Here is a 52758-nt window from a genome sequence, read left to right as displayed (position 1 = left end):
CCCCCCCCCCCCCAGAAAAGGCCCGGCCGCCCCATTGGCGACCGGGCTATTTTTCGCCATTTGATTTGTTACACCGAGTCTATTTAAAATGTGAACATGTCGCCCAATACCGTACTTCGCCCCACTGCGCTGGCAGCCCCGCGGTTTGTCACGGCGGGATTCGCCCCGCACCTCGTCCCCTACACAGCGGGACTTGCCTTGCAACAGCGCGCCGTCGACCGCCTGCACCGAGGTGTCGACCGTGGGACGGTGTACCTCCTCGAGCACCCACCGGTGTACACGGCGGGCCGTCGATCGGACGCCGCGGACTATCCGCGCGACGGGACTGAGGTCGTAACCGTCGACCGCGGGGGCAAAGTGACCTGGCACGGCCCAGGCCAACTTGTCGCGTACCCCGTGATCCGGCTCGCCGACAGCTGTGGCGTTGTCGACTTTGTCCGTGCTCTCGAGGGCGCACTCATCTCGGTCGCAGCGCACTTCGGGGTGGACGGCTTCCGGGTCGACGGCCGATCCGGCGTGTGGACTCAGCCCGCGACTGGGCGCGCCGCAAAGCTCGCGCAGATCGGATTGCACACGAGTGCCGGGATCGTGACCCACGGACTCGCCTTGAACTGCAGCAACGATCTCTCCCCGTTCACGAATTTTGTCCCGTGCGGGATCACAGATGCTGATGTGACCTCGCTCTCTCGGCTCGCAGGGACGCGCATCACTCCCGCAGACGCCGCCCCCATCCTCGAAACTCACCTGAGTTCCGCACTCGCGGAGTGCGCCGCATGAGCGCCCGGATCCTGCCCTCCACCGGTACCCGCCCCGAGCCCGAGGGGCGGAAGCTGCTCCGGATCGAAGCCCGCAACGCCGAGACCCCGATCGAGCGCAAGCCGCCGTGGATTAAGACCCGCGCGCGCTTCGGGCCGGAGTACCAGGAGGTTCGGGAACTCGTCAAGGAGGGCGGACTGCACACAGTTTGCCAGGAAGCCGGCTGCCCGAACATTTCCGAGTGTTGGGAGGACCGCGAAGCGACATTCCTCATCGGCGGCTCAATCTGCACCCGGCGGTGCGATTTCTGCATGATCTCCTCCGGCAAACCGCTCCCGCTCGATCTCGATGAGCCACGCCGCGTCGCCGAGTCGGTGCGCACGATGGGGCTGCGCTACGCCACAATCACCGGGGTCACCCGCGACGACCTCCCCGATACCGGGGCCTGGCTCTACGCGGAGACGATCCGGCAGATCCACGAGCTCAACCCGGGGTCCGGGGTCGAGGTACTCGCCGACGACCTCGGTGGCCGCCCCGAGGACCTCGCACAGGTGTTCGAGGCGGCACCGCAGGTCTTCGCGCATAACCTCGAGACCGTGCCGCGGATCTTCCGGCAGATCCGGCCGGGTTTCCGCTACGAACGCTCGCTCGGCGTGATCTCGCAGGCCCGCGCCGCCGGCATGGTCACGAAGTCAAACCTGATCCTCGGGATGGGCGAAACCCGGGCCGAGATCACCGCAACCATGCGGGAACTCCGGGACGCGGGCTGCGACATTCTCACCCTCACCCAGTACCTGCGCCCCACGCAGCTGCACCACCCAATCGACAGGTGGTTGCGGCCGGAGGAGTTCGTCGAGCTGAAGGCCGAGGCTGACGCGATGGGCTTCGACGGGGTGCTCGCCGGGCCGCTCGTGCGCTCCTCGTACCGGGCCGGGCGGCTCTGGGCCGAGACCATGTCAAAGCAGGGCCGCGAGGTGCCCGAGGCGCTGCGCCACCTCAGCGAGCGCGCCACCGCGGACTTCCCGCAGGCCGTATAGGGGCACGTGCGGGTGCGCTGACCGCCCTCTTCCCCCGGCTCCCGTCCCTACGCACTCCCCTTCCCTTCCCTCTTCCTCCCCTTCGTTCCCTTCCTCTTCTTTCCTTCCCCTTCTTTCCTCCCCCTTTCTCTCCCTTTCCCCGCTCTTCCCCCTCAGCGTTCACTCATCGAAGGGACGCACATCGGGGTCAAACACCACGTTTGACCCCGATGTGCGTCCCTTCGATGGGGGGGGGAGGCGAAGCAGGCAGGCAGGGCAGGACGGACTCAGGGCAGGCAGGGCAGGCAGGCAGGCAGAGGGCAGGATCAGGGCTCGGGGAGAAGCAGGGAAAAGCGGGGAGGACGCCCGCTACACCACGGGGTCCGGGGTGAGCAGGTGGAGCTCGCGCAACACCGCGAGCACCCGTTCGTGGCGGTTGAAGGTGTACAGGTGCAGGGAGGGGGCGCCGCCCGCGAGAAGTTCCCGGGCAAGCTCGACAGTGTGTTCAACCCCCAGCTCAGGAGCGTACCCTCCGGCCTCTTCGAGCTCCCGCGTCAGCTCGACCGGTGCCGGCCGCCCCGCGAGTTCGGCAACCTTCCGCAGCTGCGCGCTCGTCGCGACCGGCATGAGTCCGGGCAGCACGGGCATGCGCAATCCCGCATCATGCGCGTCGCTCACAAACGAGAGGTACTCCTCCGCGCGGAAGAACAGCTGCGTGATCGCAAACTGCGCGCCCGCCTCCTCCTTCGCTATGAGCCACTCGATATCGGCTGCGCGGGATCGCGCGAGCGGGTGCCCGTTCGGGTAGGCGGCGACCGCGGTGCGGCCCACGCTCGTGAGGGCCGGCCGCTCCGCCCGGGCCTCTGCGATCAGCTCCACCAGATCCCGGGCGGACAGAGAGCCCGAGACCTCAGGCGAATCCTCCGTCAACCCACGCGGCGGATCGCCCCGGAGCGCGAGGAAGTCGTGCACTCCGGCGTCCATGATGCCGTGGATGGCGGCGCGGACGGTGTCGCGGTCCTCGCCGACGGTTGTGAGGTGCGCAAGCGGGAGCGCGTCCGTGTGATCACGCAGGTAGCGCAGCAGGTCAACCGAGGCGTCCCGGTTCGAGCCGTTCGCCCCGTACGTCACCGAGATGAAGTCAGGCCCCGCGGCGGACAGGTGCTGCACCGCGTGACCCAGGGCGAGCGCCGCCGCACCGCTGCGGGCTGGGAACACCTCGAAGGAGAAGCGGGCGCGTGTGGGGGCACTGCCTGTGAGAAGCGTCGGGGTCATCGCGCCGCCCCCGCAAGCTCAGCCGAGGCGAGTGCCGTGCCTCGCACCCGCGCGGCGATCTTCGCGAACGCCACGTCCCGCGCGAAGTCCGGCGAACCATGCCTCGGCTTCTCATCGATCAGGTACGGCGAGAAGCCGCAGTCGTCGGTCGAACCGAGCAGCTCCGGCGGAATGAACCGGGCGGCCCGAACGAGCTGGTCCCGGATCCCCTCCGCGGTTTCGAGCTTCGGGTTTGTGGGATTCGTTACCCCGAGCAGCACGCGCGGTGCTGCACGCCCCGCACGTCCGCGCGCACGGAGTTCCCGGCCCACGAGCCGGGCCACACGATCCGGCTCCCGCTCCCCCGCAGCCTGCACAAGGAAGTACCCGGCCTCGATCTGGAACAGCTCGGGGAGCAGCTCCGCGTAATCGACATCGGCGCTGTGCGCGGAGTCGTTGTCATTCCCGGGGCAGGTGTGCACGCCAACGGCGGCCCGCTGTTCGGCGCTCAGTCGATCCAGCACCCGATTGATCAGGGCGATAAAACCGCCGAGCGCCGTGGGTCCGGCCCAGGGGGCGCGGAGGTCGCGGCGCAGCGCCAGCCGCCCCTCGGTGAAGTCGATCGACACGCGCGTCGCGCCCGCCGCAAAGCAGCGCCGGATGTCCTCAGCGCAGCCCGCGACAACGTCCTCCAAAAAATCCTCGCGCGAGTATTCCCCGAGTCCGGCCTCCGGCACCATCAGGGACAGCATCGACGGCGAAATCACCGCCTGCTTCAGTGGGAGTTCCGTGAGGGTGCGGGCCGCCGCCACATCGGTGGCGGCCCAATCCCGAAACGTGAAGGGTCCCCGAGCGAGACTCGGGATGACCCGGTGGTGTCCGTCCGCAAACACGGCGAACACGGGCCCGACCGACACATCGGCGCTGCCGAGCGGGTAGCTCGCGAAGCTCTGCCGCCGCTGCTCACCATCGCTCACGATCGGCGAACCCGTGGCGGCGAACCGCTCCAGGGTATCCGCGACCGCATGCTCCTGCTCAGCGCGCAGTTCTTCAGCCGAGGCGAGTCCCGTCTCCGCGTCCAGCACGGCGCGCTGCAACCGGGACGGGCGGGGCAGGGACCCCACCGCCTCCGTGGGCAGCTCGCCCGTCGGCCAGGCCATCGCGCTACGCTCCGCGGACGGCGCGCGCCGCCTGCACGAGGTTTGTGAGGCTCGCCACAGTCTCCTCGTAGCCGCGGGTCTTCAGGCCGCAATCAGGGTTGACCCAGAGCTGCTCACCCGGGATGCGCGCCGCGGCGATCCGGATCAGCTCCGCCTGCTCCTCCACGCTCGGTACGCGCGGCGAGTGGATGTCGTACACGCCCGGACCAATCCCGCGGGAGTAGCCGTGATCGCCCAGGGGCTCCACCACGTCCATGCGGCTGCGCGCTGCTTCGATGCTTGTCACGTCCGCGTCGAGGCCGTCAACTGCGTCAATGATCTCGCCGAACTCGGAGTAACACAGATGCGTGTGGATCTGAACCTCGTTCGCGGCCCCGCTCGTGGCGAGCCGGAAGGAGCCCACCGACCAATCGAGATAGTCCGCCTGACGGTCAGCGTCGAGCGGCAGCAGCTCGCGCAGCGCGGGCTCGTCGACCTGCACGATCGAGATGCCGGCCTCGACAAGGTCGTCGATCTCGTCCCGCAGCGCGAGCGCAACCTGCTCGGCGGTGTGCGCGAGCGGCTGATCGTCCCGGACAAACGACCAGGCGAGGATCGTGACGGGCCCCGTCAGCATGCCCTTCACCGGGCGCTCGGTGAGCGACTGCGCGTAGGCTGACCAGGCCACGGTCATCGGGGCGGGCCGCGATACGTCTCCCCACAGGATCGATGGGCGCGTGGCGCGGGTGCCGTAGGACTGCACCCAGCCGTGCTCGGTCACGGCGAAGCCGTCGAGCAGCTCCGCGAAGTACTGGACCATGTCGTTGCGCTCGGCCTCGCCGTGCACCAGGACATCGAGACCGATCTCTTCCTGCAGTCGGATCACGCGCTCGATCTCTGCCCGGAGGAACCCGTCGTATGCTTCCTTGTCGATCTCGCCGCGCACAAACGAGGCGCGCGCCTTGCGGATCTCAGTGGTCTGCGGGAACGAACCGATCGTGGTGGTGGCCAGCTGCGGGATCTCAAGTTCGCGCTGTGCCTCGCGGCGTGCCGCCTCATCGGCACGGCTACGGTCAGCCTCGGTAACGCCCGCGGCGCGCTCACGCACCGCGCCATCCCGCACTCCGGGAGCGGCAGCGCGATCTGCGAGCACGGCGTCGGTGGCGGCGAGCTCGGCCTCGACCGCAGTGGCACCGGACTCCAGACCGCGTGCCAGGATAGCAACCTGCTCGACCTTCTGGTCAGCAAATGCGAGCCAGCTGCGCAGGCGGGAATCGAGCTGGGTCTCGTCCGCAACATCGTGCGGCACGTGCTGCAGGCTGTTGCTCGTGCCAATTCCGGTGGCGATTCCGGCGTCCGTGATGCGGGTAGCCGTGGCGAGCGCAGCGCGGAGGTCGGTACGCCAGATGTTGCGGCCGTCAACCACGCCTGCGATCAGCTGCGTGCCGGCAAATGCTGTCGCGAGGGAACCATCCGCAAGCGCGGACTCGGGCAGGCTCCCGCGGACGAGGTCCGCCTGCACGGCCTCGACGGGCAGCGCACCCAGCCGAGCGAGCGCCTGCGAGGAGTCGCCGTACGGTGCGGTCAGCAGGATCGCGGGGCGCGCAGTTCCCCGGGCAGCCCCGCCCAGTGTGGCGTAGGCGCGCTCCACGAGCGCGAGCACCTCAGCGCGGGGCACGGACAGCGAGTCAGACACGAGTGCGGGCTCGTCGAGCTGCACCCAACTGGCCCCGGCTGCGGCGAGCGCACTGAGCAGCTCCGCGTACACGGCCACAACCTCGTCCAGACGGTCGGCGGGGCGGAAACCCTCCCCGGCCTCGTCGGAGGCCTTGGCGAGGAGCAGATAGGTGACAGGGCCAACGAGCACGGGGCGGGACTCGATGCCCTGTTCTCGCGCCTCCGCGACCTGAGCGACGAGTGCGGCGGGGTTGGCCACGAGCGGCGTGCGCTCGTCCAGCTCAGGAACGCTGTAGTGGTAGTTCGTGTCGAACCACTTCGTCATCTCGAGGGGCTGGTGATCCTTGTCCCCGCGGGCGAGCGCGAACAGCACGGCGAGGTCACTGCCGGCGGATTCGGCGACGGCACCGGCAAAGCGGTGCGGGATCGCGCCGAGCGCGATCGTCGCGTCGAGCACCTGGTCGTAGAAGCTGAAGCTCTCCGGCACGGCCCCACCCGCGGCGGGCAGGCCAAGCTCGACAAGCCTGGCGCGGGTCGCGGCGCGCAGCTCGCGCGCGGTCTCCTGGAGCTGCGCCTCGGAGGTGGCACCCTTCCAGAACGACTCGATTGCGCGCTTCAGCTCGCGGCGGCGGCCAATGCGCGGGTAGCCAAGAATCGTGGCGGTGGGCAGCGTGGGGGCCTCGGGTGCGGCAGCACTCGGGTTCGCGGTCATGGGGGTTCCTCCGGATTTGGCGGTGAATGCCCGGTGGGAACCCCGGGCACTCACACGCTAACCGGCGGGCACGGCTTGGCGCCCTTGTGTTGCGCCATGTGAATTACGCCGTGTTACGGCCACGCTCTATCCGAGGTACGGCTGCAGCTTCGACAGCATCTCCGGGGTGACAAATGCCCGGATCTGCGTCCCCTCCTCGACGTACTCCGTGTCCATGACCCGGTTGCGCTCGTGCAGTTCTGCAACAAGCTCGCCGTGGCTGTACGGGATCACCACGGTGACCTCCTGGTCCGGCACCGGGAGCGCCGCAAACACGCGCCGCGAGAGCTCTTCAAGGCCGTCGCCCGTGCGCGCCGAGACAAACACGGCGTCGGGGACCAGGCCGTGCAACACGAGGCGCTGCGAGTCGTCGATCAGGTCAGTCTTATTGAACGCGACGATCTCTGGGATCCCCTGTGCACTAACCTCGGAGATCACCTCGCGCACAGTGCGCAGCTGGGCGCTCGGATCCGGGTGGGAACCGTCCACGACGTGCAGGATCACGTCCGCGTCGCCGACCTCCTCGAAGGTTGACCGGAACGCCTCGACAAGCTGGTGCGGCAGTTCTCGCACAAAGCCGACGGTGTCGGCGTAGGTGAACTGGCGGCCGTCGTCGGTTTCCGCGTGGCGAATCGCCGTGTCAAGGGTCGCGAAGAGCTGGTTCTGCACAAACTCCTGCGTGCCCGTCAGACGGTTCAGCAGGCTCGACTTCCCGGCGTTTGTGTACCCGGCAATCGCAACCGAGGGCACTTCGCCGCGCTTGCGGTTAGCGCGCTTCGCCTCGCGTGCGGGGGCAAAACCCTGGATCTGCTTGCGCAGTTTCGCCATGCGGGTGTGGATCTTGCGTCGATCCAGCTCCATCTTTGTCTCGCCGGGGCCGCGCGAGCCCATGCCGGCACCCGCGGAGCCGACCTGTCCGCCCGCCTGGCGAGACATCGACTCGCCCCAACCGCGCAGACGCGGCAGCAGGTACTGCAGCTGCGCGAGCTCAACCTGGGCTTTGCCCTCGCGGCTCTTCGCGTGCTGGCTGAAGATGTCGAGGATCACGGCGGTGCGGTCGATGACCTTCACCTTCACGACGTCCTCGAGTGCGCGGCGCTGCGACGGGGCGAGCTCGGTGTCTGCGATCACCGTGTCCGCGCCGACCGCTGCGACAAGCTCGGTCAGCTCTTGCGCCTTGCCCTTGCCGAGGTAGGTGGCGGGATCCGGCTTCGCGCGGCGCTGCAGCAGCCCGTCCAGCACCTCGGCACCGGCGGTCTCCGCGAGCGCGGCGAGCTCTCGGAGCGAGTTCTCCGCATCTTCGGTTGACTTCTCGGAGTAGATCCCGATCAGCACCGCCTTTTCCAGTCGGAGCTGGCGGTACTCGACCTCGGTGACGTCTTCCAGCTCGGTCGAGAGGCTCCCGACCCGGCGCAGGGATGCACGGTCTTCGCGCTCCATCCGGATCGCATCGAGGTCTGCATCGAGATCGTGTGTGTCGGCATCGAGCGCCTGCGCGCCGCCCGTGAGGTCACGGATCACTGTCGCCGATTCGGAGCGGCCAGCACGCGACAATACGCGGTCGAGGGCGTCATCGATGCGCGAGCGAGTCGCCTCGTTCTGCGCGTCTGCATCGGCGAACACCTGGTCTGAGTCTTCGGGTACACGTTTCGTCATGTGGCCTCCAGTGTACTCCGGGCGCGTCGAATCCGGCCGGGGCGTTCGCCACGGGCGTGTGGCACAGGTGTGTGGCACAGGTGTGTGCCGGCACACCTGCCCGCGCCTGAGATACTTATCAGGTGACTGAGCACTACTTCTCCGAGACTCCCTCCGGCGACCTGCGGCCCCGCGACATCGAGGTCGTCCTCGCGGGGGCCCCGCGCCAGGTGCGCACTGCCGGGGGCGTGTTCAGCCCCGAGCACATTGACCGCGGCACCGAGATCCTGCTGCGCACGCTCGACAAGCTCGGCACGGCGCAGCCCGGGCCCCTACTCGATCTTGGCTGCGGCTGGGGTCCGATCGCGCTCGCAGCTGCCCTCGAGTCCCCCGAGCGGGAGGTCTGGGCGATTGACGTCAACGAACGCTCCCGCGAGCTGACCCGCGGCAATGCGGCCGGACTGGGCCTCACGGGTGTCCGTGTCGTGGCCCCCGACGAGGTTCCCACTGAGCTGAACTTCTCGGAGATCCGTTCGAACCCTCCGATCCGGATCGGCAAGGACGCACTCCACGAGATCCTGCGCCAGTGGCTGCCTCGCCTCGCCTCGGGCGGGGTCGCGCACCTCGTCGTCGCGAAGCATCTCGGGGCCGACTCGCTGCAGCGCTGGATCGCCGCGGAGTTCCCCGAGCTCGCTGTCGAGCGGATCGCCCGCGACAAGGGGTTCCACATCATCCGCGCCACGCGGGGCTAGCTGTAGCGCCCACCAGGGCTCCCGGCGAGTCACCAAAAACACGGAGATTCACGAAGACCACGGAGATGTATCGCCGGATCGGCGACGCGGCCGCGGGATCTCCTGCGTGACGGTGCGGCACGACGGGATATGTCCCTCGCCACACACGGATCAGAGAAGCAGCGTGGCAATTCACGCAGAACACGGAGATTCACGCGAATCACGGAGATGTATCGCCGGATCGGCGACGCAGCCGCGGGATCTCCTGCGGCTTGGTGAGCGCGAGGCGGTGAGCACGGGCCTGTGCTCGCGTGGGGTAGAGCGGCGCGCTACGCCTCGGGGAGTTCGATCTGCCCGGAGAACACGAGTTCCGCGGGCCCGTTCAGCGAGACGTGCTCGCCCTCTTCGGTCGGGAACATGCGGACGGCGAGGCGACCCCCCGGCACATCCACGCGCCAGTGGTTCGGCATTCCTTCGCCACCCCAGTGGCGGAACGCCAGCGCGGCCGCCGCGGTGCCCGTGCCACAGGAGAGCGTCTCCCCCACGCCGCGCTCGTGCACGCGCATGCGGATCCGGCCAATGCCGTCCACAACAAGCGGGTCCTCGGGCACCACAAACTCTACGTTTGCGCCCGAGGCGGGAGCCGGGTCGAGGGCGGGGGCGCGGTGCAGGTCGAGCCCTTCAAGTTCGCCGGGATGCGCGAGGGCAGTCACCACGTGCGGGTTACCGAGATCGATGCCGAGCCCGGGGCGTGCCACGTCAAGCCCGTGCGCCGCGACGAGGCGTTCCGGGGCGAGGCGCCACCGCCCCAGGTCAACCGTGTAGCCCCGCTTCCCCGCAAGGACATCCTTAACGCCAGCGCGCGTCCCGATCGGCAACGTATCACTCCGCTCGGGTGACACGAGGCCTTCGGTGATCAAGTAGTGCGCATACACGCGGATGCCGTTGCCGCACATCTCGGCCGGGGTGCCGTCCGCATTCCAGTAGTCCATGAACCACTCGGCGTCGGGCTCGACGGCAAGCACGTCTGCCCCCTCCGGGAGCGCGCGCGAGCGCACCGCGCGGATCACACCGTCCGCCCCGATCCCCGTGTGCCGGTCACACAGGAATCGAATCTGCTCGGGAGTGAGTTCACACTCACCATCGGGATCGCTAAACAGCACAAAATCGTTGCCCGTGCCGTGACCCTTGGTGAACGTGAGCGTCGTCATGATCTCAGTCTACGGGGGCACGGAGGACCGGCGCTCAGCCGAACATCAGGCGTCGAGCCGCTTCCCCAGCACGGTGACGCTCGCGTCCGCGTAGCCGAGGGCTTCGTAGTAGGCGGTGACGCCGTGGTTTTCCGCGCGCACCATGAGTTGCACCTTGGGGCAGCCGCGTTTCCGGAGCCGATGTTCGACCTCCGCGATGAGGGCACGCCCGATCCCCTCACCGGAGCGTTCTGCGGCGCTCGCCAGATAGTAGATCCAGCCACGATGGCCATCGTCGCCGCCCAGAACTGTCCCCACGACTTCACCACCGTCTTCCGCCACGAGCAGCAGCTCGGGGAAGGCACGGTGCGCACGCGCCACATCCTCGCGTGGATCATTCCAGGGCCGGGTCAGGCCGCGAGCATGCCAGAGCGCAATCACCGCGCGCTCATCGGCGGGCGAATACTCACGGATCGCGTAGCTCACACGGAGCCTCCTTCGGTGTCGAACCCCCGAGCCTATCGGTCTCGGTGCACCGCTGTTACGGTGAGGCCATGTCTCCCTCAGCGCAGGCCCAGCCCAACTCCGACGCTTCGAAGCTCACCCCCACAGACCTCCCGCATCTGCGACGCTGCATCGAGCTCGCGGAGGCCGCGCTCGCCGCAGGCGACGAGCCGTTCGGCTCCGTGCTCGTCGACGCGCGCGAGAAGGTGCGCTTTGAGGACCACAATCATGTGGCGAGCGGGGACGCGACCCGTCACCCCGAGTTTGAAATCGCCCGGTGGGCAGCGGCGCACCTGTCCCCGGCGGAGCGGGCCGCGGCCACCGTGTACACCTCGGGCGAGCACTGCCCGATGTGCGCGGCCGCGCACGGGTGGGTGGGACTCGGCAGGATTGTCTACGTCGCGAGCGCCGCGCAGCTCGCCGCGTGGATGACCGAGTGGGGCGCGATCCCCGCGCCGGTGGCCGCGCTGCCCATTCAGGCCGTCGCCCCCGAAGTGCCCGTGGCCGGACCCGTACACGAGCTCACCGCGGAGATCCGCGCGCTGCACGCCCGGCATCGGGGGATCACGATCTGACGGCGGGCCCGAGTAGCGGGCGGAGTGGCGCCGGGATCGAGTTGCCTTGTTTGACGTACTACGCGTGACGTAGTACGTTTGATGAGGAAGCCACTCGACCCACCACCACTCGATCGACCATTGGAGGACCCATGATCGGAGCCGACGCGATCCGCGGCTACGTCGATCTCATGGTGCTCTCGCTGCTGCGGAGCGGCCCCTCGTACGCCTACGAGCTCGCCCAGCGCATCAACGACACCACGGGAGCCGACTACACGATCAAGCAGACCACCCTGTACTCGGCGGTGAAGCGGCTCGAAACCAGCGGCTTGGTGAGCTCGTTTTCGAGTCTCTCTCCCAGCGGCAAGCCGCGGACCTACTACCAGGTCACGGATGCCGGGATCGAGCATCTGCAGCTCAAGGTCACCGAGTGGCACCACACGAAGTCCGTCGTCGATCGATTCATCAAGGGAGTCGAAGCATGAACATCATCATCAGCTATCTCGAGACCATGTTCAGCGCCTACCCGCAGACGCCGCGGCTCCTCGAAGCCAAGGCTGAACTTCACGGGATGATGGAGGACGCCTACGCAAACCTTGTCGCGCAGGGACACTCGGAGAACGAAGCCGTGGGCCAGGTCATCCGTGACTTCGGGAACCTCGCCGAGGTCGCCCCCGAGCTCGGCATCACCGCTGAACTCGGTGCCGCGGCCGCTCCCGCGGCACCCGCCACCCAGACCGCTCCCCTGGCACCGGAGGCTCCCCCGCGGCCGCAGGCCCCGCAGCACCCGCCGGTCACCCTCGACGAGGCCCGCGGCTACGCCGAAGCGCAGCAGCGGATCCGGTATCGGGTGGCCATCGCGGTTGCACTCTTCGTGCTCTCCCCGGCCGCGCTCATCTTCCTCCCGGCCGCCGCCACGGCGGGCGCGGTGACGCTCAGCGCGGGCACCGCGACCATGATCGGGATCTTCACGCTGCTCGTCATCGTCGCGTGCGGGGTCATGACCCTCATGAGCACCGCGCGCGAGCTCGCACCGTACGGGCGGATCGAGCAGGGACGCTTCACCCCGGTCGCGGCGGTGACACAGTGGGCCGAGGAACTCGCCCAGACGCACGAGCCAGCGCGCATCCGCGCACTGCAGATCTCGGTGCCGCTCTGGATCCTGTCACCCGCACCGCTGCTCGCCTTCGCATTCCTGGACGACACAGTCGCGCAGAAGCAACTCTGGGTCCTGCTGGGCGTCGTGCTGATCCTCGGAATCGTTGCCGCGGGCCTGCTCGTGCTGCTCCCCACCGCTTGGGCTGAGTCAGTCCGGCACCGACTCGCTCACGGCCAGTCCCGAGCCGCGGGCAGCGGACCGAACGCAGACGGCTCCGGGGAGGACGAGCACAGCGTGGTCGGCGTGATCGCCGCCTTCTACTGGCCGCTCCTCACCGCGATCTACCTCGGCTGGAGCTTCATCGGGAACGCGTGGGGCCAGTCCTGGATGATCTGGCCGGTCGGCGCGGTGCTCTTCGGGGCGATCGCGGCGGGCGGCGGTGCCTGGGAGTCGTACCGCAAGAACCGCCGCACCCCGTAGCTCAGATCGCGGGCAGTTCCCCGGGGACGCGCCACTCGATACCCGGATACCGCTTGAACCAGCTCACCTGCCGCCGTGCATACCGTCGGGTGAGCGCCTGCGTCTCCGCGATTGCCTCGGCCTCACTCATGTCTCCGTCGAGCTGAGCGAGCGCCTGCGCATAGCCGATCGCGCGTGACGCCGTAGGCCCCTCGCGCACGCCTTCGGGAAGCAGCGCGTGGACCTCCTCAAGCAGTCCGTCCGCCCACATCCGCTCCACGCGCCGATCGAGCCGCGTCACAAGCTCCGCGCGCTCACTGTGCACCCCCAGGATCCGCGTGGCCTCGTGCCACCGCACCGGCTCGCTCGGCAGGGTCGTCTGCGCGTCCCCGCCGAGGAGGGCCACCTCAAGTGCGCGGATCACGCGCCGCGGATTCTGCGTGTCGACTGAGGACGCCACCGCGGGAGCGAGCTCCGCAAGTCGGGCGACGAGCGCTGGCACACCGGACGCTGCGGCATCGGCCTCCAGCCGGGCTCGCAGGGCCTCATCACGCGGGGGGAACTGAAAATCGAAGATAACGCTTGAGACATACAGGCCCGAACCACCCACCAGAATCGCGTCGTCGCCGCGTTCGAGAATCTCCGTGATCACCCCACGAGCGGCGGGCTGGTACCACGCGACCGTGGCCTCGGTCGCCGGGCTCAGCACGTCGAAGAGATGGTGCGGGATCCCGCGCCGAGCGGCGAGTGGCAGCTTTGCGGTGCCAATATCCATGCCGCGATAGAACTGCATGGCGTCGGCATTGACGATCTCCGCGTTTCGCCCGCGCGCAGCGAGGGCCTCCGCAAGATCGAGCGACAGATCCGACTTCCCGGTGCCCGTCGCGCCGACGACTACCCAGAGCGTCGGGGCGTGCCCGAGCGTCATCGCGTGCGGATCGTGGGCAGCCCGAGGCTCACCGCGCGCGGTGCCGTGTCCCCGGCGGGCGCGGGCACGCCGCAACTCTCGGCCTGACGCCGATCCCACGCATCGCCCGCTCGGGTACGGCGCAACGCATATACCCCGGCCACCTCATCGGCGATCAGGAAGTGCGGGGCCGCGGCCGTGATCTCGACGGTGACCACGTCACCGGGACGCGGCTCATCGGCCCCGTCGGGCAGCGCGAAGTGCACGAGCCGGTTGTCTTCGGCCCGGCCGGACAGGCGGCTGCGGGCTGAGTCTTTTCGCCCCTCGTTGCTGGAAACAAGCACCTCGGCACGGGTGCCGATCAGTGCTTCGTTCTCCTCGAGCGAGAGCCGATCCTGGAGCGCCATAAGGCGTTCGTAGCGTTCTTGTACAACGGCCTTTGGAAGTTGCCCGTCCATCGTTGCGGCCGGGGTGCCCGGGCGGATCGAGTACTGGAAGGTGAAGGCGCTCGAGAACCGGGATGCCTCGACGACGCGCATGGTGTCCTCGAAGTCATCGTCGGTTTCCCCGGGGAAACCGACGATGATGTCGGTCGTAATCGCGGCGTTCGGGATCTGCGCCCGGACATCGTCGAGGATGCCGAGGAACTTCTTGGAGCGATATGAGCGGCGCATTGCCTTCAGTACGGTGTCGGATCCGGACTGCAGTGGCATGTGCAGCGACGGCATCACGTTGTGGGTCTCCGCCATCGCCGCAATCACATCGTCGGTGAACGCGGCAGGGTGCGGGCTTGTGAAGCGAACGCGCTCCAGGCCCGCGATCTCTCCCATTGCGCGGAGCAGCTTCCCGAACGCTTGGCGATCGCCGAACTCGACGCCGTAGGTGTTGACGTTCTGACCCAACAGGGTGATCTCGATCACGCCGTCATCAACGAGCGCCTGTACCTCTGCGAGGATGTCGCCGGGGCGGCGATCCTTCTCCTTGCCGCGAAGCGCGGGGACAATGCAGAACGTGCAGGTGTTATTGCACCCCACCGAGATCGACACCCAGCCGCTCGCGGCGGAGTCGCGCCGCGTCGGTAGCGTGGAGGGGAACACCTCGAGCGCTTCAAGAATCTCGATCTGAGCTTCAGCGTTGTGACGTGAACGCTCAAGCAGTGCGGGGAGTGATCCCATATTGTGCGTACCGAACACGACATCCACCCAGGGTGCCTTCTCGAGGATCGTCCCCTGATCCTTCTGCGCGAGGCACCCGCCCACAGCGATCTGCATCCCGTCGCGCCCGCGCTTCACCCCGGCGAGATAGCCGAGGTTTCCGTAGAGCTTATTCGCTGCGTTCTCGCGGACCGCGCAGGTATTGATCACCACAACATCGGCCTGCTCCGGGTCCTCCGCCGAGACATACCCGGCGGCGTCGAGTGAGCCGGAGAGCCGCTCGGAATCATGCACGTTCATCTGGCAGCCGAGGGTGCGCACAGTGTAGCTGCGCGGGCTGCCATCGGGGCGCACGGCCGCGGGCGACGGGGCGATCTCGATACGTTCAGCGGATGCAAGACTCATGAGGCCCAGTGTATCGACGCTTCCCCCTCACTCAGCCCGGACGGCACCGAGTGACGGTGATCCGTCCGGTCCGCTGAGTGGTCGGCGCACGGAATTGAGGTGTGGTCGCGCTAGCGGAAGCGCACGCCTCCGCCGGATCCGCCCCGGGCGTTGCCGTCCAGCGCTTCTCGCGCGATGCGAGTTGCTGCTTCTCCGGACCAGCCGCGCCGTGCCAAGAACCCGAGGAGGCGGCGTTCGGCGACCTGACGATCGAGCCCGCCAAGCTTGCTCGCCCGCGACACCGCAGCCTCACGCAACAGGGAGAACTCTTCATCGCTGTCGAGCTCCCCCAATGCCTCATCAATCACGGCATCCGGGAGCCGCCGTTCTCGGAGTTTGATGCCAATTTGGGTCCGGCTCGCCCGCTTTGTCGACCGCAGCTTCTCCACAACCGTGCGCGCGAGCCCCAGGTCGTCGAGGTAGTGGCTTTCGCGAAACTCCTCGATGAGCACGTCAACATCATGGACAGAGTGATCCAAGCGGAGCAGCTCCTCTCGAAGCTCCCCGCTTGAGCGGGCCCGGCGTGCGAGGAGTTTCACGCCGTCGTTATACACCGGACGCGAATCAGCCTCATCGGGGTCCGGAGACGTGGGCTTCGCCGCCTCGGAGCGGACCGGAGCGCGCAGCGCGCTCGCGGGCCGCAGCCTGTCGCTGAGCGCGGTCACCACAGCCGCGGGCGCGGACGCCAGCGCGGGCTCGGGCTCGGGCTCGGGCTCGGGCTCAAGCCCAAGCTCGGACGGAAGCCCGACCTCAGCCTCAGCCTCGGCATCAGCCTCAGCCTCGGTCGCAGTCTCAGCCCATGCGCCCATTGGCGTGCCCCGGCCCAAGTCCTCGGGAGAGCCGCCCCAGGCGCGCTGCGGAAGCAAGCCACGGAGCTGAATGACCTCCGCGAGGTCTTCGCGGTCCGGCCCGCCCCCGGGCTCAGGACTTCCCGGGGGCGGCAGGAATCGCACAGCCATCGGCGTTAGGCGCTCGCGCGCTTCGCGTCTGCTGCAGCCGGAGCGACCTCAGCCTTTGCCTTCGACTTCCCCTCCGCTTCCGCGGGTGCTGCCTCCACAGCAGGCTCTTCCTTCCGGCCGTTCACGCCGAGCTTCGTCAGGATCTTCTCCTCGATCTCGGCGGCAATGTCCGCGTTCTTGATGAGGAACCGGCGGGCGTTTTCCATACCCTGACCCAGCTGATCGCCATCGTAGGTGAACCAGGCACCGCTCTTCTTAATGAGGCCCTGTTCAACGCCGTAGTCGATGAGGGACCCCTCACGGGAGATGCCGATCCCGTACAGGATGTCGAACTCAGCCTGCTTGAAGGGGGGTGCCATCTTGTTCTTGACAACCTTCACACGCGTGCGGTTGCCCACCGCGTCGGTGCCGTCCTTCAGCGTCTGGATGCGGCGGATATCGAGTCGCACCGACGCGTAGAACTTGAGCGCCTTGCCACCGGACGTGGTCTCGGGGCTGCCAAAGAACACGCCGATCTTCTCGCGCAGCTGGTTGATGAAGATACAGGTTGTCTTGGTCGCGTTCAGGCTGCCCGTGATCTTGCGGAGAGCCTGCGACATCAGTCGCGCCTGGAGACCTACGTGACTGTCGCCCATCTCGCCGTCGATCTCGGCCTTCGGTACGAGCGCCGCGACTGAGTCGATCACCACGAGATCGACCGATCCGGAGCGGATCAGCATGTCCGCGATTTCGAGCGCTTGCTCACCCGTGTCGGGCTGAGCAACAAGGAGCGCGTCAATGTCGACGCCGAGCTTCTTTGCGTATTCCGGGTCGAGCGCGTGCTCCGCGTCGATGAACGCGGCGATACCACCCGCGCGCTGTGCGTTCGCGATCGCGTGCAGCGTCAGCGTTGTCTTTCCCGAGGATTCCGGGCCGTAGATCTCAATCACGCGGCCACGGGGCAGCCCGCCAATGCCGAGCGCGACGTCCAGTGCGACCGAGCCGGTGGGGATGACCTCAACGGCCGCCCGCTCCTGACTCCCCATGCGCATGACCGCGCCCTTGCCGAAGTTGCGGTCGATCTGCGCGAGCGCTGCCTCGAGGGCCTTTTCGCGATCCTTGGGTGCTGCCATGATGTGCTCCTTGCGTGTGTGCGGGCGTTGCCGCGGGGTTGCTGCCTACGGACTGTCTCGGCCTCGGGAGAGGCAGACAAGGCACGGTGTCTTCGTGCTGCTCACCCTAAAACGGACCACCGACATTCCCGCCGCCGGATCCCCATTCTGTGGATAAGCGAGCATCAAACTCACCTGTTGACGAAGCTAGCACCCATCGAACACACTTTCGAACAGAGCCCCGGCGTGTTGCGCGCTTCGGTCACTCCTGCGGGTCGCGCAGACCCCGCCCGTACCGCCGCTCCGGCGGAATCTGGAGGTCGACACAGAGCGCCGCCCACACCTCGCGTGCGGCCACGCCACGCTCCAGCGCCTCTGCCGGAGTGCTCCCCAGCGCGGCGAGCCAGTGATCCCGCACCAGAACCCCCGCGTAGTCCTCGCCAAATTCCTCGGCGCATGCCCGCCGAAACTCACTCAATTTCATGCGATCCCCGTTCTCGCTTGATCTTCACACTGCCGGAAAATGGCGAAGCGCCCAACCCCCGAAGGGTATTGGGCGCTGCAACCGCACATCGGGTGCGCGGAGCATGCTCCGCGGCACTCGCCTACGAAACGAGCTCTGGAGCGAAGCCCGAGACAAGATCCGCCGGCACGGTGTCGGGGACACGATTCGCGAGGGGAAGCGAGAGCCCCTCCACGATTGCGAGACGCTCACTCACCTCACCCATAATGACCGAGAGTGGCGTGTCGAGCGCGTCGGCGACCGCGGCGAGAATCTCACTCGAGGCTTCCTTCTGGCCACGCTCGACCTCGCTCAGGTACCCGAGCGCGACGCTTGCGTCTCCGGCAACCTGGCGCAGTGTGCGACCCTTTTGCTGACGGAAGTCACGAAGCACATCGCCGATCTCTTGACGCATCAGCACCATGTGGACCCTCCTTCATTCGCACAGCCACCGGCCATGCGTCCACCCTACCCGCATGCACGTGGTGTGCAGTTACGGGAACGCCACCCTATCTCGGTGGTGTCATTAGGAACAACCCCGACACTACCCGGTCTATTCCTGAAACTTCGCTGAACCTGAGTCGAGACGACTCAAGTATTCAGGAATTATGCACCGGATCCCCAGTTTTTCCGCCTCGTGGGGCGGGCTCGTGCGTGGCCGCGTCGAGCAACGCCGCCAACGCAGCCCGCACCGTTGCAGCACGGATCAGCGGGCGATCCCCGGCAAGCGCCAGCGGAAAGGCGGTGTCGCGATCCCCCACGCTGAGCCCGATCCAGACTGTCCCGGCGGGCTGTCCCGTGTGAGGATCCGGGTCAGGCCCGGCCACTCCGGTCGTGGCCACGCCGATGTCCGCGGCGTGAGACACGTCAGGATCCGCGCCCAGGCCCGGCACGGCACAGGCGTTCCGCACACCGCGTGCCATCTGCCTGGCAACCTCAGCGTTCACCGGCCCCCGCGCGGCGAGCAGCGCGGCGTCCACGCGAAGTAACGAGTGTTTCACGGCGGTGTCATAGGCGACAACGGCACCGGAGAACACGCGTGATGCACCGGGAACTCCGACAAGCGCGGACGCTAGAGCACCTCCGGTCAGCGACTCGGCGACCGCGATCCGCAGTCCGCGCGCCGCGCCGGCGGTGATCACCGCGGCAGCGAGCTCCTGATCAACGTCTGGCTCGCCCATGGCGCTACTCGTTCGCGCCTGCAGCGCGCCGCGCCCGCAGGAAGCCCACGATGTAATCGAGTCCACTGAGGATCGTGAGGGCAACCGCGATTGTCATTGTGATGATGTTCAGCCAGATCGCGATGGGGGCGGCGTCGCCCATCACGCTCGCGAGCGGCAACAGCGCGAGCGTAATCGCAACGGATTGCGCGACAGTTTTCAGCTTCCCCATCCACGCAGCAGCCATGACGACGTCGTGCACGATCATGAGCCTGTGAACTGTCACCCCGACCTCGCGCACGAGCACGATGACTGTGATCCACCAGGGCAGCTCGCCCAAGATCGAGAGGCCAACGAGGGCGGCACCCGTGAGGAACTTGTCTGCAATCGGGTCGAGCAATTTCCCAAGGTCGGTGATGAGCCCCCGAGAACGGGCCAGGTAGCCGTCCCAGGCGTCGGTCGCGATCGCGAGTACAAAGAACACGGCAGCCGCCCAGCGCAGCGGGCCGTTCTGCCCGTCATCTGCCAGCAGCATCCAGACGAAAAACGGGGTGGCGATGATCCGCGCCGCCGTAATGATATTCGGCGCATTCCAGTTGCTGACGCGCGCGCCGGCCTCGTTCTCGCTCATGTGATTAGTCCCGTCCCGTGAGGCTCCAGGCGTCCTCGTCGTCGTCCCCGTCCACTTCTTCGAGTGTGGACTGGTACTTCGCGACGGGGTCGTCATAGCGGTCGTCATGCGTGGCCGTGTGATCCGTGGGCAGCGCCGCTGTCGGCGTATCCGCGAGGGCGGGAAGGACCGCGGTTTCGGGCGAGACGTGGCTCGCCGCGGCCGGGGCCGTCTGCGGCGCCGCGGGCGCAGGCGCGGGCGCAGGCGCAGGCCCACCCTTCAACTGCGCGAGCACGCCCGCGAGTTGTTCCGGTGCCACCAACACGTCGCGCGCTTTGGAGCCTTCCGAAGGCCCCACGATGTCGCGGGACTCCATCAGGTCCATGAGCCGCCCGGCCTTTGCGAAGCCCACGCGGAGCTTGCGCTGCAGCATCGAGGTCGATCCGAACTGCGAGCTCACCACGAGTTCGACCGCAGCGAGGAGCACCTCAAGGTCGTCGCCGATGTCCTCGTCGATGTCCTTCTTTTCGGCAACCTGCGCCACGTCCGCGCGATACTCCGGCTGGGCTTGCGCCTTCACGTGCGCAACGACCTGAGCGATCTCAGACTCGTTGACCCAGGCTCCCTGCACACGCATCGGCGTGGACTCACCGTTCAGCAGGAGCAGTCCATCGCCCTGGCCGATCAGCCGCTCGGCGCCGACCTCGTCGAGGATCACGCGCGAGTCGGTGCCGGAGGCCACCGCGAACGCGTAGCGACTCGGCACATTGGACTTGATCACGCCGGTGACAACGTTCACGGAGGGCCGCTGTGTCGCGAGCACCAGGTGGATACCCGCGGCACGGGCAAGCTGAGTGATGCGCTGGATCGAATCCTCGACATCGCGCGGGGCGATCAGCATCAGGTCTGCGAGCTCGTCCACGACAACGAGCAGGTAGGGGTACGGCTTGAGGACGCGCTCACTTCCGGCGGGCAGCACGATACTGCCGGCGCGCACGGCCTCGTTGAAGTCGTCGATGTGGCGGAAGCCGAAGCTCGCCAGATCGTCGTACCTCATGTCCATTTCCTTCACGACCCACTGCAGCGCCTCGGCGGCCTTCTTTGCGTTCGTGATGATGGGCGTGATGAGGTGCGGCACACCCTGGTAGACCGTGAGCTCGACGCGCTTCGGGTCCACGAGCACCATCCGCACCTCGGAGGGCGTGGCACGCATCAGGATGCTGGTGATCATCGAGTTAATGAAGCTCGACTTTCCGGAGCCTGTGGCACCAGCCACGAGCAGGTGGGGCATCTTTGCGAGGTTCGCAACGACAAATCCGCCCTTGACGTCTTTGCCGACCGCGATTGTCATGGGGTGTGTGCTGCGCAGTGCCCGGTTGGAGCGCAGCACATCGCCGAGGGCCACGTTCTCGCGGTCCTGGTTCGGGATCTCAATACCGATGGCGCTCTTGCCCGGGATTGGGGAGAGGATCCGGACCTCGTTCGAGGCGACGGCGTAGGAGAGGTTCTTGGACAGCGCCGTGACCTTTTCGACCTTGACGCCGGGGCCGAGTTCAACCTCGTACTGCGTGACCGTGGGACCGCGAGAGAAGCCAGAGACGCGCGCGTCAACTTTGAACTCCTCGAACACGCGGGCGAGGGCGGCCATGATCACGTCGTTCGCGTCCGTGTGCGCCTTCGGGGCGTCGCCCGCCGACAGCGCCCCCTGATCCGGGAGCTTGTATGCGGCCTGCTGAGCCGGCTCGTGCGCGGGGGCCACCACAAACGGAGCGGTCGGCGCGGCCGAATCCACAGCCGGCGCGGCCTCGCCGGTCTCTGCGGCGAAATCGTCCCAGGAGTCGTCACCGAGCCCCGAGGCGGGGGCCGGGGTCACCGACTCCACGGCGGCCTCAGCGTGGTCGAGATCGTCAAACAGTGCCGCGGGGAACACATCGGTGACGGGCTCGGGCTCAGGAGCGAGCGCAGACTCGAAGGCCACCTTGCGTGCCGGGGCCTCGTCCGGCGCGTCCGCACCGTCGAGCACCGAGTCGAGTGCATTCGGCTGCTCCGCGTATGCGGGGTCTTCCTCCCGGCCGGACGCGTTCCGGCGCCACCAGGGCAGGGCGCCCGGCTCGGACTCCTGATCCTCAATGTCAAACAGCGGCGTCTGCACGCTCCCGCGATCGCGGTCCCGCTTCGAGGCGCGCGGCTCGGCCGGGGACTCGCTCTCGACGACGCCAAACAGGAATACGTAGGCCTCGCGCAGGCGCTGCAGAATGCGACCCGGCGGGGTCTTCGTGACGATGAGCACCGACAAGAGCAGCAGCAGCGACAACACGGGCGTCGCAAACCAAAGCGTGAGCGCCGCGAGCGGTGTCCCCACCATCCAGCCAAGCAGGCCACCAGCCTCAGCCAGTGCGGGCATGCCATCACGCGGGTTTGGCTGGCCACCGTAGACGTGGGTGAGCCCCGCGATCGCCGTGATCGCAAGGAACAATCCGATTGAAATTCGACGGTTATCGGTGACGCTCGAGGGGTGATTGAACAGCCAGAGGGCAAAGCCCATCATGATGATCGGGAGGCCAAAGGCCACGCGCCCCAGGAGGCCACCAAATGTCCACGCGTCGAGTTGCACCGCGACGGGCTGGCCGATCAGGAACCACTCGATCACGGCCCCCGTGACCGCGAGCAACACAAGCAGCAGCGGGATCCCGTCCCGCCGGTCCTCGGGCGCGAGCGGCTCGACGCGGAACGCGCGCGCCGCGCCGCCCACGGCGTGGGCAAGGCCGTTCCACGCCCGCACGATCACGCCTTCCGTCGGCTGAGCTTCGACAAGCACCTTCGTTTTTGCGGTCGCCCGAGAGCCCGTAGCGCGGGATCCCCGAGCCGCAGTGCTCCCCGATTTGGAGCGCGACGAAGCTTTACTGGCCATACTCACTACGGTACAAGACACCACTGACACTCGGGGTCTGGGCCGGCGGCGCGCCAAATATCGGCGCGGGAGCACGCACCCCTCCCCCGCTGCCCGGCGCTACCTCCGCCGCAGCGAGCGCACAATCTTCTTCGCCAGCGGGAGCCCCTCGGTCCAGATCGTGTAGCCGGGCCCCGGGCGGTCCCAGGAACCCGCGAGCAGGTTTTCGTGGGAGGCAAATCCGGTCTTGAACGTGGTCACACCGTCGTTGATCAGACCGCCAAAGTCGTAGCGCTCGATCCCAATCGACTTCATGTGCCGGATCACGTGCCACTTCAGCGCATAGTTCGCCCGGAGCCGCTGTCCCGCCTCGCTCATCCCGCCGTACAGTTCGAAGGCCGTGCGTCCAGACTTTGCCATGTACAGGAACGCCACCGGGGCGCCGTCAACGTACGCAGCCCAGACGGGGGCGTCGTCCCCGAGCATCGTGAACGCATCGTGGTAGTACGAGTCCTCGTGCAGGCCAAAGTCGGCGCGCTCACTTGTGGCGCGGTACACCTCGAGGCACTCGTCAAGCTGCGCGATCGTCTCGACCGGCCGGATCTCGAGCGACTCTTCCCGCCCCGACTTCCGGATGTATTGCCGGTGTTTCTTCGACATGTCACCGATCAACTCGTCCTCGGACTTCCGCAGGTCGAGAATCAGCGTGCGCGCGGGGAGGATCGGAGTCTTCGCCGCACGCCACTTGGGGCCGAGCGGGAAGGTGCCAGCGTCCTCGTCGGGCTCGATCGAGACGGCGACCGCCCGGCGCGAGCCGTGGACGTAGGCGGCGACGGCGTCGGCAACGGCACCCGGAGCGGGAACCGGTGCGGGGAGATCTACGTTCCCGGCATCGCGCGCGACGACCGGGCCGCGGGGTGCATACACGAAGCCGCCCAGCGGGCCAGGCAAGGCCCGGGTCAGGAGTTGGCAGGCGCCGACAATTGGCGCATCGGTGCCGGATCCGGCACGGACGAGCACGCGCTCCGCACTCCACCGGTGCGCGGATTTCAGTTCCCCCCAGCCCCAGAGCTGCAGCGGGTGTCCACCGAGCTCACGGACTGTGCCGTCCCAGAGGTCGCGATCAGTGCAGGGGGTGACGGTGAGCGTCGCGCCGGGCTGAGCCGAGGAGGTCACGAACGGGTCCTTCCGAGTTTGCGAGCCACGAAGCCTGTCAGCTCCGCGAGCTCTGGGGAGCGCAGGAGGCGCAGGCAGAGCAGGTAGACGAGGCCGCACACGACGGCGACAATAACCGCGAAGAACACCGCGACGACCGCGTTGACCTCTCCGACCGCACCGCGCAGCAGGCCTGTCGTCACCATGCCGATGAGGACGGCGGGAACGGCCGCGAGGACAAACCGCACCACACTCTGCGTGATCCGGAGCCCGTCGATGGAACCGATCTTGCGGCGCAGCAGCAGCGTTGCGAGCACCGCCTGCACGATTGTTGCGAGCGACCACACGAGGGCGTAGGCCATGCCGATGAACGCCGGCGGCACAAACGTGGGCAGCAGCAGCGAGAACACGATCACGAGGCCCATCTGCACAGTGGTGAAGACAAACGGGGTGCGCGTATCGGACAGTGCGTAGAACGAGCGCTGCACCACAAACAGGAAGCTGTACGCGGCGAGGCTCAGGACGTAGGCCTGCAGGGCGAGCGCGAACTGATCCACCTGCAGCTCGGTCGCGCTGATGTTGATGATGCGCGCCACAAACGGGGCGGCCGCGAACAGCGCCACCGCCGCGAACATCATCACGAGGCTGATCTGGCGGGCCGAGGCTGAGAAGTCAGCCCGGAACTCGGCCATACGGCCGGTCTGGCCCCACTCGCTCAGCCGCGTAAAGTACGCCGTCGCGAGCGAGACCGCGATCACGGAGTGCGGCATCATGAAGATCAGCCACACGTTCCCCATTGCGCTCGTGGAGGGGCCCGCGCCGCTGCCGATGGCGACGACGTTGTTGGTGATCAAACCGCCGAGGTTCATCACGACGATCGTCGCGAGGCTCCACACAGCAATCTTCGCGGTGCGACCGAGGCCCACGCCGCGCCACACAAAATCCGGGCGGTAGCGGATCCCGGCGCGCCGCCAGGACACGAACAGGATCAGCCCCTGGGCGACAACGCCGAGCGTGGCGCTGCCCGCGAGCACCGCGATCGCGAGCGCATCCCAGTCCACCACCGATCGCAGCTGACCCGTGGGGTCCGAGCCGTACATCAGCATGAACACAACGATGCCCGCAATCGCGATCACGTTGTTCAGCACCGGGGCCCAGGTGAACGGGCCAAACACGCTGCGCGCGTTCAGGACTTCCCCGAGCACGGTGTAGAGCCCGTAGAAGACAATCTGGGGCAAGCACCAATACGCGAACGCTGTGGCGAGGGCGAGCTGGTCATCCGGCCACGTCACAGCGGTCAAGCGCACAATCCACGGCGCAAACAGCATCGCGATCGCGGTGATCACCACAAGCGCAACCGTGATGAGCGTCAAGATCTTGTTGATGTAAGCCGCGCCGCCGTCGGGGTTGTGCGCCGCCTTCACGATTTGCGGCACAAGCACAGCGTTTAGCATCCCGCCGAGCAGGATCATGTACACGATGTTCGGCAGCAAATTGCCGTTCTGGAACGCGTCGGCGGAGGTCGAGCCCACGGAGCCGATCGCGATCGCGAGCAGCATGGCCTTCGCAAGCCCGAGGATCCGCGACACCATCGTTCCCGAGGCCATGACGGCGCTCGCGCGCATGAGTCCAGCAGCCATTAGTAGTACGGATCCTTTCGCACCGCGAGCGACAAGCGCCGGGCCAGCCTGTCCCCCAGCTTGCCCCAGAAGGCGAAGGCCCACGGCTTCAGCGGGAGGTCGAACGCCCCAGCGTAGTCGACGATCTCTGGCGCGAAGGAGCGCTTGAATTGTCCGACCCCGTGCAGCGGGTGCGTCGTATCGTCGACGCGGTCTGACGGCGGGGCCCCGCAGAGATCGTGCAGCACCGCGCCGCGCTCGTTCGCCCAGCGGATCACTTCCCACTGCAGCGCGTGGGAGGCCCCGTAGGCGCTCTTCGCGCGCACGGAGGCCCCATCTTTATAGGTTGTTTTCTGGCCGAGCGCCATCGCGAAGGCGCCGGCGACGAGCTGCGGGGTGCCCGATTCGTCCGGGCGGTGTGCCAGGAAGATCTGCCCGGCACCGGCAGCCTCAAACGTCTGCCAGAACGCGCGGTAGTAGGACTCCGCGCGCAGCACGAAGCGCCCCTCCGCGGTCTCCTGGAGGAGCCGGAACAGCGCGGCGCAGTGTTCGTCGGTGGCCGCCACACGCGTCACGACGATGCCGTCTCGACCCGCGCGCGAGATCGCGTTGCGCGCCTTCTTGCCGATCCGCTTGAACACCTCTTCCGCGGTTCCCGATACATCCACAAGGATCGTGGAGGGGTTCGGGATGATCCGCACGGTGTCGCGGTACCCGGCGGCATGGAACGCCGCCCGGGTGTCTCGACCCGTTCGAGGCTCCATCTTCAGCAGGAACGCTCCGCGGGATCGCGCAAGCGCAGCGACGGCCGCAGCAACCTCGAGGACCCGTGCGACGTCTTCCCCTGCGGGGCCCGCGGGCAGGTGCCACCACTCGCCGAGCAGCGGCACACGCTTCGCAAGCACACCAACAGCGACCGGGGTCGCTCCGGGGCGCTCCACGATCACGCGGTGCGCGCGGTACCCACCCTCTGCGCATTTGACGCGCAGATAGGGGTCACCAGACCACACCTCGCCACCACCAGGATTCGCTGCGCACAGCGCATCCCAGTTGGCGATCTCGGTGTCTGAAGCAAGGCGGGCGACGGCCGAAGCCGCCGCCGTACCTGAGCCCGGAAGCACGCGCTACACCACCACCACGACAGGAACGATCATCGCCTTGCGGCGGAGCTTGGTCCCCACCCACCGTCCGACCGTGCGGCGCACGATCTGCTGCAGCTGGTGGTGGTCCGTCACGCCGTCACGCATTGCATCTTCGAGCGCCTTCGCGACCTGCGGCTTGATCTTCTCAAAGACGTGACGCTCCTCCGCAACACCCTTGGCGTGGATGTCCGGGCCGGAAACGATCTGCCCGAGAGTGGTCTCCACGACCGTGATCACGGAGATGAAGCCCTCTTCGGCGAGCGTGCGCCGATCACGCAGGTCATCCTCAGTCACCCGACCGACGCTCTTGCCGTCGACGTAGATGAAGTCGATGTCGATCTGTCCCACGGGACGTGCCACACCGTCGACGAGGTCAACAACCGTGCCGTTCTCGGCAATGACAGTCCGGTTCTGGGGCACACCGGTCTCGATCGCGAGGGCAGCGTTCGCAACAAGCATGCGGTGCTCGCCGTGGATCGGCATCACGTTCTTGGGACGAACGATGTTGTAGCAGTACAGCAGCTCACCCGCGGACGCGTGACCGGACACGTGGACTTTCGCATTGCCCTTGTGCACCACGTTGGCACCCAGCTTGATGAGGCCGTCGATCACGCGGTAGACGGAGGTCTCGTTGCCCGGGATCAGGCTGGAGGCGAGAATGACGGTGTCGTCCTCGCCGACCTCGACCTGGTGCTCGCGATTGACCATGCGGCTGAGCACTGCCATAGGCTCACCCTGCGAACCCGTCGACATGTATACGATGCGGTGATCAGGGATGTCGCCACTCTTCTTGAGATCCACGAGCACGCCCTCAGGCACCTCGAGGTAGCCGAGATCGGATGCGATCTTCATGTTGCGCACCATCGAGCGGCCGAGCAGCACCACACGGCGGCCGTTGGCCTGCGCGGCGTCGAGGACCTGCTGTACGCGGTGCACGTGGCTCGAGAAGCTCGCCACCACAACTTTGCCCTTGGTCTTCGAGATGACCTGCTCGATGACGGGTCCGATGTTCTTCTCGGGCGAGGTGAAGCCCGGAACATCAGCGTTTGTCGAGTCGGTCATGAAGAGGTCAACGCCCTCTTCGCCGAGCCGGGCGAAGGCGCGCAGGTCCGTGATGCGGCCGTCGAGTGGCAGCTGGTCCATCTTGAAGTCACCGGTGCCGATGACCAGGCCGGCGTCCGTGCGGATCGCGACCGCGAGCGCATCGGGGATCGAGTGGTTCACCGCGATGAACTCGAGATCAAACGGGCCGAAGGTAATTTCCTCGTCCTCTGCGACCACGTGGGTGACCGGGCGGATCCGGTGTTCCTTCAGCTTCGCCTCAACAAACGCGAGGGTCAGCTTGGAACCCACGAGGGGGATGTCCTCCCGCATCTTGAGCAAGTACGGGACGCCGCCGATGTGGTCCTCGTGGCCGTGCGTGAGCACAACCGCCACGATGTCCTTCAAGCGATGCTGGATCTTCGTGATGTCCGGCAGGATCAAGTCCACACCGGGGTGGTGCTCCTCGGGGAAAAGCACACCGCAGTCCACGATGAGCAGCTTGCCATCGATTTCGTAGACCGTCATGTTGCGGCCGACCTCACCGAGGCCGCCCAGCGGGGTAATGCGAAGGGTGCCCGATTCAAGGGCGGGTGGTGCGTAAGCGGGGTTGGGCACAAAGCCTCCTGTTTGTTAGCGGGTGGTGCCTGCGATCTGGGGCAGGGCACCGCCGGCAGCCGCGTTGCGGTCCGGCCTGAAGTTTGAAAGATCGACGCCCGGAACATTGGTGACGAGTGCGAGCTCGTCTTCAATCAGAGCCGCCTCCCACTCTTCCGGGCCGACGAGCGGGAGCCGCACGCGCGGGCTTCCGATCCGGCCAAGGCCGTGCAGAATGTACTTCGCGGCGACGGTGCCGGGCACGTGTGTCATGACCGCGCGCACGAGGGGCTCAAGATTCTGGTGTGCTTCACGAGCGGTGTGTAGATCTCCCGCGTTCACCGCGTCCACGATCACGCGGTACGGGGCGGCCGCGATGTTCGCGGTGACCCCGATCAGCCCGGTCGCGCCGATAGAGAGGTGCGGGAGCACGTTGGGATCGTCGCCAGAGAAGTACATGAGATCGGTCTGGTTCAGCACGCGGCTGACCTCACTCAAGTCTCCCTTGGCATCCTTTACCGCGAGGATGTTGGGGTGCTTTGCGAGGCGCAGGATCGTCTCGTACTTGATCGGGACGCCGGTCCGACCGGGGATGTCGTACAAAATGACGGGCAGATCCGTCGCATCAGCGACCATCCGGAAGTGCGTGAGCAAGCCGGCCTGGGTCGGCTTGTTGTAGTACGGCGTGACGATCATGACGCCGTCCGCGCCGGCTTTCTCGCTCGCTTTGTACAGTTCGATCGCGTGGGCGGTCTCATTGGATCCGCCACCGGTGATGATCTTTGCGCGCCCGCTGGAGACCGCTTTCGCGACCTCCACGAGCTTCAGCTTTTCGGGGTCCGTCAGGGTGCTTGTCTCACCGGTGGTGCCGGTGACCACGATGCCGTCAGCGCCGCTGACGATGCACTCATCGATGTGTTTCTCGACGGCAGGCCAATCGACTTCGCCGTCCGCCTGGAAGGGCGTAACGAGCGCGACGAGTACCTGTCCGAAGGGATTCTCCTGATTTGCCACCTCCCTAGGCTACCGGACGCTGCCGTCTCTCACTCATTCGGCGGGCACCGGCGCGGGAAAACCCAGGGAGAAAATGGAGAAATTCGAGGAATTCCGAGGAAACATTACGCCGGATTGCGGTGCCAACGCTCGATGTGGAATCGAAGCCCGGAGGCCGACACCTGCTCGGGCTGCGACTCGGCAAGGTGCCACTCCGACCCGATCTCGGGCGCAAAGGTGTCCGCGTCACTGACCTCGAGCGCGATCCGCGTCACGACGAGCTCCTCTGCGAGCGCAAGGGCCGAGCGGTAGAGCTCACCGCCGCCCATCACCCAGGCGGTGACCGCACCCGGAGCGGTCGCCGGGACCGCGAGATCTGTGCCGGGGCGCAGCAGCGCGAGCGCGGCCTCGAGCGACGCCACACGGGAGGCGCCCGGGGTCGCATACGCGGGATCCCGCGTCACCACGATGTTGCTCCGCCCCGGTAACGGCCGCACTCGGTCGGGCAGCGACTCCCAGGTGCGGCGCCCCATGATGACCGGTGCGCCGAGCGTGGTGCGCTTAAAGTGTGCCAGGTCCTCGGGCAGGTGCCACGGCATGTCGCCGTCGCGGCCGATGGCCCCGCCCGCGGCTTCTGCCCAGATCATGCCGATCCGAGGCGCGTCGGCTGTGCTCACACCGCGACCGGGGCCTTGATGCCCGGGTGGTGTTCGTAATCGAGCACCTCGAAGTCGTCAAGCGTGTAGTCGAGGATCGAATCAGCCTGGCGGATCGCGATCCGCGGATACGGGAATGGCTCGCGCGCGAGCTGCGTCTCGACCTGCTCCACGTGATTGTCGTAGATGTGGCAGTCGCCGCCGGTCCATACGAACTCTCCGGGCTCCAGCCCGGTCTGCTGTGCAACCATCAGCGTCAGCAACGCGTACGAGGCGATGTTGAAGGGCACCCCGAGGAACATGTCGGCCGAGCGCTGGTAGAGCTGGCAGGAGAGCTTGCCGTCGGCGACGTAGAACTGGAAAAACGCGTGGCAGGGTGCCAGTGCCATCTGGTCAAGTTCTGAGACGTTCCAGGCCGAGACAATGAGTCGGCGCGAATCGGGCGTCTGACGAATCTGCTCGACGACCTGCGTGATCTGGTCGATGTGCTCACCGTCGGGCGTGGGCCAGGAGCGCCACTGTACCCCATAGACGGGCCCCAGGTCGCCCTGCGCGTCTGCCCACTCGTCCCAGATCGTGACGCCGTTGTCCGTGAGGAACGACGTGTTGCTCTCGCCCCGGAGGAACCACAGGAGCTCCACGGCAACTGACTTAAAGTGCACGCGCTTGGTTGTCAGCAGCGGGAACGACTCCGCGAGATCAAAGCGGATCTGTCGGCCGAACAAGCTGCGCGTGCCCGTTCCCGTGCGATCGGACTTCGGGGTGCCATGCTCGTACACTTCGCGCAGCAGGTCCTCATAGGGGGTCAGAATCGGGTTCGCAGTCACCCCACCAGTGTACCTACCGACGGTCCTGTTTGGCCGTGAGCATGAGCAGATCGGCACGCGAGATGAACGCCGCCGAGCTCTCCCCTGGCTGCCACTCGGCTACCCCAAAGGACCAGCCCGGATCCGGCACAGCACGGCGCAGCCTATCCCCGGTTGCGGAGCCCGCAAGCGCATCCGAATCGATGAGCAGCAGGGCAAACTCGTCGCCACCGAAGCGCGCGAACACGTCTTCCGGGCGTGTATGTTCCTGGAGCGCTCGCGCAAAGCTCTGCAGCACCCGGTCGCCCTCGGCGTGCCCGAGCTCGTCGTTGACGGCTTTGAAGCGATCCAGGTCAAGGTAGAGCAGCGCAATCGGCTCACCGCTCCGCTGCGCCGCGGCCACGGCCTTGCCCAGCAACCGCTCGAAGCCGCGCCGGTTCCAAACGTCGCAGAGCGGATCCGTGATCGAAGCGCGTTCGAGGCGCCCTTTGAAGCGGCCGATCAGTTCGCCGATGACAATTCCCGTCACCGCAAGCGTGAGCAGAACCGGCAAGATCTCCTGATCGAATCGCAGCATCATGATGACGCCATAGACCACGATCCAGATGTATCCGAGCAGTCGCGCAAACCACATCGGGAGAAACCACACGAGGAGCAAAAAGAACGGCAGGAAAAGCAAACCCAGGTTGACGGCGCGCAGTGCGTTCGGGGCAAAATACACAGTGGGAACCACGGCGAGCATGACCGCAATCATGAGCAGTCCGGCCGCCGCAGGTCGGAATCGACGCCCGGCCCAGAGTACGATCAGCGCCGCGACAAAACACGCGATCATCGTGGCGATCAAGTCGGGGCGGGCCGACGGGCCGATCCGAAACACTGTCGCGTTCAGCGCTGCAAGGATCCCGCCCGAGAGCAGGAAGAGGGCGGTTGCGATCGAAAGCTCGCTCTGGCGTCTTCGCATCATCCATCCCCTTCCGCAGCTGCGGCTCACATTCCCAGCCGCGCGGTTGCCCGCATTGGGTCCCCCGAGTGTAGAGCACGACAGGCCCTCCAGAAAAACCGAAACCGGCGCGGGGCCGGGGATCTTACGATCCCCGGCCCCGCGCACGACCCGCGCACCGCGCGGCTGACACTGAGTGTCGGCTACGAACCGAGCCCGTCATCGAACACCGGCATTGCCGAGGTATCCGAGCGCGCATCAGCCTTCGCGAGCACCTGGCCACGGAAAAACGCCGGCTTTGACTTGGCCTGCAGGAGCATCAGTACGACACCGAGGCCCAGCACTACGACGCCAATGATTCCGACGAGCCCAATACCGCCGATATTGCTCCCCGAACCGAACTCGGGGTCCATGCTGTCGACAGTTGTCTGCACGAAAACTACGAGCAGCAAGAGGCCGCCGAGACCGGGGAAAACGAGCTTCGACATGATCGAGCCGAAGCCCTCCTTGATCGCGGTCCGCCGGAAGTACCAGGGGCTCGCGAGTGCCGTGATCCCGTAGTAGAAGCACACCATCATGCCGAGGGCCGTGATCGTGTCCCACAGCACATCCTCACTCAGGAACCGCATCAGAGCGTAGAACACCGAGGCAACGACCGAAGACAGCATCAGGGCAACATACGGCGACTTGTACTTCGGGTGGATCTTCTTGATCGCGGGCGGCAGCGCACCGTAGTGCGACATTGCGAGCAGCGTACGGGCCGGGGAGATCGCGGTCGAGTTGATCGAGGCCATCGCGCTTACGAGGATCGCGAGAGAGAGCATGATCGCGGCCGGGCCCATAACGGGGTGTGCAAGCGCGGCAAACACGTTCTCCGCGATCGCCGGGTTGTTCAGGCCGGTTCCGGTCTCGCCGAGTCCCGCGTAGGCGACCGTGGCGGCCGCGGTGCTGACGTAGAGCACAACGAGAATGAAGACAAGGATCATTGCGGCCTTGCTCTCCGTCGAGAGCCGCCCCTTCGACGGCTTCGTCTCTTCCCCCATGGTGAGAACAGTGTCCCAGCCCCAGTAGACAAAGATCGACACGGCGATGCCCGCCGCGAACGCGCTAAAGCTGTCAACCTCAAGCGGGTTAAACCAGGACAGCTCAGGGACGCGGCCGGCCTCATTCGCGGGGTCAGCGGCACCGACAAACATCGCGACGATGAACCAGATCATGATGGCCATCTGGAAGACCACGGTGATGTACTGGAAGATCTTGGTCGAGGTCATACCCCGGTACGAAATGAACGTGGCCACGGCCATGAAGCACAGGCACACAAGGATGTTGATGAACTTGTTCCCTGACAGCTCCGCGATCGAGGGATCGTTCGCCACGATGCTGATCGACTGGAACAGGAACTCCACCGCGATACCCGCGAGGTTCGAGAGCACGAGCACCGTTGCGGCGATCAAGCCCCACCCCGCCATCCAGCCGACCCACGGCCCAAAGGCGCGCGTTGCCCAGGTGAACGAGGTGCCCGAGTCGGGCATCGCGGTGTTCAGCGCGCGGTAGCCGAGCGCCACGAGCAGCATGGGGAGGAAGCCCATGAGGAAGATCGCGGGAGTCTGGTACCCGACCTCACTCGCCGCGGGACCCACGGCGGCGGTCAGCGTGTACGCGGGGGCGCACACGGACAGGCCGATGACCAGCGCCCCCATGACACCCACGGTGCCCGAGGGCAGCCCCTTTTTGCTAATTCCGGTGACCGAATCGAGTGTCCGAGTTCGTGGCTCGGGGGCGTTGAGGTCGTACTTCGCCATCACAACCGTGCTTTCTCGCGCGAGGTGGTGCGCATCGTCGGCGACAGGAGATTCGTCTGAGAATCCGCGCGAGGTCATCTTGGCCCCGATCCCTGGCATTCGGGCATCGAGTCTATGCAGCCGATGCCGATTTCCCTAATCCTTGTGAGGAATCCCACCGATTTCGTGCTTTTCCAGGCGAATTGCTTCGCGAATCGCCGCTCGTGCACGCTTTCGGTCACCGCATGCGTCGTACACAACGCCGAGCCGCATCCACGACTGCCAGCGTTCCGGCGCGGCCTCGGCCTCGGCCCGATACCGCGGGAATGCGGCGTCCGCATCAGCGCGCTCGGGACGTCCCGATGGGCGGGTCGACACAGGTTCATCCGGCATCTCGCCGGCAGCCGCCAACGCGTCCGCGAGCCGCGTCGCCTGACGGCCAAACATCAGCTCCCGCACGAGTGCCCACACCCCGAGCAGCGGGAGCACAAGCATCGCGACCCCCATCACGATGGGGAGCAGCTCACCGGATCGGAGCAGTCCGACCGCGCGGATGCCCGCGAACACGAAGTACAACACGAGGAGCGCGCTCATGATTGTGACGCCGATGATGGCGCGGATCCGGGCGCTCATGCGCGCTGCTCCGCCGTCGGCGCGGGCGCGGCGGGCGTGCCGAGTTCAGCGAGACCGAGCACGCTGTCGAGGCCGACGGTGAGCCCCGTCATGGTTGCGGCGAATTCCAGCGCCGCGTGGATCCCCGCGCGGTATGCATCATTCGAGTGCGTGTCGTGGACGACGCTCAGCACCTCCCCTGGCCCTCCGAAGCGGACCTCCTGCTTTGCGACAACCCCCGCGAGGCGGAGACTGTGCACCGGGATGCCGGCAACAAGCTGCCCGCGCGCAGGCTGCTCCGCGAACGGCGCAGCAACGGGGGCCCCGGCGCGTGCCTCGGACATCTGCTCCGCGGTGCGCACAGCGGTGCCGGAGGGCGAATCGACCTTGTGTGGGTGATGCGCCTCGATGACCTCGATCGCGTCGAAGTACGGGGCGGCGATCCGGGCAAGCGCGGTTCCGAGCACCGAGCCGAGCGAGAAGTTGGGCACCACGAGCACCCCGCCCTGCGCGCTGTCAACCCGCCCGGCGAGCGCTGCCAAGCGATCCGCGGACCAGCCGCTCGTCCCCACGAGCACACGCTGGCGACGTCGCAGCGCCCGGTCCACGATCGCTTCGGAGGCGTCCGGATGGCTCACATCGACAACGAGGTCCGCTTCCGCACCCTCATCGGGCGCGGAAGCGCTCGTGAGGCGCGCGATCAGTTCGAACTCCGGGTGCGCCTCAACCACCTCGCACACGAGGGATCCGAGGCGGCCTGTAGCACCGGTGACGGCAACGCGTTGTGACATGCCCTCTAAACTACCGGGTTCTGCCTGGCGGTCCCGCCGGGAGGCTACTCGGTTGTGCGCAGCCCCGAGCGGGACACGTCCCCCACCGCCACCACGGTGAGCGGGCGGGCAGCAAGCGTAGCAGCGACCTCGCGCACCTCCTCGCCGGTGACCGCGTGGATCAGTGCGAGCGAGGTGTCGAGGTCATACAGCTCCCCCGAACCGATCTCCGCTCGCGCGAGCCGACCCATGCGCGTTTCGGAATCCTCAAGCGCAAGCGCGGAGGAGCCAGCGACCTGTCCGAGTGCGCGCTCGTGCTCCTCAGCCGTGATCCCCGCATCGGCGAGCTTCTGCAGTTCCAGCTGACTGAGCTCCAGCACCTCGCTCGCCTTTTCGGGTGCCATGCCGGCGTACATGCCGAACACACCGGCATCCGAGTAGCTCGCGCCAAACGAGTACGCCGTGTAGGCGAGCCCACGCTTCTCGCGGATCTCCTGGAACAGGCGGCTGGACATGCCGCCGCCGAGCACCGAGTTCATGATGCCGAACGCGAAGCGGCGCGGGTCTGTCGATCGGAAGCCAGGTGCCCCGATCAGCATGTTGATCTGCTCGCTCGGACGCTCAGTGACGCAGATTCGGGGCGAACTTGTCGCCTGAGCGGTAGCCAACGCGACGTCGCCGCTCGCTTGAGCACGCCGGACGGGAGTGGCCGCACGATCTGTGTGCCACCGCTCCTCCGGGGAGGCGTTCAGGGCGGCAACCACCTGCGCCACAAGGGCGTCATGATCGACGGCCCCCGCCGCCGTGACCACAAGCGTGCTCGGATCGTAACGATCACGGTAGTGGCGATCCACATCGTCTCGGCGCGCGCCGCGAATCGTTTCCGGCAGGCCACCGATCGGGCGCCCGAGCGGGTGATCTCGCAGCACCTCTTCAAAGAGCTGCTCGCTGGCGACGTCTGCAAGATCGTCCGCAGCCATAGCGAGCTCTTCGAGGATCACGCCGCGCTCGGTCTCGAACTCTTCCGGATCCAGCACCGAGTTCGCGACCATATCCGCAAGCGCCGCAACCGCCTCGGGGAGGTCAGCGTCGCGTACCTTCGCGTAGTAGCAGGTGTATTCCTTCGCCGTCAGCGCGTTGTGCTCCGCGCCCATCTTGTCGAAAGTCGTCGCGATCTCATACGCGTTCCGCGCAGGGGTTCCCTTGAACAGTAGGTGCTCGAGGAAGTGCGTAGAGCCCAGGCTGCCCGGTGCGTCGTCCCGCTCCGCCTGCTCATCACGCGAGCCCACCCCCACCCAGAAGCCGATCGTCGCACTGCGCGCGCTCGGCATGAGTTCGGTCAGCACGCGGAGCCCGCTCGGATGTACGGTACGCCGCATCAAGCTGCCGTTGAGGTCTACGGTGAGTTCGGCCTGGTCCAGGGGCAGGAGGATCGGTTCGCGCATCCCCCCAGCCTATCCGGCACCCGGTGAGAGTGCCCCGGTGCCGGTCCGCTTAGCGCGACTGATCGCGCAGCCGCACGAGCCGCTCGTGCCCCGTTTCCTCGAATTCCGCGATCTCCGCGCGTGACTTCAGGAAGTCAGAGAACGAGCGGAAACCGAGCGCGCGCTCGGAAAACGACGGGTCCATGCGCCGCATCTGCTGCTTCACCGCGGAGCTGTATAACCAGCCGGAATCGTCCTTCTCTTGCCCCAGCCAGAGGGCCCGAATGAGCAGCCCCGTCGCCTCAAGATCGGGATCGCCGTCGTCGTCATCTGCGTCTTCACCATCCGCGAACGGTTCGAGCAGTTCCTCGAGCGTGGCGTCTTCGGCGGGAAGAACCGGTTCGGGAGCAGCTTCCTGGCGACGACGACGGCCACGAGTGCTCGGGGCAGGCGCAGCCTCGGCGTCGGCACTCGTGGCTTCGGGCTTAGCCGCGCCTTTTGCGGCGGTTGCGGTTTCAGCCTGGGGTGTGTCCTCTGGATCCGCAGCTGCGCTCCCGCGGCCACGGCGCCCCTGCGGGCTGCTCTGGCCGCGCTCTGGCCGCTCCGGAAGCTCGACACCGGGCAGCGCGTCATAGCTCGCAAACTCGTCGCAGGCGGCTTTCAGTGACTTCGCGGTGGAGCCCGCCACACCGATCCCGACAACGTACCGGCCGAGGCGCTTGCAGCGCTGCGCGAGCGGGACGTAGTCGGAGTCACCAGCGACGATCACCACGTGTGTGAGATCGTCGAGGCGGAACATGTCCTCAACAGTGTCGACTGCGAGGCGAATATCGGCACCGTTTTTCGCATAGGCCGCGGCAGGAAATAGCTGTACCAGGTCGACCGCCCGGGCCACCAGCTGTGAGCGGTACACCGCGTTGATGGGTGCCGACCAGTCCGCGTAGGCCCGGGTCAGCACAAGGGTGCCAAAGGATGAGGCGTAGTCGATGATCGCGCCCACGTCCACGGCGGCGGCTCGCATCCGCTCAGCAATATCCGGAGCAGTCGGGTCCTCGGTGATGCGCTGACGATCCCGCGAGAACGAGTTGCGCCCGTGCACCCGGTCATACCAGGAGAGCACGATGTTATCGAAGTCGAGGTAGACCGCGACGCGGCCGTTCTGGGTATCCGCCATGCGCCCAGTCTGACAGGCTCGCGGCCCGCTGTCACCGCGCAGACGCGACCGCGCCCGTCGCTCCCCTGGTGGGGCGCGACGGGCGCGGTGTCGATCCGGGCTCACACCCGGGCGCGGCGGTTACTCCGCTGCGGGGGCCTCAGCCTCGGCCGCGGGGGCCTCAGCTGCCTGCTCCTCGAGCACGGGCTCAAGCGAGAGCTTGCCGCGATCGTCGACCTTCGTGATCTTCACGAGGATCTTCTGGCCGACCGAGAGCACGTCGTCCACGCTCTCGATGCGCTTGCCACCGGCAAGCTTGCGCACCTCGGAGATGTGCAGCAGACCGTCCTTGCCCGGAAGCAGCGAGATGAACGCACCGAAGGCGGCGTTCTTCACGACGGTGCCGAGGTACTGCTCGCCGACCTCGGGGTTCTGCGGGTTCGCGATCGCGTTGACCTGCGCGCGCGCAGCCTCAGCCGCGGGGCCGTCGGTCGCGCCGATGTAGACGGTGCCGTCGTCATCGATCGAGATGTCAGCGCCAGTCTCGTCCTGGATGCCGTTGATCGTCTTGCCCTTGGGGCCGATCAGCTCGCCGATCTTGTCGACCGGGATGTTGACAGTGATCACGCGAGGCGCGGTCGGTGCCATCTCGTCGGGCGCGTCGATCGCCTGGTTCAGCACGCTGAGGATCGTGAGGCGAGCCTCGTGAGCCTGGGTCAGCGCACCCTTCAGCACGTCGGCGGGGAGGCCGTCGAGCTTGGTGTCGAGCTGGATAGCAGTGATGAACTCGGAGGTACCTGCGACCTTGAAGTCCATATCGCCAAGCGCGTCCTCTGCGCCCAGGATGTCGGTGAGGGCCGCGTAGCGGGTCTCACCGTTCAGCTCGTCGGAGACGAGGCCCATGGCGATGCCTGCAACGGGTGCGCGCAGCGGCACGCCCGCGTTCAGCAGCGACAGCGTCGATGCGCAGACGGAGCCCATCGACGTCGAGCCGTTCGAGGACAGTGCCTCGGAGACCTGACGGATCGCGTAGGGGAACTCCTCGCGGCTCGGCAGCACCGGCACGAGGGCGCGCTCGGCAAGGAAGCCGTGCCCGATCTCGCGACGCTTCGGCGAGCCCACACGGCCGGTCTCACCGGTCGAGTACGGCGGGAAATTGTAGTGGTGCAGGTACCGCTTGCTCGTGATCGGCGACAGCGAATCGATCTGCTGCTCCATCTTGAGCATGTTCAGCGTGGTGACACCCAGGATCTGGGTCTCGCCGCGCTGGAAGATCGCGGAGCCGTGCACGCGCGGGATGACCTGGACCTCGGCGTCGAGCGCACGGATGTCGCTCGTGCCACGGCCGTCCATGCGGACGCCCTCGCTGAGCACGCGGCTGCGGACGATGTCCTTGGTGACCGACTTGTATGCGGCCGAGACCTGCGCGTTGGCCGAGTCGGGAAGCGTCCCGGCCTCAACCTGGGCGGCGATGCCGTCCTTCACACGAGCCTTCAGCGCGTCGTCAGCGTTCTGGCGCTCCTGCTTGTCCGCGATCTGGTAGATCGGAGCGAGCTCGGTGCGTGCGAGTGCGTCAACCGCTGCGAGCACCTCGTCGGTGTAGGGCAGGAACACCGGGTAGTCGGCGATCTCCTTTGCCGACTGCGCTGCGAGCTCGGACTGCGCCTTGCAGAGCTGAGCGATGAACGGCTTTGCAGCGTCCAGGCCCTCAGCCACAACGGCCTCGTTCGGCTTCGTGGCGCCGCCGCGGATGAGCTCCCAGCTCTGCTCCGTGGCTTCTGCCTCGACCATCATGATCGCGACATCGTCGTTCCCGTTCTTGTCGGTGACGACGCGGCCAGCGACGACGAGGTCGAAGACGGCCTCCTTCAGCTGCTCAACGTTGGGGAACGCAACCCACTGATCACCGATCAGCGCGAGGCGAACGCCCGCGATGGGGCCGGAGAACGGCAGGCCCGAGATCTGGGTCGACGCGGATGCCGCGTTGATTGCCAGAGCGTCGTAGAACTCGCCCGGAGCGATCGAGAGCACCGTGATGACAACCTGGACCTCGTTGCGCAGGCCGCTCACGAAGGAGGGGCGCAGAGGGCGGTCGATCAGACGGCAGACGAGGATCGCCTCGGTCGAGGGACGGCCCTCGCGGCGGAAGAACGAGCCGGGGATCTTGCCGGCGGCGTACGAGCGCTCTTCGACGTCGATCGTGAGCGGGAAGAAGTCGAAGTGATCCTTCGGCTGCTTCGATGCGCTGGTGGCGGAGAGGAGCATTGTCTCCTCGTCCAGGTACGCGGCAACCGCGCCCTGTGCCTGCTGTGCGAGGCGTCCGGTTTCGAAACGGATCGTACGCTTACCGAACTTACCGTTGTCGAGGACTGCCTCGGCGAACTTGATTTCAGGACCCTCCACGGGTACTCCTTTACTTCAGGCGAGCACGCAGCAACCGCTCACAGACGCCGACGGCCTGCGAGTGCTGATCAACAGTGGAAGGCCACTCAGCGCACCGCCGCAACGGTCACCCTGAGGGATCCACCACCGAAGACCAGCCACCGTGTGCTCGGTTCATCGTTAGTGCGGACAAACGCCCGCACAGCCAGGCTATCATCGCCCACCGTCCTCGCGAGGTGCGAGTTCACAGTCGAGCAGCAGGCCAGCGAGTTCGCTCATCATCCGCACAGCTTCTTCACTCGAGGTGAGTTCGAGAATCACCGAGGGCGCAATACCGTCCTCCGCAGACAGGAGCATCCGCGCGGTGTGTGCCGCGGGGAATCGGGGACGAAACTCGCCGGCTGCCTGCCCCTCGGCGATGAGCTGTTCTAGGAGCTCCAGTTGCACTCGGGCGAACTCCGCTTCAGCGACCCCGAAACGCGGCTCTCGCGTCCCCACCGCGGAAAGCTCCATCAGGAGCAGCGTCGCGTCAAACGATTCCGATCCACGCTCCGGAATCCCGAGCTGGAGGCATGCGAGCAATCGTTCACGGGCACCGACGGACTCCTCCACTCGCGCCCGGCGCAGCTCGGTGTACTCCGTAGTGGCCGTTTCATAGGCCGCCGCGTAGAGGTCGATCAGGTCAGGGTAGTAATAGGAAATCGACGCGGGCGTCACGCCCATCTCCTTCGCAATGTCGGTGAGCCGCGCGGCCGCCATCCCCCGATCCACGAGCAGACGCGCGGTCGCGGCTACAATCTCTCCCCTGCGCTGCTCCTGCTTTCTCGGTCTCGCCATGCATCGATTCTGACAGATTTGGCGATTCGGCATTCTTTACTTAAAGTTTAACAAACGAATGGAGACTGCAGTGCCGCAGATAGTACGAATTGCCCTTGCCCAGACAGCCCACATTGAGACCTTCGCGAGCGGCGGCTTCGAACACCAGCTTCGCGCGCTCGTTGAGAGACATCCCGGCTTCGATCTCTGGGTGTTCCCCGAGTTTCACCTCGAACCGGATCAGGCCCACAAGCCGAACTTCCCACTCGCCCGCGCCGTCGACGATGCCGCGTTCGCACGCCTCGGCGCGCTGGCTCGCGAGCTGGGTATCTGGCTTGTCCCCGGGACTGTCTACGAGCGCGCGGCAAGCGGTGACGTACACAACACCGCCCTTGTGTACAGCCCCGACGGCGAGCGCGTCGCAAGCTACCGCAAGATGTTCCCCTGGCGACCAGCTGAACTCTCGCACCCCGGGGGCACGTTCGAGGTATTCGAGGTGCCCGGGATCGGCCGCATCGGGCTCTCCATCTGTTACGACATCTGGTTTCCCGAGCACACGCGACACCTCGCATGGCTCGGTGCCGACCTGGTCCTGAACCTCGTACAAACGGGCACCTCGGACCGCGAGCAAGAACTCACTATTGTGCGCGGCAACGCGATCATGAACCAGGTCTGGGTGGCATCGGTCAACGCCGCCGCCCCCACTGGTCGGGGGCGATCGTTGATCGCTGATCCGGCCGGCACCGTCGTTGCGTCTTCCCCTGACGCGAGCGAAGAGATCCTGACCGCGGTGATCGATCTCGGTGCCGCTGCGCGCGTGCAGACGGAGGGCACCGCGGGCGTCTCCCGCCCCTGGCACCAATTCCGAGATCCCGATGCCACGATCCCGTTGCCCCTGTACGCGGGCGAAATTGCCCCGAGCCGGTGGACGCCCTCGCGCGGTGAGGGGATCCGGTAATGTCCGCAGCTCCCACCACGCTCCTCACTCGCCTCGGTCTACTCGGCGTCATCTTTTTCGGGCTCGCCTATATGGCGCCCGGTGTGGTCACGTCCACGTTCGGGGTCGTATCGCAGGCCAGTCATGGAGTTGCGCCCACGGCGTACCTTGTCGCGACGCTTGCCATGAGCCTGACCGCGGTGTCCTACGCGACGCTCTCCCGCGCCTTCCCGACGTCAGGTTCCTCCTACAGTTACGTGGGTAACGTGCTCGGCAGACCACTGGGGTTCTTCGCGGGCTGGCTGATCCTGCTCGACTATTTGTTCCTCCCGATGGTTGCGTGGCTGATCCAATCGATCTACCTCAACGCCCAATTCCCAGCAATCCCGATCTGGGTGTGGCTCCTCATCAATGTTGGCCTCACCACCGCGATCAATCTCTTGGGGATCTCGCTGGCAAGCCGCGTCAACACCTGGCTCACCGTGGTCGCGATGGCCACGGTCGCCGCAATGACACTCGTCATCGCGGTCGCTGTATTCTCGATCGCAGATGTTGACCTGGGTGCCCGCGCCGGTGATGCGATCTGGAACTCCGACACCTCACTTACCGCAATTGGCACAGCCGCGGCTGTAGCCGCCTACTCGTTCCTCGGATTCGATGCGGTCAGTACGCTCAGCGAGGAAACACGAAATCCGCGCCGCAATATCCCCGTGGGCATCGTCGCGGTTGTCCTCATTGGCGGGGTGATCTTCGTAGGCGTGTCCTTCGTCATGCAGCTGATGCACCCGGGCGGCCAGTTCGATGATCCAGACATCGCGGGCTACACGATGTCCGTCGCCGCGGGAGGCCAGGTGTTTGCCGACGTGACAAATCTGCTCAGTATCGTGGCGGGCTTCGGGTCGGGGATCGCTATCCAAGCGACATCGAGCCGTTTGTTGTTTGTGATCGGCCGCGACGGGGCACTCCCCGGCACGATCTTCGGTCGCTTGAGCAGGACCTTCCGGGTGCCTTGGGTGAACATCCTGATCATCGCAGCCATAGGCATCATGGGGTCGGGACTCGATCTTGAGCGCGCAACATCCCTGATCAACTTCGGAGCATTCCTCTCATTCGCCCTCGTCAACATCGCCTGCCTCCGTTTCCTATGGCGACGACGATCTGAGGTGCCGCGGTGGCTCACCGCTGTACTGGCGACGGCCGCGGTGGGTGGAATCCTGACCGACCTCTACCTGTTCTCACAGCTCCATGAAACTGCATTCATGTTCGGGGCAGGCTGGCTTGTACTCGGCGTCGGCGTTCTTGCTTGGGTGACCCGCGGATTCCGGCGCCCCATCCCGAGCATCAGCGACGGCGCATAGCCTGCGCCTGGCCGCACCACCCTCTACACTGCTGTCTGCGGCATTTCGCGGTCCCGCGTCCGTGGCCTGCCGCAGACAGCACTGGGGGTACGACACATGGGCGAGAAGACGGACCCGCGCGCACGGCGGCGCTTCCGGGTGCAGACCCTCATCGGAGTTTCCCCGCTGTTCATCGGGACCGTCATCAACGGCCTGATCCGGCCGGCGCTGGCGCGTGAGCTACCACTCACCGAACGTCGGGTCGGAGGCTCCGTGCGGGGGTCGGATCGCTGGTGGGAGGCCGATGCAGAGACCGCTGCGGACCACCCCGTGCTGACCGCGTTCCTCGGGCTCAGCGACGGGGCGATCGGCGGGATCTGTCTGCTCGCCTGCGTGGTGCTGGGGCTGGGCGCGTGGCTGTGGGGCCGGCGCTACCCGAAGAGCGCCTGACCGACGTACTCCCCCGGCGCGATCCCGCGCGGAATCGCCCACAGTCCCGAGCCGACGTGGCGCAGGTACTCGTTCATGCTGTCAGCCTTGAGGCTCTGCTGGACGCGGACAAACGTTGCCGGATCATTCTGGAAACTGATGAAAAAGAGGCCGGCACCGAGCTGTCCAAGCGGATTCGAGCCATCAACGTAGTTGTAGCCGCGGCGCAGCATCCGCGCACCGTCGTTCTGCTCGGGGTGCGCAAGCCGCACGTGAGCATCCGTCGCAATCGCAGGACCGCCGGCGGTCGAGACAGCCGCGAAGTTGGGGGCGTCAAACTCGGCACCTCCTGAGAGCGGCCCGCCCTCGCCCTTGGTGCGGCCCACAATCCGCTCCTGTTCGTCCAGCGATGCCCGATCCCATGTCTCGATCGTCATGGCGATCTTGCGCGCGACAAGGTAGCTCCCGCCGCGCAACCACTCCTGTGGGTGCGACTCCGGAACCCAGATGTGATCCGCGAGCCCGTCCTGGTCCTCGGCCATCACGTTGGCGGTGCCGTCTTTGAAACCAAACAGGTTGCGGGGCGTGTCCTGACTGACTGATGTGGACGCTGTGCGCCCAAATCCGAGCTGGCTCCACACGATCCGGGCCCGACCCATGGCGATCCTGCTGAGATTCCGAATTGCGTGCACCGCAACCTGCGGATCATCCGCGCACGCCTGCACGCAGAGATCACCGCCGGTGCTCCCCTCGTCAAGGAGGTCGAACGCGAACGGGGGCAACTCCAGGAATTCCGCGGGGAGCCGCTCCGCGAGGCCAAAGCGATCGTGCCCGTCAGCGGTGGCGAACAGCGTCCGCCCGAACCCGAAGGTGAGGGTGAGGTGCGCCGCGTTCAACCCCAGCGCTTCGCCGGTATCGGCGGGTGGGGCGAGCGGCGGCCCATCGACTGCGCCGCCCGCGCCGATCTCTTCCCCGCGCGTGAGCTGCTCGGCGGCATCGGTCCAATCGCGCAGCAGCGCGATCAGGCCGGCACGGTCCACGCCGCGCAGCAGCGAGAAACTCGCGAAGTGCAAGCGATCCTGCGCGGGCGTGACAATACCCGCCTGGTGGCTGCCCGTAAACGAAACGGTGCCGGATCCGACACCGTCTGCCGCGCTCGCGCCAAGACCCGTGGCACCCGCGATCGCCACACCGCCGAGGCCGCCGACGGCGAGTCCCGCGGCCCCCGTGCCCACGAGCCCGAACAGGCCGCGCCGGCTCACCCGGCGATCGCCCGGCGAATCTGACGATCCGCCGGGCGTCGATCCCGCGCCGCGCCTATTCAGCGCTGACTCCGAGTACCGTGTGCGTGAGCTGCGACAGGGGCTCACTGAGGGCGTTCAGCTGCGCGCCGAGCTCGCCGCGCGCGGCCTGATCCACAGTGGAGTAGTCAACGAATCCGGCCTCGTAGTCGCCGTACTCGGCGAGCAGTTCGAGCATCCCGGCGAACTGGGCGTCAAGCGTCTTCGTGAGCTCGGCCCCCTCTGCGCCCTTCGACGCAGCGATCTCTCGCACTGACTCGTACGCGACCTGCGCGCCCTCGACGTTCGCGGTGAAGTCGTACAAGTCGGTGTGCGCGAACTCGTTTTCCTCGCCCGGCAGTTTGCCGTCCGGCGCAGCGATCTCGTCGAGCAGACCGATCGCGCCATTTGTGATGTCGCTCAGAGTAAGCGTGAAGTCCTCTGAGTGCACCAGGTCGTAGAGCGAGGTGATGTCGGTCACGAGCTGCTCCCCAAGCGTCACGCGCTCCGCCGAGGTCAGCGCGTTGATCGCCTCATCCGGATAATTCTGCTGTGCTGCATCGAGCCAGAGGTCCATCTCGATCCGGTGGAAGCCGGTGAACGGCAGCCCCTCTGCCTCGGCACCGGGCTTGCGGTAGTCGATCGACGGATCAAGATCTCCGAACTGCTCGGCGGTCGGCTCGATCCGCTCGTAGCTCACCCGCGCGAGCGGGAACAGGCGCCTCGCCTCGGCGTCATCGCCCGCGGTGTACGCGGCCACAAAGGCTTCGACCTGCGGCAGCAGTTCGGCGGCCTGGCTCTTCACATAGGCTGTGTAACTCGCTACCGCGGCGGCCTCGGCCTCGGCATCATCCGCGTTCGCCGCAACCGTCTCGCCAGTGACGGTGAAAGGCGTCTGGCCGATCCCCGCGCCGACCATGCCGGGCTTGCAGACTGTGAAGTAGTCGCCGGGCTGCGCCACGAGCGTGAGGTCGCGGCTCGATCCGGGCGCGATGTTCTCCACTTCCCCGACGATGCTGAGTTCGTTCTCCGCGAGCACGTAGAACTCGGTGACTTTGTCTCCGGAGTTTGTCACGGTGAAGGTAATGGGGCCGCTCGGAGCGGTCGCCGCGCTGACGGCGCAGCTGTCGGCACCGGAGTCGACGGTCAGCGCGGTGGCTGCGCCGGAACCGGTACCCGCGTTGGGCACACAGCCCGTCAGCGTCAAGGCGCCGGCCACCACAAGGGCGGCGAGAGTGAGTGGGGGTCGAAGCTGCACGATGGTTCTCCTTGAGGGTAGGGAAAGTGCGGGTTACGGGCGTGCGGACGGCACGGCCGACGTCGGTTGGGTGCCGGGGACCGAGGCCGGGCCAGCGGGCACGGGGATGCGGCGCAGGGCGCGGCGCAGGAACAGCGTCATCGTGGGGACGAGGTACAGGGCGTAGGCGAGTAGCTCGAGTTTTGTCATCTCGGGCGTGAAGCCGATGGTGCCCTTCAGCACGCTGCCCAGGATTCCGTCGGGGGCAATCACCTGCGGGATTCGGAACGCCCAGGCGGATTCGCCGTACCAGGACTGGACCCACGCGCTCGCACCCTCGGGTGCCAGGGCGAAGGGCCCGGGCAGAACCGCCGCCTCCTGCAGATCGTGAATGGCGTAGGCCACGACGCCCGCGGCGAAAATGATCAGCAGTGCGCCGGTCCAGGTGAAGAACCGTGCGAGGTTGACGCGCAGCAGGCCGCGGTAGATCAGCCACCCGAGCAGCGCAGCGACGACGATGCCCGCAACAGCCGCGGCGAGCCCAACAAGGGGGCTGTCCCCCGATGCGCGCGTCGTCGCCCAGATGAACAGCGCGGTCTCCAGGCCCTCGCGCCCCACCGAGAGGAACCCGACGGCCACGATCCCCCATCCGGATCCCGCAATAGCGTCGCCCAACTGCCCTTCCAGCGCCCCGCGCATGCTGCGCGCGGTGCGGAGCATCCAAAACACCATCCAGGTGACAAGCCCAACCGCGAGCAGCGAAAGCGATCCGCCGATGATCTCCTGGGCCTGAAACGAGAGCCCGTACGCCCCAAAGGTCAACACGGCACCGACGATAAGCGAGACTGCCACGGCCAGGGCAACCCCTGCCCAGATCCGCCAGGCCACGTCACGGCGGCCGATCCGCTGCACATACGCGAGCAAGATCCCGACCACAAGCGCAGCTTCCAGGCCTTCGCGCAAGCCGATCAAAAACGTTCCGAGCATGCGTGGCGGCCTTACGTTCAGTGATGATGTGATGATGGTTAGGCCAACCTCAGCTAAACCGGGGATCACACTACTCCTGCGCACCGCCGGATCGCAAGCCCACATCCGATGTGATCGGGGAATTCGCTTCGGGCCGCCCCGCTTCGCCCACGCCCACGCCCACGTCCACGCCCTCGCCCTCGCCCTCGCCCTCGCCCTCACCCTCGCCCACGCCCTCCGCTGCGCCCACGCCCACGCCCTCGCGCTCGCCCTCGCCCTCGCCCTCGCCCTCGCCCTCCGCGAGGGGTTTTATCGTGCCGTAGGGATTCTGCGCAATAAACGACACCTGCCAAATAAAAACCCTCGGGGACGCGGGATCCGCCGCACGGTATCGGGGACGCGGGATCCGCCGCACGGTATCGGGGACGCGAGATCCGCCGTGCGCTGCCGCACACGCACGCACGCCCACACACCCCACGCAAACACCGCAGCCCCCGCCGATTCGGCGGGGGCTGCGGTGTGCGGGCGCTGCTTACAGCGCGTCGATGTCGATCGTGTGCACGACCTCGGTGCCGATTGCCTCGGCGAGACTGTCAATCACGTCCTGCGCCACCGGCGCGTCGATCGAGAGCACCGACAGCGCGGTGCCCTTCTTGTCGTCGCGTGCGATCTGAAGGCCAGCGATGTTCACGCCAGCCTTGCCGAGTACGCTGCCATAGGCCGCAACGATGCCCGGCTGATCCGTGTAGCTAAACACAATCAGGTGCTCGGGGATCGGGAGCTCAACCTCGTAGCCGTTGACCTCGACGATCTTCTGGACCTGCTTCGGACCCGTGAGCGTACCTGAAACGGAGATCACGGTGCCGTCGGTGAGCCCGCCGCTAATCGTGATGACGTTGCGGTAGCTCTCCGAAGTGCCGTCCACCGAGAACTGCACCTCGACGTTGCGCTGCTCAGCGAGGAGCGGTGCGTTGACGTAGGACACGGGGTCGCTGACGATCTTTGAGAACACTCCCTTCAGCGCAGCCAGGCGCAGCGCCTCAACGTTGCGCTCGGCAAGCTCGCCGTGCACCTCGATGTTGATCGAGGCCAGACGGCCTGCGGCGAGGCCCGCGAAGACCTGGCCCAGCTTCTCAGTGAGCGGCAGACCGGGACGCACGTACTCGTCGATCACGCCACCGGCGACGTTCACCGCGTCCGGGACCAGGTCACCCGCGAGTGCGAGACGCACGGACTTCGCGACCGAGACGCCCGCCTTCTCCTGTGCCTCAGCGGTGGAGGCCCCCAGGTGCGGAGTGACGTTGACCGTCGGCAGCCCGGTCAGCGTGGTGTCGGCCGGGGGCTCCTGCACGAACACGTCAAGTGCCGCACCGGCGATCTCGCCTGCGGTCAGCGCTTCAGCGAGCGCAGCCTCGTCGATCAGGCCACCGCGTGCGACGTTGACCACGTAGGCCGTCGATTTCATGGCGCGCAGCTGTTCCGCACCGATCATGCCGAGCGTCTCAGGGGTGCGGGGCATGTGGATCGTGAGGAAGTCTGCACGCTCCACGAGCTCGTCGAGTGTGACGAGCTGCACGCCCAGCTGCTGCGCGCGAGCCGCGGTGACATAGGGATCGTAGGCGACAAGCTCGACGCCGAAGCCGCGCAGGCGCTCGGCGACGAGTGCACCGATCCGCCCCAGGCCGATGATGCCGATTGTCTTCTCGTAGAGCTCCGTTCCCGTGAAGGAGGAGCGCTTCCACTGCCCCACCGAGAGCGACTCGTGCGCACGCTGCAAGTGACGCGCGAGGCCGAGGATGTGTGCGACAGTCAGCTCAGCGGCGCTGATGACGTTCGAGGTGGGTGCGTTGACGACCATCACGCCAGCCTGTGTGGCAGCCTTGATGTCGACGTTGTCGAGACCGACACCCGCGCGGGCGACGACCTTGAGCTTCGGTGCCCAGCTCAGCGCCTCGGCGTCGATCTGGGTGGCGGAGCGCACGAGCACCGCATCGGCGGACGCGAGCGCCGAGCGCAGCGCATCGCGATCGGTACCGTCGACGTGCACCACCTCGAAGTCGGGGCCAAGCGCGGCGATGGTGGCGGGTGAGAGTTGTTCGGCGATCAGCACGACCGGCGCAGACATCAAGCGAATCCTTCGGGTCAGCGACAGGGAATCTGCGTGAGGAACACGCAGACCTCTACCCTACCGCCGCGCCGGGCGTGTGCGGTGCGCACTGCAATATTCCGCCATGCGCGCTCGCCCGCTACTGCGCGAAGTAGGACGACTCCGGGATCACATGCATCAGGTCAATCTGCAGCACGGCAACCGCGGCGATTCCTGCCGCGAGCAGGAGAATTCTTGCCCAGGCGCCGCGCCCGCGACCCAGCAGTAGCGCACCAGCGAGCACGATAATCGGGAGGAGTACGCCGGCAATCAGCCAGAGCCAACCTGACACGCTGAGCCCCATGCCGAGCGCTCCGCTGAGACCGAGCATGCCGGTGAGGTTGCCTACACCGGTGATCGTCGCATAGACGTACAGGCCGACAAGGGCCACGCCCGCCGCCCAGGACAGGATACGTTGCGCCACGATTATGCCCCCCGAGTAATCAGCATCGGCAACGGCAGCAATACCACGGCTCCGATCGCGAGCAGGATCGCAAGCCGCGCGGTCCGGTTGCCCCGGCTGAGCGCCACCGCCATGAAGAACCACAGGGCTGGGGCGAACGGTGCCGCCCAAAACACGATCTGCTGCAGGATCCCGCCGATGGACCCACTGCCCGCCGCAGTCAGAGCGTTCACCGCGGAGTACGCCTGCGCGACGATGAACCAGCCCACGGTGTACAGCAGGTAGATGCCGCCGAACACACCGAAGGATACAAGTGCGCCGTTCGAAACCTGCGTCCGAGCAGCTTCGGCATCACCCGCAGGGTCCGCGTCAAGCTCTACGTCCGCGAGCGCCTCGGGTTCCGGATTCGCCACCACCTCTGGGGTCGCGTCAGCCGCGCCCTCCACTGTCCAACCGCTCGCAAGTGCGCTCTCCCGAGACATCCGAACCGACTTCTCTCGCATCCCTCTAGCCTAGCTTCGACAGGCTCGGAGACACCCGGGAGGCATCGGATCCCGCTATATTCGAAGTGTCCCCTCCCATTGGAAGAGAGCAGCCATGACCGAAACTCCGAAGAAGAAGGTTGTTCGCGTCGAGCAGCCCCAGTCCGCCGAGCCGGCCGCGGCGCGCACCTCGACCGATTCGGGTCCCGCGTGGACTCCCTCGCCCGAATCGAAGGCGAAGGCCACGCGCCTGCGCATCATCTCCTGGATTGCGTGGGGCCTGGCAATTGGTGTGCAGGCGTTCGCCATCTTCTGGATCCTGAAGCAGGTTCCCGTCAACATGTGGCTGTTGATCGGCGCGATCGTTGTGACGGGCATCCTCTCGGTCGCCGGGTCGCTGTGCTGGAAGCAGGCCAACCGCCTCGATCCCGCATCCGAGCGCGACAAGGTCAAGTTCTTTATCCAGAACCAGCTCGGTGCGATCATGTCGATCGTGTCGTTCCTGCCGCTCATCATCATGATCTTCTTGAACAAGAACATGAACGGAAAGCAGAAGGCCCTCGCTGGCGGCATCGGCATCGTGGTCCTGCTCATCGCTGCGGCCTTCGGCGTGTCCTATCAGTCGCCGTCGCAGGAGCAGTACGCCGCAGAGACGAACATTATCGAGCAGCTCACCGGCCAGGACGAGGTGTTCTGGACCAAGAGCGGCAGCGTCTTCCACGTGTGCGACGCGGTCCCCGATGTGAACAAGGAATCGAAGGACGGCACCATCTACCGCGGCACCGTCGCAGCGGCGCACGAGGCCGGCAAGGATCGCCTCACCCTGAAGTGGGAAAACGAAGCCACGAAGTACTGCGGATTCACGCAAGAACAGGTCGACGCAGTCAACGCGGCAGTCGAGTCGCCTGCCACGTCTGAGGCACCGGCCGAGGAGGCTCCTGCCGAAGAAGTTCCCGCCGAGTAGGGCCTGCCGCACGGGCTGCAACTCGAGGCCCCGCACCCGTCCGGGTGCGGGGCCTCGGTCGTTCGTTCCGCAGGAGATTCTCGGGCTGCGTGCCGGATCCGGGCCGAAATCTCCTGCAGAGTCGTGAATCTCCGACGCGCTGGTGAACGGGTGTGGTGAACGGGTTTGGTGAACGCGTGCGCACGCAGCTTTGCCCGGGGTGTGGCCGGAGTGAGTTCCGGGGTGGATTTCGGAGTGGATTCCAGAGTGTGTTCCGGGGCTGACCCAGGCCCCGAAGCCTTGGGACTTGGGGGCGGGAAAGTTTCTGGAAAACCTTTCTGCTCTGCCCACCAGGAGTTCCTTCGTCTCAGAATTGTTGCCCCCTGAAACCCCCTGTTTTCGGGGCCTGAATGATGCTCCTATAGCTGTCAATTCGTTGGAGCAGTGGTTTCGAGCCATTCCCGATAGGCCAGCGCAAGCTCATCATCACGCATGAGTCCACGCTCGATACGTGAGATCTTGTTGAGCCACACGTTGAAGTGTGTTCCTGCTTGTTGCAGCGTCACCCCGAGTGCTTGCCTGAGTGGGCGGAGATCATCAACTCGAGGCACTTCAACATCTTTCGTGAGGAGCGTGAAGACTTCACGCGCGATCGCCCGCTTTAGGCAGCGGATGATCTCTTTGTTGCTCTTCCCTTCTGAGCGTTTCTTCTCGACATACGCTTTCGTGCGTGGTTCGTAACTCATGCGCACGAGCGCGATCCGGTGGAGCGCGGAGTTCGCGTGGCGATCTCCGCCCCGGTTAAGCCGGTGCCGGCTTGTTTTGCCTGAAGACGCGGGGATCGGGCTGACTCCGCAAAGCGCGGCGAACGCGGCTTCTGAACGGAGCCGACCCGTGTTATCTCCTCCCGTGATCAAGAGCTGAGCGGCAGTGACAGGTCCGACCCCTTGGGCTGCGAGGAGTGCTGGGTTGGTGCATTCGGTGAGTGTCTTGAGTTCCTGGTCGAGGGTGTGGATCTCGGCTGCGATATACCGGTGCCTGCGGGCGAGCGCCCGTAACGCAATCACGACCCCTTGATTCTCGGGATACCGACGAATATCGAGATCTGCGAGCCTTGTGATCAGCGTCTCGTCAGGCACTTCGCGGAACCGTTCGCGCAGCAACACGGGCGCGGTCACGAGCAATGACTTGATCTGGACTTGCGCAGCCACACGTGCTTTGATCGCTGACCTTCGGGCAGTGACCAAGTACCGGATCTGTTCGACATTCCCATCACCAGATTTCGGGGTAGCTTGCTTGGTCTGGGTGAGGGCCGTTCTTGCGGCGGCGTAGGCATCAACGGGGTCAGATTTTCCGTTTATGCGGCGCAACTGCCGGTTTGGGCGGATCACCTCGATGACGTGGTGTCCGAGAGCGGTGAGGTGGCGGGCAAGACCGGCCCCGTAAGAGCCGGTCCCTTCGATCCCGACACGGACGAGGACGCCGTGCATGAGGATGAACGCGGTCAGGGCGGTGTACCCGGCGGGGGTGGTGGGGAACTGTGCGTCTACGAGGTGTTTCCCGTTCTGGTCGATGATCGCCGCGTGGTGGGTATCGGCGTGGGTATCGACTCCCGCATAGGTTTCGCGGTGTTCAGCGATGTTTGTCATGATGGTTCTGCCTTTCCATTCCAGTTGGGAGGCAACCGGCCGGGCGGGCAGACAGGACGTTGAAGAGGCCTTGTGACCAGGCTCCTATGAGGTCATGTCCGCCTGGTCGGGCCCATGAGGCCTCGTCCGGGTCGACGGATCATTGCAAAGACACGAAGCCAGTCAGTGGTTGAGTCAGCCCCGAACGAGGCACTTACCAGTATCAACGTCAGTGGTCCATGGTGAACTCCCCCCATGCCCGCCAATGGAGAGTTCACCCCCGCGCAGCGCCGCCGCGTCGCAGAAGCGGTGAGCCGACTCGAAACTATCGAGACGCACCAACGCGTGCTCGATGCGGAACGCGTCACTGTCCTTGCTGACGCCCTCGACGCGGTCGTTGGCGGCGCGCCCGGGGCGGGCCAGGAACTTGGGTACCGGGCCCTGCGCTTAGAACTCGCCGCGGCCCTCTCCCGGAGTGAAACCGCTGTTGAACGGCTCCTGGATCTCGCGTCTTCTCTCACTTCGCACTACACCCCCACACTCGGAGAGGTTCAGGCTGGGCGGATCAGCCTAGAGCACGCCCGCGTCATCACCGACGCCG

General features: G+C 66.4%; 49 protein-coding genes. 11 read left to right on the top strand and 38 right to left on the bottom strand.

Annotation, left to right across the window (positions count from 1 at the left end; all coding sequences use genetic code 11):
* The first annotated feature begins 96 nt into the window (after positions 1-96).
* Together lipB and lipA are read left to right on the top strand one after the other, a co-directional pair.
* Positions 97-777, top strand: a complete 681-nt coding sequence (lipB, locus tag FM113_RS06645; RefSeq protein WP_087012790.1) for a lipoyl(octanoyl) transferase LipB — start codon at positions 97-99, stop codon at positions 775-777.
* Positions 774-1793 carry a lipoyl synthase gene (gene lipA, locus FM113_RS06640; protein ID WP_087012787.1) on the top strand — a complete coding sequence of 340 codons (1020 nt, stop codon included), beginning with the start codon at positions 774-776 and terminating at the stop codon, positions 1791-1793. Before lipB ends, lipA begins: the two co-directional genes overlap by 4 nt.
* Positions 1794-2141: 348 nt before the next feature.
* Here the strand turns inward: lipA and FM113_RS06635 are convergent, their stop codons facing one another.
* From FM113_RS06635 to hflX, 4 genes are all read right to left on the bottom strand, one after another.
* Positions 2142-3047: a methylenetetrahydrofolate reductase gene (locus tag FM113_RS06635; RefSeq protein WP_087012785.1), complete on the bottom strand. Its 906-nt coding sequence runs from the start codon at positions 3045-3047 to the stop codon at positions 2142-2144.
* Positions 3044-4186 (bottom strand): hypothetical protein, encoded by a 1143-nt coding sequence (locus tag FM113_RS06630; protein ID WP_087012783.1) that lies wholly within the window; start codon positions 4184-4186, stop codon positions 3044-3046. Before FM113_RS06630 ends, FM113_RS06635 begins: the two co-directional genes overlap by 4 nt.
* A 4-nt stretch (positions 4187-4190) precedes the next feature.
* Positions 4191-6554 carry a 5-methyltetrahydropteroyltriglutamate--homocysteine S-methyltransferase gene (metE, locus tag FM113_RS06625; RefSeq protein WP_087012781.1) on the bottom strand — a complete coding sequence of 788 codons (2364 nt, stop codon included), beginning with the start codon at positions 6552-6554 and terminating at the stop codon, positions 4191-4193.
* Between the two features lie 126 nt (positions 6555-6680).
* Positions 6681-8249: a GTPase HflX gene (gene hflX, locus FM113_RS06620; RefSeq protein ID WP_087012779.1), complete on the bottom strand. Its 1569-nt coding sequence runs from the start codon at positions 8247-8249 to the stop codon at positions 6681-6683.
* Positions 8250-8371: 122 nt separating this feature from the next.
* On the opposite strand from hflX, the gene FM113_RS06615 reads away from it, so the two are divergent.
* Complete coding sequence (locus FM113_RS06615) at positions 8372-8980, top strand: class I SAM-dependent methyltransferase (protein ID WP_087012778.1); 609 nt, start codon at positions 8372-8374, stop codon at positions 8978-8980.
* Positions 8981-9288: 308 nt separating this feature from the next.
* On the opposite strand, the gene dapF is transcribed toward FM113_RS06615, so the two are convergent.
* Together dapF and FM113_RS06605 are read right to left on the bottom strand one after the other, a co-directional pair.
* On the bottom strand, positions 9289-10170 hold the full coding sequence (gene dapF, locus FM113_RS06610) for a diaminopimelate epimerase (protein ID WP_087012776.1): 882 nt from the start codon (positions 10168-10170) through the stop codon (positions 9289-9291).
* A gap of 45 nt (positions 10171-10215) precedes the next feature.
* Positions 10216-10635 (bottom strand): GNAT family acetyltransferase, encoded by a 420-nt coding sequence (locus FM113_RS06605; RefSeq protein ID WP_087012774.1) that lies wholly within the window; start codon positions 10633-10635, stop codon positions 10216-10218.
* A gap of 68 nt (positions 10636-10703) precedes the next feature.
* Between FM113_RS06605 and FM113_RS06600 the strand changes: the two genes are divergently transcribed.
* The 3 genes from FM113_RS06600 (at position 10704) to FM113_RS06590 (ending at position 12786) form a co-directional block, all read left to right on the top strand.
* Positions 10704-11228 carry a nucleoside deaminase gene (locus FM113_RS06600; RefSeq protein WP_087012772.1) on the top strand — a complete coding sequence of 175 codons (525 nt, stop codon included), beginning with the start codon at positions 10704-10706 and terminating at the stop codon, positions 11226-11228.
* A 131-nt stretch (positions 11229-11359) separates the two neighbouring features.
* A complete protein-coding gene (locus FM113_RS06595; RefSeq protein WP_087012769.1) occupies positions 11360-11692 on the top strand; it encodes a PadR family transcriptional regulator in 333 nt (110 codons plus the stop codon).
* On the top strand, positions 11689-12786 hold the full coding sequence (locus FM113_RS06590) for a permease prefix domain 1-containing protein (protein WP_087012767.1): 1098 nt from the start codon (positions 11689-11691) through the stop codon (positions 12784-12786). Before FM113_RS06595 ends, FM113_RS06590 begins: the two co-directional genes overlap by 4 nt.
* Before the next feature lies 1 nt (position 12787).
* Here FM113_RS06590 and miaA read toward each other — a convergent pair whose 3' ends face one another.
* The 24 genes from miaA to FM113_RS06470 all read right to left on the bottom strand — a co-directional run bounded on the left by miaA (position 12788) and on the right by FM113_RS06470 (position 40390).
* Entirely contained in the window at positions 12788-13693 is a 906-nt protein-coding gene (gene miaA, locus FM113_RS06585; RefSeq protein WP_087012765.1) for a tRNA (adenosine(37)-N6)-dimethylallyltransferase MiaA, read from the bottom strand.
* Positions 13690-15231 carry a tRNA (N6-isopentenyl adenosine(37)-C2)-methylthiotransferase MiaB gene (gene miaB / locus FM113_RS06580; protein ID WP_087012763.1) on the bottom strand — a complete coding sequence of 514 codons (1542 nt, stop codon included), beginning with the start codon at positions 15229-15231 and terminating at the stop codon, positions 13690-13692. The genes miaA and miaB overlap by 4 nt, the downstream gene beginning before the upstream one ends.
* Positions 15232-15341: 110 nt before the next feature.
* Entirely contained in the window at positions 15342-16229 is an 888-nt protein-coding gene (locus FM113_RS06575) for a regulatory protein RecX (RefSeq protein ID WP_087012759.1), read from the bottom strand.
* 5 nt (positions 16230-16234) lie between these two features.
* Positions 16235-17341 (bottom strand): recombinase RecA, encoded by a 1107-nt coding sequence (gene recA, locus FM113_RS06570; RefSeq protein ID WP_087012757.1) that lies wholly within the window; start codon positions 17339-17341, stop codon positions 16235-16237.
* 241 nt (positions 17342-17582) lie between these two features.
* On the bottom strand, positions 17583-17804 hold the full coding sequence (locus FM113_RS06565) for a DUF3046 domain-containing protein (RefSeq protein WP_087012754.1): 222 nt from the start codon (positions 17802-17804) through the stop codon (positions 17583-17585).
* A gap of 121 nt (positions 17805-17925) precedes the next feature.
* Positions 17926-18246, bottom strand: a complete 321-nt coding sequence (locus FM113_RS06560; RefSeq protein ID WP_087012752.1) for a helix-turn-helix domain-containing protein — start codon at positions 18244-18246, stop codon at positions 17926-17928.
* Between the two features lie 175 nt (positions 18247-18421).
* Complete coding sequence (locus FM113_RS06555) at positions 18422-19003, bottom strand: CinA family protein (RefSeq protein ID WP_087012750.1); 582 nt, start codon at positions 19001-19003, stop codon at positions 18422-18424.
* Positions 19004-19007: 4 nt separating this feature from the next.
* Entirely contained in the window at positions 19008-19613 is a 606-nt protein-coding gene (gene pgsA / locus FM113_RS06550) for a CDP-diacylglycerol--glycerol-3-phosphate 3-phosphatidyltransferase (RefSeq protein WP_087012748.1), read from the bottom strand.
* 4 nt (positions 19614-19617) lie between these two features.
* Positions 19618-22503, bottom strand: coding sequence for a DNA translocase FtsK (locus tag FM113_RS06545; RefSeq protein ID WP_087012747.1), 2886 nt, complete (start codon positions 22501-22503; stop codon positions 19618-19620).
* A gap of 99 nt (positions 22504-22602) precedes the next feature.
* On the bottom strand, positions 22603-23658 hold the full coding sequence (locus FM113_RS06540) for a peptidoglycan bridge formation glycyltransferase FemA/FemB family protein (protein WP_087012745.1): 1056 nt from the start codon (positions 23656-23658) through the stop codon (positions 22603-22605).
* Positions 23655-25277: a murein biosynthesis integral membrane protein MurJ gene (murJ, locus tag FM113_RS06535; RefSeq protein WP_087012743.1), complete on the bottom strand. Its 1623-nt coding sequence runs from the start codon at positions 25275-25277 to the stop codon at positions 23655-23657. Before murJ ends, FM113_RS06540 begins: the two co-directional genes overlap by 4 nt.
* On the bottom strand, positions 25277-26377 hold the full coding sequence (locus FM113_RS06530) for a peptidoglycan bridge formation glycyltransferase FemA/FemB family protein (protein ID WP_087012741.1): 1101 nt from the start codon (positions 26375-26377) through the stop codon (positions 25277-25279). Before FM113_RS06530 ends, murJ begins: the two co-directional genes overlap by 1 nt.
* Positions 26378-26380: 3 nt before the next feature.
* A complete protein-coding gene (locus FM113_RS06525) occupies positions 26381-28057 on the bottom strand; it encodes a ribonuclease J (RefSeq protein WP_087012739.1) in 1677 nt (558 codons plus the stop codon).
* Between the two features lie 15 nt (positions 28058-28072).
* Positions 28073-29050 carry a 4-hydroxy-tetrahydrodipicolinate synthase gene (gene dapA / locus FM113_RS06520; protein WP_087012737.1) on the bottom strand — a complete coding sequence of 326 codons (978 nt, stop codon included), beginning with the start codon at positions 29048-29050 and terminating at the stop codon, positions 28073-28075.
* 104 nt (positions 29051-29154) lie between these two features.
* Positions 29155-29706 (bottom strand): dihydrofolate reductase, encoded by a 552-nt coding sequence (locus FM113_RS06515; RefSeq protein ID WP_369676688.1) that lies wholly within the window; start codon positions 29704-29706, stop codon positions 29155-29157.
* The gene (locus FM113_RS06510; RefSeq protein ID WP_087012736.1) at positions 29703-30512 is read right to left on the bottom strand and encodes a thymidylate synthase; all 810 of its coding nucleotides are present in this window, start codon (positions 30510-30512) and stop codon (positions 29703-29705) included. Before FM113_RS06510 ends, FM113_RS06515 begins: the two co-directional genes overlap by 4 nt.
* Positions 30513-30525: 13 nt before the next feature.
* Positions 30526-31452, bottom strand: a complete 927-nt coding sequence (locus tag FM113_RS06505) for a diguanylate cyclase (RefSeq protein WP_176387101.1) — start codon at positions 31450-31452, stop codon at positions 30526-30528.
* 182 nt (positions 31453-31634) lie between these two features.
* Entirely contained in the window at positions 31635-33233 is a 1599-nt protein-coding gene (locus tag FM113_RS06500) for an APC family permease (RefSeq protein ID WP_087012794.1), read from the bottom strand.
* Between the two features lie 135 nt (positions 33234-33368).
* Positions 33369-33845, bottom strand: coding sequence for a hypothetical protein (locus tag FM113_RS06495; protein WP_087012732.1), 477 nt, complete (start codon positions 33843-33845; stop codon positions 33369-33371).
* The gene (dapB, locus tag FM113_RS06490; protein ID WP_087012730.1) at positions 33842-34615 is read right to left on the bottom strand and encodes a 4-hydroxy-tetrahydrodipicolinate reductase; all 774 of its coding nucleotides are present in this window, start codon (positions 34613-34615) and stop codon (positions 33842-33844) included. Before dapB ends, FM113_RS06495 begins: the two co-directional genes overlap by 4 nt.
* A 44-nt stretch (positions 34616-34659) precedes the next feature.
* Positions 34660-36039: a pitrilysin family protein gene (locus tag FM113_RS06485; RefSeq protein WP_087012728.1), complete on the bottom strand. Its 1380-nt coding sequence runs from the start codon at positions 36037-36039 to the stop codon at positions 34660-34662.
* A 49-nt stretch (positions 36040-36088) separates the two neighbouring features.
* Positions 36089-37192, bottom strand: coding sequence for an NYN domain-containing protein (locus tag FM113_RS06480; protein WP_087012726.1), 1104 nt, complete (start codon positions 37190-37192; stop codon positions 36089-36091).
* A 120-nt stretch (positions 37193-37312) separates the two neighbouring features.
* Entirely contained in the window at positions 37313-39574 is a 2262-nt protein-coding gene (locus tag FM113_RS06475) for a polyribonucleotide nucleotidyltransferase (protein ID WP_087012725.1), read from the bottom strand.
* 192 nt (positions 39575-39766) lie between these two features.
* The gene (locus tag FM113_RS06470; RefSeq protein ID WP_176387100.1) at positions 39767-40390 is read right to left on the bottom strand and encodes a TetR/AcrR family transcriptional regulator; all 624 of its coding nucleotides are present in this window, start codon (positions 40388-40390) and stop codon (positions 39767-39769) included.
* Between the two features lie 70 nt (positions 40391-40460).
* On the opposite strand from FM113_RS06470, the gene FM113_RS06465 reads away from it, so the two are divergent.
* From FM113_RS06465 to FM113_RS06455, 3 genes are all read left to right on the top strand, one after another.
* Positions 40461-41327: a carbon-nitrogen hydrolase family protein gene (locus FM113_RS06465; protein ID WP_254908906.1), complete on the top strand. Its 867-nt coding sequence runs from the start codon at positions 40461-40463 to the stop codon at positions 41325-41327.
* A complete protein-coding gene (locus FM113_RS06460) occupies positions 41327-42664 on the top strand; it encodes an APC family permease (RefSeq protein WP_087012720.1) in 1338 nt (445 codons plus the stop codon). Before FM113_RS06465 ends, FM113_RS06460 begins: the two co-directional genes overlap by 1 nt.
* A 96-nt stretch (positions 42665-42760) precedes the next feature.
* Positions 42761-43093: a hypothetical protein gene (locus FM113_RS06455; protein WP_087012718.1), complete on the top strand. Its 333-nt coding sequence runs from the start codon at positions 42761-42763 to the stop codon at positions 43091-43093.
* Here the strand turns inward: FM113_RS06455 and efeB are convergent.
* The 7 genes from efeB to FM113_RS06420 all read right to left on the bottom strand — a co-directional run bounded on the left by efeB (position 43075) and on the right by FM113_RS06420 (position 49607).
* The gene (efeB, locus tag FM113_RS06450) at positions 43075-44334 is read right to left on the bottom strand and encodes an iron uptake transporter deferrochelatase/peroxidase subunit (protein ID WP_254908905.1); all 1260 of its coding nucleotides are present in this window, start codon (positions 44332-44334) and stop codon (positions 43075-43077) included. The two genes, FM113_RS06455 and efeB, sit on opposite strands and share 19 nt — an antisense overlap.
* 55 nt (positions 44335-44389) lie before the next feature.
* Positions 44390-45610: an iron uptake system protein EfeO gene (gene efeO, locus FM113_RS06445; protein ID WP_254908904.1), complete on the bottom strand. Its 1221-nt coding sequence runs from the start codon at positions 45608-45610 to the stop codon at positions 44390-44392.
* Positions 45611-45643: 33 nt separating this feature from the next.
* Positions 45644-46576, bottom strand: a complete 933-nt coding sequence (efeU, locus tag FM113_RS06440) for an iron uptake transporter permease EfeU (RefSeq protein WP_087012714.1) — start codon at positions 46574-46576, stop codon at positions 45644-45646.
* A 70-nt stretch (positions 46577-46646) separates the two neighbouring features.
* The gene (locus tag FM113_RS18080; RefSeq protein WP_176387099.1) at positions 46647-46901 is read right to left on the bottom strand and encodes a hypothetical protein; all 255 of its coding nucleotides are present in this window, start codon (positions 46899-46901) and stop codon (positions 46647-46649) included.
* Positions 46902-47087: 186 nt separating this feature from the next.
* Positions 47088-48680: a phosphoglycerate dehydrogenase gene (gene serA, locus FM113_RS06430; protein WP_087012709.1), complete on the bottom strand. Its 1593-nt coding sequence runs from the start codon at positions 48678-48680 to the stop codon at positions 47088-47090.
* Between the two features lie 121 nt (positions 48681-48801).
* Entirely contained in the window at positions 48802-49125 is a 324-nt protein-coding gene (locus FM113_RS06425) for a hypothetical protein (protein ID WP_087012707.1), read from the bottom strand.
* A gap of 2 nt (positions 49126-49127) precedes the next feature.
* Complete coding sequence (locus FM113_RS06420) at positions 49128-49607, bottom strand: hypothetical protein (protein ID WP_087012705.1); 480 nt, start codon at positions 49605-49607, stop codon at positions 49128-49130.
* 94 nt (positions 49608-49701) lie between these two features.
* Between FM113_RS06420 and FM113_RS06415 the strand changes: the two genes are divergently transcribed.
* A complete protein-coding gene (locus FM113_RS06415; RefSeq protein WP_087012703.1) occupies positions 49702-50550 on the top strand; it encodes a hypothetical protein in 849 nt (282 codons plus the stop codon).
* A 407-nt stretch (positions 50551-50957) separates the two neighbouring features.
* On the opposite strand, the gene FM113_RS06410 is transcribed toward FM113_RS06415, so the two are convergent.
* Positions 50958-52178 carry an IS110 family transposase gene (locus tag FM113_RS06410; RefSeq protein ID WP_087012701.1) on the bottom strand — a complete coding sequence of 407 codons (1221 nt, stop codon included), beginning with the start codon at positions 52176-52178 and terminating at the stop codon, positions 50958-50960.
* A gap of 234 nt (positions 52179-52412) precedes the next feature.
* Between FM113_RS06410 and FM113_RS06405 the strand changes: the two genes are divergently transcribed.
* A partial coding sequence (locus FM113_RS06405) for a DUF222 domain-containing protein (protein ID WP_140393296.1) occupies positions 52413-52758 on the top strand: 346 nt, incomplete at its 3' end.

It is taken from the genome of Leucobacter sp. 7(1) (genome assembly GCF_900163635.1).
Taxonomy (GTDB): Bacteria; Actinomycetota; Actinomycetes; order Actinomycetales; family Microbacteriaceae; genus Leucobacter.
The sequence above is the reverse complement of the archived record's forward strand: the minus strand, read 5'-3'. Positions and strand labels throughout refer to the sequence as shown.

Coding starts and splice junctions, on each gene's coding strand:
- FM113_RS06600 (WP_087012772.1), top strand. CDS start 10,704: ATGTCTCCCTCAGCGCAGGCCCAGCCCAACTCCGACGCTTCGAAGCTC.
- pgsA (WP_087012748.1), bottom strand. CDS start 19,613: ATGAGCGAGAACGAGGCCGGCGCGCGCGTCAGCAACTGGAATGCGCCG.
- metE (WP_087012781.1), bottom strand. CDS start 6,554: ATGACCGCGAACCCGAGTGCTGCCGCACCCGAGGCCCCCACGCTGCCC.
- FM113_RS06455 (WP_087012718.1), top strand. CDS start 42,761: ATGGGCGAGAAGACGGACCCGCGCGCACGGCGGCGCTTCCGGGTGCAG.
- FM113_RS06500 (WP_087012794.1), bottom strand. CDS start 33,233: ATGGCGAAGTACGACCTCAACGCCCCCGAGCCACGAACTCGGACACTC.
- serA (WP_087012709.1), bottom strand. CDS start 48,680: ATGTCTGCGCCGGTCGTGCTGATCGCCGAACAACTCTCACCCGCCACC.
- FM113_RS06595 (WP_087012769.1), top strand. CDS start 11,360: ATGATCGGAGCCGACGCGATCCGCGGCTACGTCGATCTCATGGTGCTC.
- FM113_RS06545 (WP_087012747.1), bottom strand. CDS start 22,503: ATGGCCAGTAAAGCTTCGTCGCGCTCCAAATCGGGGAGCACTGCGGCT.
- FM113_RS06470 (WP_176387100.1), bottom strand. CDS start 40,390: ATGGCGAGACCGAGAAAGCAGGAGCAGCGCAGGGGAGAGATTGTAGCC.
- FM113_RS06590 (WP_087012767.1), top strand. CDS start 11,689: ATGAACATCATCATCAGCTATCTCGAGACCATGTTCAGCGCCTACCCG.
- murJ (WP_087012743.1), bottom strand. CDS start 25,277: ATGGCTGCTGGACTCATGCGCGCGAGCGCCGTCATGGCCTCGGGAACG.
- miaA (WP_087012765.1), bottom strand. CDS start 13,693: ATGACGCTCGGGCACGCCCCGACGCTCTGGGTAGTCGTCGGCGCGACG.
- hflX (WP_087012779.1), bottom strand. CDS start 8,249: ATGACGAAACGTGTACCCGAAGACTCAGACCAGGTGTTCGCCGATGCA.
- FM113_RS06485 (WP_087012728.1), bottom strand. CDS start 36,039: ATGCGCGAACCGATCCTCCTGCCCCTGGACCAGGCCGAACTCACCGTA.
- FM113_RS06560 (WP_087012752.1), bottom strand. CDS start 18,246: ATGGTGCTGATGCGTCAAGAGATCGGCGATGTGCTTCGTGACTTCCGT.
- dapF (WP_087012776.1), bottom strand. CDS start 10,170: ATGACGACGCTCACGTTCACCAAGGGTCACGGCACGGGCAACGATTTT.
- FM113_RS06505 (WP_176387101.1), bottom strand. CDS start 31,452: ATGCGAAGACGCCAGAGCGAGCTTTCGATCGCAACCGCCCTCTTCCTG.
- FM113_RS06555 (WP_087012750.1), bottom strand. CDS start 19,003: ATGGGCGAGCCAGACGTTGATCAGGAGCTCGCTGCCGCGGTGATCACC.
- FM113_RS06410 (WP_087012701.1), bottom strand. CDS start 52,178: ATGACAAACATCGCTGAACACCGCGAAACCTATGCGGGAGTCGATACC.
- FM113_RS06495 (WP_087012732.1), bottom strand. CDS start 33,845: ATGAGCGCCCGGATCCGCGCCATCATCGGCGTCACAATCATGAGCGCG.
- recA (WP_087012757.1), bottom strand. CDS start 17,341: ATGGCAGCACCCAAGGATCGCGAAAAGGCCCTCGAGGCAGCGCTCGCG.
- FM113_RS06630 (WP_087012783.1), bottom strand. CDS start 4,186: ATGGCCTGGCCGACGGGCGAGCTGCCCACGGAGGCGGTGGGGTCCCTG.
- miaB (WP_087012763.1), bottom strand. CDS start 15,231: ATGAGTCTTGCATCCGCTGAACGTATCGAGATCGCCCCGTCGCCCGCG.
- efeU (WP_087012714.1), bottom strand. CDS start 46,576: ATGCTCGGAACGTTTTTGATCGGCTTGCGCGAAGGCCTGGAAGCTGCG.
- FM113_RS06415 (WP_087012703.1), top strand. CDS start 49,702: ATGACCGAAACTCCGAAGAAGAAGGTTGTTCGCGTCGAGCAGCCCCAG.
- dapB (WP_087012730.1), bottom strand. CDS start 34,615: ATGTCACAACGCGTTGCCGTCACCGGTGCTACAGGCCGCCTCGGATCC.
- FM113_RS06565 (WP_087012754.1), bottom strand. CDS start 17,804: ATGAAATTGAGTGAGTTTCGGCGGGCATGCGCCGAGGAATTTGGCGAG.
- lipA (WP_087012787.1), top strand. CDS start 774: ATGAGCGCCCGGATCCTGCCCTCCACCGGTACCCGCCCCGAGCCCGAG.
- FM113_RS06480 (WP_087012726.1), bottom strand. CDS start 37,192: ATGGCGGATACCCAGAACGGCCGCGTCGCGGTCTACCTCGACTTCGAT.
- FM113_RS06575 (WP_087012759.1), bottom strand. CDS start 16,229: ATGGCTGTGCGATTCCTGCCGCCCCCGGGAAGTCCTGAGCCCGGGGGC.
- FM113_RS06460 (WP_087012720.1), top strand. CDS start 41,327: ATGTCCGCAGCTCCCACCACGCTCCTCACTCGCCTCGGTCTACTCGGC.
- FM113_RS06420 (WP_087012705.1), bottom strand. CDS start 49,607: ATGCGAGAGAAGTCGGTTCGGATGTCTCGGGAGAGCGCACTTGCGAGC.
- FM113_RS06635 (WP_087012785.1), bottom strand. CDS start 3,047: ATGACCCCGACGCTTCTCACAGGCAGTGCCCCCACACGCGCCCGCTTC.
- lipB (WP_087012790.1), top strand. CDS start 97: ATGTCGCCCAATACCGTACTTCGCCCCACTGCGCTGGCAGCCCCGCGG.